The organism is Sphingobacterium olei (assembly GCF_005048855.1).
GTDB classification, from domain to species: domain Bacteria; phylum Bacteroidota; class Bacteroidia; order Sphingobacteriales; family Sphingobacteriaceae; genus Sphingobacterium; species Sphingobacterium olei.
Genome location: NZ_SUME01000012.1, coordinates 1 through 57,671, shown reverse-complemented (window position 1 = coordinate 57,671; position 57,671 = coordinate 1). Strand labels below are relative to the sequence as shown.

48 protein-coding genes and 1 rRNA gene (1 of these 49 running past the window's edge) are annotated in these 57,671 nt (G+C 39.0%); 11 read left to right on the top strand and 38 right to left on the bottom strand.

Going from position 1 to position 57,671, the window contains the following annotated elements:
* From FAZ15_RS20955 to gyrB, 5 genes are all read right to left on the bottom strand, one after another.
* A protein-coding gene (locus FAZ15_RS20955; RefSeq protein ID WP_136903331.1) for a RecQ family ATP-dependent DNA helicase crosses the window boundary here: on the bottom strand, positions 1-817 show its 5' portion. Its footprint begins 1,082 nt before the window's first position; 817 of the gene's 1,899 nt are visible here — the first part of the coding sequence; the start codon lies at positions 815-817; its stop codon lies beyond the left edge, outside the window.
* Between the two features lie 6 nt (positions 818-823).
* A complete protein-coding gene (locus FAZ15_RS20950) occupies positions 824-2,920 on the bottom strand; it encodes a ComEC/Rec2 family competence protein (protein WP_136903330.1) in 2,097 nt (698 codons plus the stop codon).
* Complete coding sequence (locus FAZ15_RS20945) at positions 2,908-4,953, bottom strand: ComEA family DNA-binding protein (RefSeq protein ID WP_136903329.1); 2,046 nt, start codon at positions 4,951-4,953, stop codon at positions 2,908-2,910. The genes FAZ15_RS20950 and FAZ15_RS20945 overlap by 13 nt, the downstream gene beginning before the upstream one ends.
* Positions 4,943-5,743 (bottom strand): PorV/PorQ family protein, encoded by an 801-nt coding sequence (locus FAZ15_RS20940; protein ID WP_136903328.1) that lies wholly within the window; start codon positions 5,741-5,743, stop codon positions 4,943-4,945. Before FAZ15_RS20940 ends, FAZ15_RS20945 begins: the two co-directional genes overlap by 11 nt.
* 158 nt (positions 5,744-5,901) lie before the next feature.
* Entirely contained in the window at positions 5,902-7,860 is a 1,959-nt protein-coding gene (gene gyrB / locus FAZ15_RS20935) for a DNA topoisomerase (ATP-hydrolyzing) subunit B (protein ID WP_136903327.1), read from the bottom strand.
* 184 nt (positions 7,861-8,044) lie between these two features.
* Between gyrB and FAZ15_RS20930 the strand changes: the two genes are divergently transcribed.
* Positions 8,045-8,662, top strand: coding sequence for an OmpH family outer membrane protein (locus tag FAZ15_RS20930; RefSeq protein ID WP_136903326.1), 618 nt, complete (start codon positions 8,045-8,047; stop codon positions 8,660-8,662).
* 113 nt (positions 8,663-8,775) lie between these two features.
* Positions 8,776-9,681: a CorA family divalent cation transporter gene (locus FAZ15_RS20925; protein WP_136903325.1), complete on the top strand. Its 906-nt coding sequence runs from the start codon at positions 8,776-8,778 to the stop codon at positions 9,679-9,681.
* Here FAZ15_RS20925 and tsaB read toward each other — a convergent pair.
* From tsaB to mscL, 5 genes are all read right to left on the bottom strand, one after another.
* The gene (gene tsaB / locus FAZ15_RS20920; RefSeq protein ID WP_136903324.1) at positions 9,678-10,370 is read right to left on the bottom strand and encodes a tRNA (adenosine(37)-N6)-threonylcarbamoyltransferase complex dimerization subunit type 1 TsaB; all 693 of its coding nucleotides are present in this window, start codon (positions 10,368-10,370) and stop codon (positions 9,678-9,680) included. The genes FAZ15_RS20925 and tsaB overlap by 4 nt on opposite strands.
* Positions 10,371-10,377: 7 nt before the next feature.
* Positions 10,378-10,629, bottom strand: coding sequence for a membrane protein insertion efficiency factor YidD (gene yidD, locus FAZ15_RS20915; RefSeq protein ID WP_136903323.1), 252 nt, complete (start codon positions 10,627-10,629; stop codon positions 10,378-10,380).
* Positions 10,595-11,002, bottom strand: coding sequence for a ribonuclease P protein component (locus FAZ15_RS20910; RefSeq protein ID WP_136903322.1), 408 nt, complete (start codon positions 11,000-11,002; stop codon positions 10,595-10,597). Before FAZ15_RS20910 ends, yidD begins: the two co-directional genes overlap by 35 nt.
* Before the next feature lie 65 nt (positions 11,003-11,067).
* Positions 11,068-11,226, bottom strand: a complete 159-nt coding sequence (gene rpmH / locus FAZ15_RS20905) for a 50S ribosomal protein L34 (RefSeq protein WP_136823072.1) — start codon at positions 11,224-11,226, stop codon at positions 11,068-11,070.
* A 147-nt stretch (positions 11,227-11,373) separates the two neighbouring features.
* Positions 11,374-11,781 (bottom strand): large-conductance mechanosensitive channel protein MscL, encoded by a 408-nt coding sequence (gene mscL / locus FAZ15_RS20900; protein ID WP_136903321.1) that lies wholly within the window; start codon positions 11,779-11,781, stop codon positions 11,374-11,376.
* Between the two features lie 131 nt (positions 11,782-11,912).
* On the opposite strand from mscL, the gene FAZ15_RS20895 reads away from it, so the two are divergent.
* Complete coding sequence (locus FAZ15_RS20895; RefSeq protein ID WP_136903320.1) at positions 11,913-12,557, top strand: response regulator transcription factor; 645 nt, start codon at positions 11,913-11,915, stop codon at positions 12,555-12,557.
* A 189-nt stretch (positions 12,558-12,746) separates the two neighbouring features.
* Here FAZ15_RS20895 and ftsZ read toward each other — a convergent pair whose 3' ends face one another.
* The 13 genes from ftsZ to mraZ form a co-directional block, all read right to left on the bottom strand.
* Positions 12,747-14,447 carry a cell division protein FtsZ gene (gene ftsZ, locus FAZ15_RS20890; RefSeq protein WP_136903319.1) on the bottom strand — a complete coding sequence of 567 codons (1,701 nt, stop codon included), beginning with the start codon at positions 14,445-14,447 and terminating at the stop codon, positions 12,747-12,749.
* Positions 14,448-14,583: 136 nt separating this feature from the next.
* The gene (ftsA, locus tag FAZ15_RS20885) at positions 14,584-15,948 is read right to left on the bottom strand and encodes a cell division protein FtsA (RefSeq protein WP_136903318.1); all 1,365 of its coding nucleotides are present in this window, start codon (positions 15,946-15,948) and stop codon (positions 14,584-14,586) included.
* 23 nt (positions 15,949-15,971) lie between these two features.
* Complete coding sequence (locus FAZ15_RS20880; protein ID WP_136903317.1) at positions 15,972-16,799, bottom strand: cell division protein FtsQ/DivIB; 828 nt, start codon at positions 16,797-16,799, stop codon at positions 15,972-15,974.
* Positions 16,792-18,147, bottom strand: a complete 1,356-nt coding sequence (murC, locus tag FAZ15_RS20875) for a UDP-N-acetylmuramate--L-alanine ligase (RefSeq protein WP_136903316.1) — start codon at positions 18,145-18,147, stop codon at positions 16,792-16,794. The genes FAZ15_RS20880 and murC overlap by 8 nt, the downstream gene beginning before the upstream one ends.
* A gap of 3 nt (positions 18,148-18,150) precedes the next feature.
* Entirely contained in the window at positions 18,151-19,248 is a 1,098-nt protein-coding gene (murG, locus tag FAZ15_RS20870) for an undecaprenyldiphospho-muramoylpentapeptide beta-N-acetylglucosaminyltransferase (protein WP_136903315.1), read from the bottom strand.
* Positions 19,249-19,253: 5 nt separating this feature from the next.
* A complete protein-coding gene (locus FAZ15_RS20865) occupies positions 19,254-20,447 on the bottom strand; it encodes an FtsW/RodA/SpoVE family cell cycle protein (RefSeq protein WP_136903314.1) in 1,194 nt (397 codons plus the stop codon).
* Between the two features lie 11 nt (positions 20,448-20,458).
* The gene (gene murD / locus FAZ15_RS20860; protein ID WP_136903313.1) at positions 20,459-21,832 is read right to left on the bottom strand and encodes a UDP-N-acetylmuramoyl-L-alanine--D-glutamate ligase; all 1,374 of its coding nucleotides are present in this window, start codon (positions 21,830-21,832) and stop codon (positions 20,459-20,461) included.
* A 1-nt stretch (position 21,833) separates the two neighbouring features.
* On the bottom strand, positions 21,834-23,078 hold the full coding sequence (gene mraY, locus FAZ15_RS20855) for a phospho-N-acetylmuramoyl-pentapeptide-transferase (protein WP_136903312.1): 1,245 nt from the start codon (positions 23,076-23,078) through the stop codon (positions 21,834-21,836).
* A 7-nt stretch (positions 23,079-23,085) separates the two neighbouring features.
* The gene (locus FAZ15_RS20850) at positions 23,086-24,540 is read right to left on the bottom strand and encodes a UDP-N-acetylmuramoyl-L-alanyl-D-glutamate--2,6-diaminopimelate ligase (protein ID WP_136903311.1); all 1,455 of its coding nucleotides are present in this window, start codon (positions 24,538-24,540) and stop codon (positions 23,086-23,088) included.
* 1 nt (position 24,541) lies between these two features.
* Positions 24,542-26,668 carry a penicillin-binding protein gene (locus tag FAZ15_RS20845; RefSeq protein ID WP_136903310.1) on the bottom strand — a complete coding sequence of 709 codons (2,127 nt, stop codon included), beginning with the start codon at positions 26,666-26,668 and terminating at the stop codon, positions 24,542-24,544.
* 27 nt (positions 26,669-26,695) lie between these two features.
* On the bottom strand, positions 26,696-27,106 hold the full coding sequence (locus FAZ15_RS20840; RefSeq protein WP_136903309.1) for an FtsL-like putative cell division protein: 411 nt from the start codon (positions 27,104-27,106) through the stop codon (positions 26,696-26,698).
* Between the two features lie 5 nt (positions 27,107-27,111).
* A complete protein-coding gene (rsmH, locus tag FAZ15_RS20835; RefSeq protein WP_136903308.1) occupies positions 27,112-28,032 on the bottom strand; it encodes a 16S rRNA (cytosine(1402)-N(4))-methyltransferase RsmH in 921 nt (306 codons plus the stop codon).
* Positions 28,025-28,498, bottom strand: a complete 474-nt coding sequence (gene mraZ / locus FAZ15_RS20830; RefSeq protein ID WP_136903307.1) for a division/cell wall cluster transcriptional repressor MraZ — start codon at positions 28,496-28,498, stop codon at positions 28,025-28,027. Before mraZ ends, rsmH begins: the two co-directional genes overlap by 8 nt.
* Before the next feature lie 443 nt (positions 28,499-28,941).
* On the opposite strand from mraZ, the gene aspS reads away from it, so the two are divergent.
* Positions 28,942-30,696 carry an aspartate--tRNA ligase gene (gene aspS / locus FAZ15_RS20825; protein WP_136903306.1) on the top strand — a complete coding sequence of 585 codons (1,755 nt, stop codon included), beginning with the start codon at positions 28,942-28,944 and terminating at the stop codon, positions 30,694-30,696.
* A 96-nt stretch (positions 30,697-30,792) separates the two neighbouring features.
* Positions 30,793-32,184, top strand: a complete 1,392-nt coding sequence (locus FAZ15_RS20820) for a LutB/LldF family L-lactate oxidation iron-sulfur protein (RefSeq protein WP_136903305.1) — start codon at positions 30,793-30,795, stop codon at positions 32,182-32,184.
* Here FAZ15_RS20820 and FAZ15_RS22590 read toward each other — a convergent pair.
* Together FAZ15_RS22590 and FAZ15_RS20815 are read right to left on the bottom strand one after the other, a co-directional pair.
* Positions 32,173-32,331: a hypothetical protein gene (locus FAZ15_RS22590; protein ID WP_162305021.1), complete on the bottom strand. Its 159-nt coding sequence runs from the start codon at positions 32,329-32,331 to the stop codon at positions 32,173-32,175. The two genes, FAZ15_RS20820 and FAZ15_RS22590, sit on opposite strands and share 12 nt — an antisense overlap.
* 118 nt (positions 32,332-32,449) lie before the next feature.
* Positions 32,450-34,402: a vWA domain-containing protein gene (locus tag FAZ15_RS20815; RefSeq protein WP_136903304.1), complete on the bottom strand. Its 1,953-nt coding sequence runs from the start codon at positions 34,400-34,402 to the stop codon at positions 32,450-32,452.
* A gap of 80 nt (positions 34,403-34,482) precedes the next feature.
* Here FAZ15_RS20815 and FAZ15_RS20810 point away from each other — a divergent pair, with 80 nt between their 5' ends.
* Together FAZ15_RS20810 and FAZ15_RS20805 are read left to right on the top strand one after the other, a co-directional pair.
* Entirely contained in the window at positions 34,483-35,061 is a 579-nt protein-coding gene (locus tag FAZ15_RS20810; RefSeq protein WP_136903303.1) for an RNA polymerase sigma factor, read from the top strand.
* Entirely contained in the window at positions 35,048-36,412 is a 1,365-nt protein-coding gene (locus tag FAZ15_RS20805; protein ID WP_136903302.1) for a carboxypeptidase-like regulatory domain-containing protein, read from the top strand. The genes FAZ15_RS20810 and FAZ15_RS20805 overlap by 14 nt, the downstream gene beginning before the upstream one ends.
* 59 nt (positions 36,413-36,471) lie before the next feature.
* Here the strand turns inward: FAZ15_RS20805 and FAZ15_RS20800 are convergent, their stop codons facing one another.
* Together FAZ15_RS20800 and tsaD are read right to left on the bottom strand one after the other, a co-directional pair.
* The gene (locus FAZ15_RS20800; RefSeq protein WP_136903301.1) at positions 36,472-37,359 is read right to left on the bottom strand and encodes an energy transducer TonB; all 888 of its coding nucleotides are present in this window, start codon (positions 37,357-37,359) and stop codon (positions 36,472-36,474) included.
* A 118-nt stretch (positions 37,360-37,477) separates the two neighbouring features.
* On the bottom strand, positions 37,478-38,479 hold the full coding sequence (tsaD, locus tag FAZ15_RS20795) for a tRNA (adenosine(37)-N6)-threonylcarbamoyltransferase complex transferase subunit TsaD (protein WP_136903300.1): 1,002 nt from the start codon (positions 38,477-38,479) through the stop codon (positions 37,478-37,480).
* 13 nt (positions 38,480-38,492) lie between these two features.
* Here tsaD and FAZ15_RS20790 point away from each other — a divergent pair, with 13 nt between their 5' ends.
* Positions 38,493-42,929, top strand: a complete 4,437-nt coding sequence (locus tag FAZ15_RS20790) for a translocation/assembly module TamB domain-containing protein (RefSeq protein WP_449448573.1) — start codon at positions 38,493-38,495, stop codon at positions 42,927-42,929.
* Positions 42,930-42,963: 34 nt separating this feature from the next.
* Here the strand turns inward: FAZ15_RS20790 and FAZ15_RS20785 are convergent, their stop codons facing one another.
* The 3 genes from FAZ15_RS20785 to FAZ15_RS23060 all read right to left on the bottom strand — a co-directional run bounded on the left by FAZ15_RS20785 (position 42,964) and on the right by FAZ15_RS23060 (position 46,088).
* Positions 42,964-43,251, bottom strand: coding sequence for a hypothetical protein (locus tag FAZ15_RS20785; RefSeq protein ID WP_136903298.1), 288 nt, complete (start codon positions 43,249-43,251; stop codon positions 42,964-42,966).
* 48 nt (positions 43,252-43,299) lie between these two features.
* Positions 43,300-45,531, bottom strand: coding sequence for a Tex family protein (locus FAZ15_RS20780; RefSeq protein WP_136903297.1), 2,232 nt, complete (start codon positions 45,529-45,531; stop codon positions 43,300-43,302).
* An 83-nt stretch (positions 45,532-45,614) separates the two neighbouring features.
* Positions 45,615-46,088 carry a Sec-independent protein translocase subunit TatA/TatB gene (locus tag FAZ15_RS23060; RefSeq protein WP_394343820.1) on the bottom strand — a complete coding sequence of 158 codons (474 nt, stop codon included), beginning with the start codon at positions 46,086-46,088 and terminating at the stop codon, positions 45,615-45,617.
* 188 nt (positions 46,089-46,276) lie between these two features.
* Here FAZ15_RS23060 and FAZ15_RS20770 point away from each other — a divergent pair, with 188 nt between their 5' ends.
* Entirely contained in the window at positions 46,277-47,629 is a 1,353-nt protein-coding gene (locus tag FAZ15_RS20770) for an MATE family efflux transporter (protein ID WP_136903295.1), read from the top strand.
* Here the strand turns inward: FAZ15_RS20770 and FAZ15_RS20765 are convergent, their stop codons facing one another.
* The 6 genes from FAZ15_RS20765 to FAZ15_RS20735 form a co-directional block, all read right to left on the bottom strand.
* Positions 47,630-48,322, bottom strand: a complete 693-nt coding sequence (locus FAZ15_RS20765; RefSeq protein WP_136903294.1) for a sulfite exporter TauE/SafE family protein — start codon at positions 48,320-48,322, stop codon at positions 47,630-47,632. It abuts the gene before it with no gap.
* A gap of 6 nt (positions 48,323-48,328) precedes the next feature.
* Positions 48,329-48,742 (bottom strand): FixH family protein, encoded by a 414-nt coding sequence (locus tag FAZ15_RS20760; protein WP_238387331.1) that lies wholly within the window; start codon positions 48,740-48,742, stop codon positions 48,329-48,331.
* Positions 48,743-48,773: 31 nt separating this feature from the next.
* Positions 48,774-50,162, bottom strand: coding sequence for a cytochrome c oxidase accessory protein CcoG (gene ccoG / locus FAZ15_RS20755; RefSeq protein ID WP_136903292.1), 1,389 nt, complete (start codon positions 50,160-50,162; stop codon positions 48,774-48,776).
* A 26-nt stretch (positions 50,163-50,188) separates the two neighbouring features.
* Positions 50,189-51,073: a cbb3-type cytochrome c oxidase N-terminal domain-containing protein gene (locus FAZ15_RS20750; RefSeq protein ID WP_136903291.1), complete on the bottom strand. Its 885-nt coding sequence runs from the start codon at positions 51,071-51,073 to the stop codon at positions 50,189-50,191.
* 221 nt (positions 51,074-51,294) lie between these two features.
* Positions 51,295-53,436, bottom strand: coding sequence for a cytochrome-c oxidase, cbb3-type subunit I (gene ccoN / locus FAZ15_RS20740; protein WP_136903289.1), 2,142 nt, complete (start codon positions 53,434-53,436; stop codon positions 51,295-51,297).
* Between the two features lie 172 nt (positions 53,437-53,608).
* Positions 53,609-54,385, bottom strand: coding sequence for a lytic transglycosylase domain-containing protein (locus FAZ15_RS20735; protein WP_136903288.1), 777 nt, complete (start codon positions 54,383-54,385; stop codon positions 53,609-53,611).
* Positions 54,386-54,622: 237 nt separating this feature from the next.
* Between FAZ15_RS20735 and FAZ15_RS20730 the strand changes: the two genes are divergently transcribed.
* Together FAZ15_RS20730 and FAZ15_RS20725 are read left to right on the top strand one after the other, a co-directional pair.
* Complete coding sequence (locus FAZ15_RS20730; protein ID WP_136903287.1) at positions 54,623-55,969, top strand: pseudouridine synthase; 1,347 nt, start codon at positions 54,623-54,625, stop codon at positions 55,967-55,969.
* A 74-nt stretch (positions 55,970-56,043) separates the two neighbouring features.
* Complete coding sequence (locus tag FAZ15_RS20725) at positions 56,044-56,511, top strand: pyrophosphohydrolase domain-containing protein (protein WP_136903286.1); 468 nt, start codon at positions 56,044-56,046, stop codon at positions 56,509-56,511.
* 29 nt (positions 56,512-56,540) lie between these two features.
* On the opposite strand, the gene FAZ15_RS20720 is transcribed toward FAZ15_RS20725, so the two are convergent.
* Both FAZ15_RS20720 and rrf read right to left on the bottom strand, forming a co-directional pair.
* The gene (locus FAZ15_RS20720) at positions 56,541-57,515 is read right to left on the bottom strand and encodes a TIGR01212 family radical SAM protein (RefSeq protein WP_136903285.1); all 975 of its coding nucleotides are present in this window, start codon (positions 57,513-57,515) and stop codon (positions 56,541-56,543) included.
* 75 nt (positions 57,516-57,590) lie between these two features.
* Positions 57,591-57,671, bottom strand: a 5S ribosomal RNA gene (gene rrf / locus FAZ15_RS23195); the annotation flags it as partial.

Genomic DNA, 57,671 nt, shown 5'->3' with positions numbered 1-57,671 from the left:
ATGCATTTTGCCTTTGCTCTCTGTCTTTCATAGGTAGGCCTGCATGGTAATAATCTGCCGGCACCCCATGATTGATTAATATGCGTGCTACTTCCTGCGTTTCGCGTCTATTACGCACATAGACGATTCCACTGCCACCCATTTTTTTTATGATCCGCAACATGCGCCCCATTTTATCCTCTTCCTCAAATGCCATGTAGCCGAGATTAGTTCGCGCAAAGCTTTTGCTCAATACATTAGGAAATTTAAAATGAAGCTGCTTTTGTATATCCTCGATTACGCGGGATGTCGCTGTTGCTGTGAGTGCCAAAACAGGGATACCGGGATGTAATTCACGTAGTTGATTTAATTGTAAATAAGAAGGTCTGAAATCATACCCCCATTGCGAAATACAATGGGCTTCATCTATGGCAAACAGATTGACTTTCATATACCTAATTCGTTCCCGTACTAATTCAGAATATAGGCGTTCTGGTGCTAGATAAAGAAACTTTATCTTACCAAAGACACAATTGTCCAATGCAATATCAACCTCACGATAGGACATCCCTGAAAAAATAGCAAGAGCTTCGATTCCCCTTGCACGTAAGTGTTCGACTTGATCTTTCATCAAGGCAATTAAAGGACTGATAACGATACAGATCCCCTCCTTTATCATTGCCGGAACTTGAAAGCAAATAGACTTTCCACCGCCTGTCGGCATTAGAGCTAGTGTATCCCTTCCCTGTAAAACTGAATGGACAATATTTTCCTGTAACGGTCTGAACTCATCAAACCCCCAATATTGTTTTAGTACCGAAAGACTATTATGTTCCATACGTTATTACTCCTCCCAAACATAAGCAAAATTATTTTTTAAGAAATAGTCTGAATTGTTATTTCCGACGAGTTGAGATTTAATTTTAGACAGTGTTCTGTCGGAATTGCTTCCATCAAAAAGAAAAAAAGAAGGCTGTACCCGTGATGCTATTTCCGACACCAAGTTGTCGTTATTTTTACGCCATAATACGGCATCAATATCTTCCAGCTCATTATTGTTTAACTTTTCCTCCAGCACTAAAATTTTTTTATTAGCGATGGATAGTACATAATTATAATGTCGACTAGGAGGAATAGTGTAGAATCGTATATCTTCTTCCCGGCTGTATTGTCGAAGATGGGGCAATACGCTATACTTAAGTGTGGGATGATTGAGGGAGTCCAGACTGGAAAACAAAACAACGGTACCGTTATGTATGGAAGCTACTCCTATAGCAGAACGCAAATTGTAAATTGCAATTCCTTTATAACTCATTTTTTCTATGACCTGAAGAGAAACTAGAATAGACAAAATAAAGAAAGTCACACCAACTCCCTTCAATGCCTGCTTATTTCTATAGTTGAATGCACAGATCAAAAAACTTAGCATTAAGAAAGCAAGTAGAATCTGCAGCACATTCCAACTTATACCTTTTATAACCGCCATAGGCAAGCGATCTAACCACTTTAAGCCCGCTAATGAAAAACTAATAACATAGTCCAAGATCACTCCCAAATAAATGTTTACCAGATCAAAAGGTATTATAGACAAGCCTAGACCCACATACATGATAATTGTACTTGGCAGGGCAATAAAAAGATTGCCAACCAAAAAATACGTAGGGAACTGTCCAAAATAATACAACACAGCAGGAATGGTAAATAATTGAGCAGCAAAGGAAACATAGCTATATTCTACTACCCAATTTAGGTATTTGGAACTAGGCTTATAGAGGCTTTTTAGTATCGGATATAAAATTAAAATGCCCAGCATGGCCAGATAAGAAAGTTGAAACCCGATATCAAATAGGCTCTTAGGCGCAAAGAGCAGAATAAAAAATGCAGAAGCAGCGAGCGTGTTCAATACATTTTGTTTTCGTCCTATCCAGATGGAAAACAGAAAGAACGTAATCATGATCCCTGCCCGCAAAATGGGAGGCGCCATTCCCGTAAGAATCACATAGGCCCATACACATAACAAAATTATACTGCAGCGTATCGCCCGTCCAAAGGGAAATCGGTCAATCCAACCTAAACAAAAAGTCAACAAACCAAACACCAACCCCACATGTAATCCCGAAACACTCAAAACATGAATGGTTCCCGTATTGGTAAATGCCTCCAATGTTGTCGCGTCTAGTTGCGATCGAGATCCAAAAATCAGTGCAATAGCTACATTATAAGCTTCATCATTTTTAATAAATATGCTAAACTTGGAGACTAACTTCTCCCTCAACGCCAGTGCAAATGAAATGATGCTATTTCCGGAGTTCTTACCTAAAATCACATAATCGTCTTTCTGTACTAGTGATTGATGCCAAATATTCCGATTTTGCAGATACGTTTTATAGTCAAACTCTTCCGGATTATATGGTGGAGCAATAGTACTGAGGGCACTTGGAATAACCATATAATCTCCATATTTGAACACCTGATCCTTTGAAGAATCACGCAATACTGTCACCATTATCTTACCTTCAACTTTCAAATGGTTTCCTTTTTCTACCACATTTTTAACGTCTAACGGAAAACGAATCGTTTTCTGTTTTACGACCGGTTCATCCGCAATAATGCCTTCCAGCTGTGAACTTGCATACCAACTGAAGTGCGCCTGTTTCAAATTCGGAAGTTCACTGACGACCTGCCAAATGCCTATCAAAAACGAAAAACAATAGAACATCAAAATATACACACTTCTAAAAACTTTTCGGCGCCGAAAGAAAAAGACAGTAACAAAACAGGCCATGATGAAGATCAAGATTGCACACAAAACAGTATATCGTGCAGCATTCCAAGAAAATATTTGGCTAACAGCAATTCCAATAATGTAAGGTATCAAGATTCTCAAAAAGGGCATCTTCCGGATCGAAAAATCTATAACCTCCCGTTTTACCATTGCCATCTAACTTGAATTTTAAAATCCGATTTTTGATTACCTTCTATCAGATCTAATCCTGAACCTACTGTTTCTTGATCCGTATATTTAGTAACGGCGTACCTACCCCATATATCCAAATCCTTCGTCATCCGCCACCTAAGGTTTAGATACGTACGAATACCTTTACCGTAATACATCGGAAAACTAGAGGCATGTAGAACATCATTTTCATAGGCATAAATTCGGGAATTGTATGACCCTGTGTGGAAATAAGCCAATCTCGTATTGATATTTAACCTATTGTTCCAACCTTTCCAAAATATATCTTGATAGGCTATCCAACCTGCGCTTTTTTCGTCTTTCTCTTTTTCAAATAAGGTTAACTCCCCCCTTGTTCTCACCGTCCATATCTGATTTAGTTTATATTGAAATTCGCTCCGTATTTGATTACGAATTACATCCGCCAGCAGGTTCTCATTGCGGTCAGATAAATTCAAATTTTCTTGTTTAATCCGATGCCTATATCGAAGCAAGACTTTACCTTTTTTATACCAGTTATAAGTTACCTGACTTAAAAAGTCAGTTCCACCACTTGGTCCATCTACACGAAAGCGAAACCAAGGGAATCGAAAAACATCTGCGTAATTTACCCATTCTAATGTACGAGATGGATGATAAATAATTCCTCCGTATAATCCTTTTTCGTTACCCACTTGTGACGCTTCGCTCAAAGATTGCGCGAAGAAATGATGGTAATTACGTTGATAGTTCCTATAATTTACAATCGCCGACACTTTAGGATGAAGACTAGCAATAACCCCATTATTTGCCGCAAATCCACCCCCAGCACTATATGCCGTTTCTCCATACATGTACATATTTCTGTACGTATAATGATAGTGTACACCTATTTGATCTAAGCTTTGTCCTTCAAAATCAAATTGCTCACGCAGATTATTTCCCGCAGTCACTTGACCATTGAATGAGGTATGCATGTAGGTGACTCCCGCTTTAAATCGCTTAAAACGGTAAGTGACATTCATGCCGGAAACAAACTGTTTGATAGCATCTCTATATGCGAGTTCAGTAGGAGTTCGATGCAAACCGCTATAATTTATTGTTGTTATAAATTTGTCCGACCCGTTTTCGATTAAATTACCCGAAAGTGAATTGTAAGAAACAAAAGGTGTTATTTCGAAATCATTCACCACCAACTTAGCTGAAATACCCCGCTGGAAATTATTTTCATTCATTGAAGAATACGGCTTCAGGCCCATACCTTGACGTGCTGCGCTTCCTATCCAAGCACCTTTTCCAAAACTCAGTCCATTCCAGGTAACTAATCCCTGTCCAAACTGTAATCCGTAATCTCCTACGACGACTTGTTTGATATTCCTGCTAATATCATTCACAACAATATGCCCTGAATAGAAGTCGAATCCATACTTCTGCTTTTCGTTGAAAAACGGCTCTCCGGCATCTTTTTCCATATTCAATGCTACCCGTATTTTGTTTTCGAAATTCATTCTATATCGAACTGCGTAGCGATCTGGGTTTCCGAAATAACGAGAACGCGAAGAATCTTGAATCAAATACCCTGCTTGACTTTCAATAACCCGTCCATAGCGCATCATTAGCATATGTTCACTGGCATCTACTAACCTATGAAATGAAAAGTCATTCAATGAAGTCACTTCTCTAATAGTGACAAACTGCTGTATGCGTTGGATAGTCTGCAAATCGAAACCAGAGATTCCCTGTAGTTCTCGGATAGAAATAAAATTTCCAGATATGTTACGGTGTTCTATTAGATTTTCTATTTGTTGAGGAGATAAGAAAACTAAGTCATTCAAATCAGCTCGATCTGCTTTATTAAGATCTAAAGGATGACGCATATAATAATTCAGCTTTTCTGTAAATTCACTCAAATCATCATTTTCACCCAATTCCTCATTTAACTGTTCTATCAGCAACTCCTCTACCTCCTCTTGCTGTGCTAAGCAGCGCAACGAGACACTTAATAGTACGAAACAATACACAAGCTTTCTAAAAATCATAAGCCATTGAGATTTGAGGAGATGTACCTATTTTCGGATGAAAAGAAGAAGCAATGTCTATTTGAATTTTGTTCATAATCAATCCAAGGCCGGCAAAATAATGCAGCGGATTCGAAGCCGCTCCTCCTCTTATTTTAAATCTACGATCGAAAGCATATTCAAGCCCCCCCCTATAATTCATTTTATTTCGAAAATCATAGTATATATCTGAGGCCAAGCTTAAGTGATCAGATACTTCATAATGCAACCCTAAACCAATCTCACGGGCTATCTGTTGGTCTATATCTTCCTGATATTTGGAAGAAGATATATTTCGAATTAAGGCACCGATTAATAAATGTGGCAATACTTTCAATTGAAATCCCAAATCGACAGAAAACGTTTGATCACTTCCATAGTTTTTAACGTAAAACTGATGATAATTCACTCCTACCGCAGAAAAAATTTGTCTTCCAAATTGCCGTGCATAAATGCCCCGAATGGTCGACAAAGTTGAAACACCTGCTATTCCATAATTGTTAACTCCTAGTCCTATTCCGCCCAAAGATTTAACGGGGATATTAAGATATGCTGCCTGAGATTGGATTTCAGAAGAAAGAAAATGTTGTTGATAAGCGAGGGCTACATTCGTGTTTGTCAAGCCCGCAATACCGGCGGGATTAAGACCTATACTGTATACAGATTGTCGTGCCAATCCGGTATTTCCCATACCTAAATAAGGGGCTGCATTAAATGGCTGTGCTTTTAGTTCGATGGATATTAGTAATAGTAAAATTACCCTTATAAACATAATTTAAGTTATTGATCAAACTTAAATTTACTAAAATAATTTTAATATTTCAAAGATAATTGAAAAAAGAAGAGTTTTTATAGCTAAAGGACTGAATAATAAACACATAAAAAAAGGCCGAATTTTTATCCGGCCTTTATATTATTGGTAGTCAATACTTAAATATCGATTTTGGCATAACGTGCATTTTTCTCGATAAATTCGCGTCGAGGTGCTACTTCGTCCCCCATCAACATAGAGAATACACGATCACATTCTGCAGCATTATCAATAGTAACCTGACGAAGTGTTCTATATTCTGGATTCATGGTAGTATCCCATAATTGCTCTGCATTCATCTCCCCAAGACCCTTGTAACGTTGCACGTGCACACTATCTTCTTTACCGTTACCTTTGATACGCTGTATAGCTGCCAAACGTTGATCTTCAGTCCAAGCATACTCTGAGTCCTTTCCTTTCTTAACCAAATAAAGAGGAGGAGTCGCAATATATACATATCCGCGTTCAATAAGTTCGCGCATATATCTGAAATAAAACGTCAAAATTAAGGTAGCAATGTGACTACCATCAACATCGGCATCGGTCATGATAATAATTCTGTGATAACGAAGCTTTGCTATATTTAGTGCTTTAGGATCTTCCTCTGTACCAACAGATACACCTAATGCAGTAAACATATTTTTGATCTCTTCGTTCTCATAGATCTTATGTTCCATTGCTTTTTCCACATTTAGAATCTTACCTCTAAGTGGCATAATAGCTTGGTAATGACGATCACGGCCTTGTTTTGCAGTCCCTCCTGCCGAGTCACCCTCGACAAAGAAAATTTCGCATTTTGCTGGATCATTGCTCGAACAGTCGGCTAGTTTACCCGGTAAACCCGAACCACCCATTACTGTCTTCCGCTGAACCATTTCACGTGCCTTACGTGCGGCAGCCCGAGCTTGAGCAGCTACAATTACCTTTTGAACAATAATCTTAGCCTCACGCGGATTTTCTTCTAAATAAGCGCTTAAAATCTCACCCACAGCTACATCCACCGCACCCATTACTTCAGAGTTACCCAACTTGGTTTTCGTTTGTCCTTCAAATTGAGGTTCTGCTACTTTCACAGAGATAACGGCAGTAAGCCCTTCTCTAAAGTCATCTCCTGTTATTTCAATTTTGAGATTTTTTAAAAGTCCTGAATCATCTGCATACTTTTTCAACGTACGTGTCAATCCACGACGAAACCCTGCTACGTGCGAACCTCCTTCAATGGTGTTAATATTATTTACATACGAATGGACATTCTCTGTATAGGTATCATTATATTGAAGAGACAACTCAACAGGAATGCCTTGTTTTATTCCTTCTACGTAAATCGGTGTAGGGATCAGAGAGGTACGGTTACCATCTAAAAACTTAACAAATTCCTGTAGACCACCTTCTGAATAAAAAACATCTTTTTTCTCGGTACCATCCTCATCCAACTCTCGCTCATCTACAATTGTTAGTTTTATCCCCTTATTTAAGAACGATAACTCCCGTAAACGATTAGCAAGTGTATCGTAATTATATACCGTTGTTTGGGTAAATATTTCCGCATCAGGTTTAAAAGTTACAATAGTTCCTCTTTCTTCAGAGGCCCCGACTTCCTTAACATCGTACATGGGCTTGCCACGCTCGTATTCCTGATGATATACCTTACCGTCCCGATGTACTTCAGCTTTCAAATGAATAGACAACGCATTCACACAAGAGACACCTACACCGTGCAGACCGCCGGATACTTTGTAAGTATCCTTATCAAACTTACCACCTGCGTGCAATATCGTCATCACCAATTCCAGTGCAGACTTATTTTCCTTTTTATTTATTCCAGTAGGAATACCCCGCCCATTATCTTTTACAGAAATGGAGTTGTCCTTATGGATGGTAACAAAGATATCATCACAATAACCTGCAACAGCCTCATCTATAGAATTATCAACCACTTCATAAACTAAGTGGTGCAAACCTTTTACGCCAGTATCACCAATATACATGGAGGGGCGTTTACGTACTGCCTCTAAACCTTCTAATACCTGGATATTATCGGCGGAATACGTAGATGCATTCTTCTTTTCTTCGCTCATGGAATAAATTTAAAATCAGAATTTTTTAACTCCCAAAAATACAAAAAATAAGGGACTTCATCAAGTTTTCGAAGTCTTAAAATACGTTAATAAAACTATATTTTTTTGACTTTTAGGTATTGAAAAATGATTTTTTAATTTTTTTATGTTAGGTTTGCTATTTAAACTGAAAATCAACATTAGAATGAATAAATTACGATCAAATTTCGCAAAAGTAACATTAGGATTAATCATTGTGGCTTCCGCTGCATCTTGTAATCAAGAAACAAAACCGACCTCAACAAAAACAAACGATTCAACTGCAGTTGCGACTCAACAAACTGATGAGAAAATCGTATATATCAATTCGGATTCGCTTTCAGAAAAATATGAATATTTTAAAGACATTCGTACAAAACTGGAATCTAAAGTAAAGAAGGCTCAAACAGATCTACAGTCCAAGGGACAGGCTTTCCAAAGAGAAGTCGCAGAATATCAGCAGAAAGCGAATACTATGAGCGCCTCAGAACGTCAGGCTACGGAAGAAAAATTAGCGCGTAAACAAGACGAACTAGGCCGGCTAGACCAAAACGCATCCAGTGCTATCGCACAGGATGAAGCAACAGAATTCAACAATGTATACAATTCGATTACGGAATATTTGAAAAAACATGCAGAAGAAAAGGGCTACACCTTGGTTCTAACGTACTCGAAATCAAACCCTACAGTACTTTTTGCCGATTCAAAATTGGAAATAACAAATGAGGTTATTGAAGCGTTGAACAAGGAATACAAAACAAAAAAACCTACAGAGAAAAAATAAAAAGACAATAAAATAAAAAAAGGCGATTCTCTTTGATGAAGGATCGCCTTTTTTTTGCACCTATTTGTTAATATGAAGCTTTGTGCCTAAATTGAGTAACAAATGAACTGCATATGGTTGCAATAATATTATCAGTACCTGAGCATCAATTCGAATGGATAGACATTACCAATCCGAAACAGGAAGATTTTACGGAATTAAAAGAAAAATATGGTCTGAAAGATGTTTCGATAAAAGACTGTCTTGAAGTGGGTCACCTTCCAAAGATAGAAGAATTCGACAACTATCATTTTTTGATTCTCCGTTCCATTCCATTTGTTTTCAAAGAAGATTCAGATAAACTTACCGAAATCACCGAACGGGTCTCTATCTTTTATAGCGAAAATTTCATAGTGACGGTACACCGAAATGAAATTGCGTTTTTAGAGAAAATCAAATCAAAAGACAAAAAGGACAAAAAATTGGCGTCAAGTAAGAGCTTAGTAAATTCCTTGGTATCAGAGGCACTGATGACTTTCGAAAAGCTTGTCCTAGATCAATTGGCCGCAAACTTAGACTACTACGAAGAGATTGTATTTCTACACCGACGCCGTAAATTATTTCTAAAGAAACTCTATTACATTAAGCGACAAATAGATGTGATTCGAATCGTATTAACATTATATAAAGATATTGTAGATTACTTTCACATGCCACAATACCAAAACATCTATACACAAGATTTAAGAGATTTATTTACGCGTACGAATACACTCTATCGAAATACCGGAGAAAACATTGCGCAGTTATTATCAGTTTACTTTAATATAGAATCTAATCATACCAACGAAATCATGCGTACACTGACCATCATTTCGGTATTCTTTATGCCCCTCACATTTATAGTCGGTGTGTATGGGATGAACTTTAGAAATATGCCCGAGTTGGAATGGTATTACGGTTATCCTGCAGTACTACTTGCCATGGTCGGACTCTCTGCCCTAATATATTTTTGGTTTAAAAGAAAGGATTGGCTTTAACGCTTGGGTGTTGACGCAACAAATTCCTTTAAATAATAGGGTTCAAAATAAATCAAGTTCTCAACATCATGCGCTTGGAATCGCTGCCAGGCCATCTCACTCATATAAACCGAAGAATGCTGAAATGCTGAAATAATATTTATCTGTGGATTGCTATTGAATAAATTCTGGAATTTAATAGCTCCTGAGCCAAACAAGTAAACTTCTTTTGCCTGAAATTCAGTAAAAGATAATTCATCTATTATCTTAGCCTGCGTAGGAATAACCTGCTTGCCGTGTGCATTAAATGCCATAGTATAGACTTCCATACGCCTTGCATCTATCATTGGAAAATACAACGAATCCGAGTTTACGTTAAAATCCCTAACAAATCCTTGATACATGCTCTCTAATGTATTGATCCCGATCAAAGGAATATCCAGCGCATAACACAACCCTTTTGCTGTAGATACACCTATACGTAACCCCGTATATGATCCTGGCCCCATACTCACTGCGACAGCGGAAACATCAGAAAATCGCAAGTTATTACGAGACAATATTTGTTCTACGTAGCTCGTTAGCAGAGATGCATGCATATTAGGTTCACTACTTTGAATTTGATCCAAGGTTACACCTTCTATACTAATTGAAACCGAACAAACCTCGGTTGCTGTATCTATTTGAATAATGTAGTGTTTCAATTTCATAAAATTTTTAAGGAATCGGATCATGTCCGTGCCCCCCCCAAGGGTTACAACGCGCAATACGTTTGATGGTAAGCCATCCTCCCTTAAAAGGGCCGTATTTCAAAATCGCATCTTTTCCGTATTGCGAACATGTGGGCGTATACCGACAGCTTGCCCCCAAAAAAGGAGAAATAAACAGTTGATAAAACCGAATTATCAACAGAAAAAACCATTGTATAGCCTTACTAACGAGCTTCAGAGTATCCTTGAGAAATTTCATCTACTATTTTGGCTAAAGCAATCTGCATTTTTGAAAACATGATCTGAGATGACAACTCTTCATTTGCGACATATTGTATTGCCAATAATAAATTTAAAGAATTCTCGGCTATTATAGGAAGTAAAGTAGTATTTTTTTGCAAACGATAACATTCACGCATTTTTCGCTTTATTCTATTTCGCGAAACCGCATGCTTAAATCGACGTTTTGGCACCGACAATATAATTTGTACAAGGGAAGCCAGGGGCAGTTCACTTTTTAGAAAAACAACTCGAAAAGGATACACAACAAAAGAAGAACCACTATGAAAAAGACTATCAATGAGCCTTTTACTACATAATCGTTCTTCTTTTTTAAAAGATTTTTTTATCATTTCGATGACTATTATTGGCCGATAGGCACGGTTAAAGTCACCGGCACGTTGATAAAGAATGCCTATTATCTTTTGTGACGAGATTCGTCAGAAACACTAAGACGTTTTCTGCCTTTAGCTCTTCGAGAAGCTAATACTCTTCTTCCGTTAGCTGAGCTCATACGCTCTCTAAATCCGTGTTTATTTCTTCTTTTTCTTTGCGAAGGCTGAAATGTTCTTTTCATGACGCTTAATATGCTTTTTTAATAATTATTACCAATATTACCCCCTAACAGGAATGCAAAAGTAGTGTTTATTTTAGAAACTAACAAATAATAAAAACAAAAAGCGAACAATAAATTACCTATGCTTTCCAGATATTATTTAGGATTCTATTTACTCTTTAGTAAATCCCTTATCTCAGCTAGCAACACCTCTTCATTAGACGGGGCTGGAGCAACCTCTGGAGCAGCAACTTCCTTCCGTTTTAAAGAATTTAACCCCTTTATGGTTAAAAATATACAGAAAGCGATAATTAAGAATTGTATAATAACATTAATAAAATTGCCATAACTAATGGCTACTTCTGCGGTACCTGCGGCTTCATTAGCCTCTTTCATTACGTATTTCAAACTACTAAAATCCGCACCTCCGGTTAAATAGCCGATAGGAGGCATAATGATATCATCTACCAAGGAAGTGACAATCTTACCGAATGCACCACCAATGACTACACCGACAGCCAAATCAATGACGCTGCCACGCATAGCAAACTCTTTAAATTCTTTTAAGAAGCTCATAATAAATTAACATTAAATTTTTACATTTACAAAAATAGTCATTAATATTACATTATATAAGTTAATTGTATTTTTGATACGCGATTGTAGTTATAGCTCGCTTGATAAATATTTAAAATTATATCTTTTGCATGAAAAAAATACTCATTGCTGATGACCACAGTATTGTCAGATTAGGCGCTTCTATTATTATTAGCGAAGCACTTAAAGATGTATCTATTACGCAGGCAAAAACTTATCCCGAAGTGTATGAACAATTACGACTTCAGCCTTTTGATTTAATACTTTTAGACATTAACATGCCTGGTGGCAATAATATTAAAGTAATTAAAGAAATCTTAGAAATTCAAAGCGACCTTAAGATTTTGGTATTTTCTTCTTATGATGAAAACCTATACGCATTAAGATATATCGAGGCAGGTGCCGCAGGATATCTAAATAAGGCCACTGCTATGAGCGAATTAAACCATGCGATACAACACATCAAAGAGCGCGGAAAATACATGTCAGAAGCTGTGAAGGATCTATACGTAAAGAAACTTACATCACGTAAATCAAGTATAGATGCTGACAATCCGTTGAACAAACTATCGAACCGTGAAATGGACGTCGCAAAGCATTTAATCGACGGGCACGGAATTTTAGAGGTCTCCAATGTATTGAATCTGAGCTCCTCGACAGTAAGCACCTATAAAAGTAGGATTTTTGAAAAACTAACAGTAAACAATATCCCAGAACTTATAGAATTATTTAAATTACATTCGGAAGAAAAATAGCTTTTCCCTCTAACAAAATTCTTCATAGCCAGCGCATTGCATTACAAATCCTAGTGACTACCATCACTCCGTAAGCAAGCCGCATTGCGATTGGCAAGCACCCTCTTAGTAATATATTATATATAGCGAAAACTAAGCAAAAAAAAAACGGCTAACTGGTTAGCCGTATCTTATATTTAATAGGATATCTTAATCCACATTGTCATGTAAAAAAGAATTATTAGATCTAATTTCTGTTTCTCCCTCTTCAAAAGACAATGTAAAACGTGAAACCTGAGATTCGGACGAATGCGGTAAATTATCTAAAGGTTTCTGTTTTCTTTTGTACGCAGGTTCATTTTCTAATTCTTGAAGACCATTTGATGATTTGAGCTTCATGCTCAACTCTTTAAGACGCAATATACGTTCTTTAGTTTTCATCAGTTGATCTTCGAAATTTGACTCCTCTTTTTCCTCAATCTCCACAAATTGATTTCGAACCGGAGATTCTACAATATGCTGCACATCTTCCGCCACCTCTTCATTGATGTTTTCATACGTATCAAATACCGTAGGCAATTTGAATTCAAACATCGAAGCAGAAGTTTTTAATTCATAACCGCCCAGATCCTGTTCCCTTTCTTCTTCTTCTGCAGCATTCTGTGTCTCCAGCGTATGACGGATTACCTGCGCTTCTGATTGGATGACAGAATTCCCTAGTGTATTTACCGGTTTAACGGGAGACGAGAACAAATCCCCTTGAGGAACCACTTTCGGCTCGTTAGTAAGCGTCTGGTTTTGAACCGGCTTTACTAAGTGTTCTAAAGGAGCATCTGCTTCTCTAGCAGCGAATTGATTTTGTACAACAGGCTTTACAAATGAAGTAGATGTCTCAGGCGTCAAAGGAAGAGCAATTTTCTCCTTTTCTTTCTCCTTAATACGCTCTTCAGCGGTTTGGAACCCGGTAGCTATAATAGTGACAGACAACTCGTCTTCATAAGACTCGTCAATACAGTTACCCCATATTAAATCTGCTGTCAATCCGGCCTTTTCTTGGATATAATCTGTAATGATAGCCACCTCGTCCATTGTTACTTCTTTATTACCTGAAGTGATATTCAACAAAATATAGCGAGCTCCTTCTATTTCATTATCTTTCAACAAAGGAGAGGCTAAAGCACCTGTAACAGCTTCGATGGCTCTATTGTCTCCTTTTGAAATATGATTACCCATGATAGCGACACCACTGTCATTCATAACCGTACGAACATCCTTAAAATCGACATTTACGTAACCAGGAATAGTTATGATTTCTGCGATCCCTTTAGCTGCCGTAGTCAATATATCATCCGCTTTCGCAAATGCCGCAGTCATTGTTAAATTACCAAATATCTCGCGAAGACGGTCGTTCGAAATCACAAGGTAAGAATCTACATATTTACGCAATTCATTTAATCCTTCCTCTGCCTGAGAACGACGTTTTTTCCCTTCAAAAGTAAACGGAGTAGTAATGATAGCCACAGTCAGAATTCCCATTTCTTTAGCTGCTTTAGCTAGAACGGGACTTGCTCCTGTACCTGTACCACCTCCCATACCCGCTGTAATAAATAGCATTTTGGTATTCGTACCAAGCATTCTTTTGATATCCTCTATACTTTCGATAGCAGAATTTTCGCCTACATCCGGATCAGCGCCTGCACCCATACCTTCTGTTAGACTAGTTCCCAATTGTACTTTGTTAGGAATTGGGCTTAATTCTAATGCTTGCGCATCCGTATTACACACAATAAAGTCCACTCCACTAATTCCTTGCTTGTACATGTGATTAACGGCATTCCCTCCGCCACCACCTACGCCTATAACTTTAATTATAGACGACTGCTCCTTTAACATTTCAAATTGTATCGACATAAAATATCCTATTTTTATGAATTGCTAAGTCCACAGTTACCCTAGAACTCATCAATTCGAATGTAATAATACCAAAATATCAACAACAGTTTTCCACAATTGTTAAAATGTGGAAAAATCTATTTGATGTTGAAAATTATTTTTTTCCAATAAACGAATCATCATCAATTCCAGAATCATCTTTGATGAAGTCAGAGATGATTTTAGTAAACCAACTTTCCTTTTTATTGGTCGTTTGTGTAATCTCTTTCACCTTTAATTTATCGGGATTTTTATATACTACTTCTTGTTGCGTCGCCTCATCTTCCTCTACCGTCTGAATACCTTTAATCAACAAACCGATACTTGTTGCATACATCGGACTTTTCATCTCATCAAAAGATTGCTTGTTCAGCATATCCGTTTTAGCTAAGTATTCGTTTGGATATCCGATGCGGCAATCGATTCCCGTAATATACTCTACCAATTGAACCAGATGTTTCAACTGTGCCCCCCCCCCTGTAATAACAATACCAGCAATTAATTTATCTTCATAACCTGAAGACTTAATTTCATAATAAACATGTTCTATGATTTCTTCCATTCTCGCTTGAATGATGAATGCAAGATTTTTAACGGAGATCTCTTTAGAATCGCGCCCACGGATACCAGGCACACAGATTACCTCGTTATCTTTGTTTTCATCAGCCAAGGCTGAGCCGTACCGCACCTTTAATTGTTCCGCTTGATTGCGTAAGACAGCACATCCTTGACGTATATCTTCGGTAACAATATTTCCTCCCAATGGAATAACAGCAGTATGACGAATAATTCCTTCATGGAAAATAGCCACATCCGTAGTGCCTCCACCAATATCAACAAGAACTACGCCAGCCATTTTTTCTTCTTCATCCAATACAGCTTCAGATGATGCGAGAGGTTCTAATACCAAAGAAGAAACTTCTAGATCAGAATTATCCACACACTTTTTAATGTTTTTGATATCCGTAACTCGACCTGAAATGATATGAAAATTAGCTTCCATACGACGCCCGGCCATGCCTATTGGCTCCTTAATCCCCGGCTCGTTATCAATTGTAAACTCTTGTGGAAGAACATGAATAATCTCTTCTCCCGGAGGAAGTACTAGCTTGTACATATCCGAAATCAGACGTTCTACATCTACGCGACCGATTTCATCATCATCACTTTTTGTCAAAATCCCACGATGTTGAATACTTTTGATATGCTGACCGGCAATACCGACATTGACCACTTTAATATCCACATTAGATTGCCCCTCAGCAGTCGCTACGGCCTCACGGATGCTTCCAACGGTTTTTTGAATATTAGCTACTACTCCACGGTTCACACCCGCAGACTCGGCTTTACCTACGCCCAAAAGTTCAATTTTGTTTGTTCCACTACGACGACCCACCGTCACGCAGATTTTCGTAGTACCGATATCCAATCCAACAATAATCGGATTTTCTTTTTCATTTGCTGTAATTCTTGGTTTCATATGCTGTATATTATGCTGTATTGTTAATTTTTCATATTTATTTTCATCTGTAAACTGTCCATAAACCAGTTTCCCTTACGTTCACAAATTATTTGATCTCCATATTTCACATTCACCCGTGCATAGGCATTATTTCCCACTTTTGGCATAATATCACGGTAGTAGATCTTCAACCGTTCCAATTTATAATCCAGCGAATCTGCTGTTCCGATTATTAACTCCTCATTACCCACCCGTGGCACTATCTCAATATCATTTTCAGCGTTTACGTATAATTGAACAATCTGATTCTCCCAAAGTTCGTCTCCTCTGATATGATCCACGATTTTCACGAGATCTTTCACAAGCTTACTCTGCACATCATCCAACGGTTTGCCATAGCTTTCCGATATATTTCCATTTGCGACCAACACACGAGGCACATACTTTAACGTAACCGGAATTTTCTTCCCCTCTCTATCGATATAAAATTCACGACCATTCTTATTTATAATGCGTAATATAACTTCTCTCTGCTGTACGGCAACTTGCATAACACCATCCATATCTGCATGAATTTCTACATTAGACACATACGGAAGATCTTTTAATGATTCTTCGATCTGATTGACCGGAATATCCTTGACAGCCTTTCCCACTACGCGACCATATTTCTCGTTGATCAACTTTGAAATATCATGCTGATCTATAAAAGTCTCTTTGCCTTCAATCATTACACGTAGCGCTATGCACACCTGATCGCTGCTCTTCCGCGCGATCAAACTCATAAGCAAGGTCAAGCCAACCAGAGCAGCAACTCCGAGAATCCCATAGCCTATAAAGCTCCAACGTATATTTTTTGATCTATTCATGCTCTAAAATAGCCTTCAATGGTTTTACCAAACGATCAATATCTCCTGCTCCAACTGTAACAATTAATTCTGGTTTTTCGGCCATTACCTTATCCAAGACCTGTTGAGACGTCACCAAGCTTTTATTCTCTATTCCGATTTTATTCAATAGCCAAGATGAATCTACTCCTTCAATCGGCAACTCTCTTGCCGGATAGATTTCCATCAACAGAAGCTCATCTGCCAAGCCCAGCACTTCTGCAAAACCGTCTACAAAATCACGTGTACGTGTAAAAAGGTGAGGTTGAAACACAACGGTCAACTTTTTAGTAGGATATAATTTACGCATGGAATTTAGAAAAGCGCGTAATTCCTCCGGATGATGGGCATAGTCGTCAATATATACATGTTCGGGTGTACGAACGATGTATTCAAAACGGCGCTTTGCTCCTTTAAAATTGGCTAATGCTTTTACTATTTTCTCCATATCAATATCCAATAATATTGCTACGGTAATAGCTGCGACAGCATTCTCTACATTATGAAGTCCAGGTATTCCAAGACGGATATTTTCAACCCGCATATCCCCATAGCTATAATCAAAATGAAATTCTCCATCATTTACATGAATATTCCTCGCGTAAGCATCGGCACTCGTTTCACGTGAATAGCTGACATCTCCCTCAAAAGGTAAGCCTACTTTTACTATACTTTTACCACCTTCCACTACCCTATCTAGAAATAATTTGAAGGAATCAATCAAATGCGATTCGTCACCGTAAATATCCAAATGATCTGGATCAGCGGAAGTTACTACAGCGATATTAGGGTGTAATGTTAAAAAAGAACGATCGTATTCGTCGGCTTCTACCACCACGACGTTATTATCTCCAAATAAAGCATTGGTATCGTAATTTGTACTGATTCCGCCTAAAAATGCAGAACAATCGTAACCTGAATCTTTTAGTATATGAGCGATCATGGTAGACGTCGTGGTCTTACCATGCGTACCCGCTACACCAATTGTAAAACGACTAGCACTGATAAATCCTAAAACCTGTGACCGTTTGTATAGTTCAAATCCCTTATCGACAAAATAATTCTTAATTTTCAAATCCTTAGGAACCGCTGGTGTAAAAACAATCAATGCATCTAGAGATGGGTTTTGAAAGCTTTCCGGGATCAACTCAATATCATCTTGGTAAAACACGATAATTCCCTCATTAACCAAAGCCAAGGTCAAGTCAGTTTCCGTTTTATCGTATCCTACAACGGTACAGCCCAATTGATAAAAGTAACGTGCTAAACCGCTCATTCCGATTCCACCAATTCCGATTAAAAAAACCTGTTTAACCTGATCAATATTCATCTCCTAGTTTATTAATTTTAAAATTTCGTTCGCTATCAACTCATCTGCATTGAGCAACGCCAGTTTTTTAATATTTTCACCGAGTTCTACACATATCGCTTCATCGCGTACCAACTTAAGAGCTTCATCTATCAGATGAATGCGTGCACTCATATCGGTTACCATTAAAGCCGCTTTCTTGTCTACCAACGAAACCGCATTTTTTGTTTGATGGTCTTCCGCGACATTTGGCGAAGGAACCAGTATAACAGGTTTACCAATTACACACAATTCCGAAATGGTCCCTGCGCCCGCTCTTGCTATAATCACATCTGCTGCTGCATACGCATAATCCATGCGCTGCAAAAACGGCACTAACTTAATATTGACAGGCAGCTTATCGTTTAGTTCCCTTTCCAGTTTTCCAAAATAATAACTGCCGCATTGCCAGATCACTTGTATATCTGCCTGGAGCAATTTATCTAATGCTCCTTTCATACATTCGTTCAACGTATTGGCGCCCAAACTCCCGCCCGTAACCAGTATGGTTTTCTTGCCTTCCTCCAGTCCAAAGGAGGCAATCGCTTCGTGGTACTTACCAGAAATACTCACCGAACTTCTTCGAATCGGATTCCCTGTCAACATCACCCGGGCTGCGGGGAAAAATTTTTCCATCCCATCGTAAGCAACACATATCTTCTTTGCCTTCTTACCCAAACTTTTATTGGTCTTACCGGCAAACGAATTCTGTTCTTGAATGAGCGTCGGGATCCCAATATAATTTGCCATTATTAGCAAAGGACCAGAAGCATACCCACCAACTCCGACGGCTACTTCCGCACCAAACTCTTTAATGATCTGTCGGGATTTCCATAAGCTTTTTACCATTTTAAATGGTAAAGCTAAGTTCTTCAATAACGACTGTCTGTTAATCCCCTGAATGTCTAATCCTATTATCCTATATCCCGCAGCAGGAACCTTTTCCATTTCCATTTTACCAGCGGCACCAACAAATAGAATTTCAATCTCAGGCTGTGCACGGCGCAATGCATTCGCAATCGCAATTGCCGGGAAGATATGTCCTCCTGTACCGCCACCACTTATGATTACTTTATGCGCCATATTAATTATACTGTACCTACGATTACTTTCTTTTGTTTTGGAGTTTCATCCAACTCTTGCTTATACTTTAACTCTTCTATATTTCTACTTACAGAAAGAATAATCCCTAATGCTACACTCGTAAAAAGGATTGACGTACCTCCCATGCTAACCAACGGCAAAGGAACGCCTGTAACAGGCCCCAATCCTACAGCTACCGCCATATTTGCCAAGGCTTGTATTGTTAGGCTAAATCCTAATCCCGCAGCCAAAAAAGCCCCGAAGGCTCGTGGACTGAGTGTCACGATACGTATGCAGCGATACATCAAAGCAAGATATAAAAACAATAATATTACACCGCCAATAGTTCCGTACTCTTCGATGATGATAGCGAAAATAAAATCTGAATAGGGGTGTGGAAGCACATTTCGCTGTACACTATTGCCGGGCCCTTTTCCAAATAATCCACCCGTAGCAATAGCAATTTTTGCATTATTTGCCTGATAATTTTTATCCTCCTGAAAAGGAACATTGGAGGTCGTCACTTCTTCCGTCGCAAAAAAACCTTTTATACGGCTAAAATAGGTGGCCCGACGTGGACCCACTGAAATCACTATTATGCCTAACAAACCTACACCTAAGGATACTAAAGCAATCTGTTTGAAACTGATTCGACCTATCAAAAGCAACAGCACACTAACTCCAAACAACATAACTGCCGTAGATAAGTTAGCCCAAGCAATCAGCACAAAGACCAAACAAACCGCTCCCATTATTGGAAGAAAAGACTTTTTAACATCTTTAATCTCCTCTTGCTTACGTGAAAGCATTCGAGCTAAAAAGGTAATCAAGGCCAGTTTTGCTAAATCGGACGTTTGAAAAGTCTGATTGATGACCGGAATCGTAACCCAGCGAGACGCATCATTCACTTTGTTTCCAAATACCAATGTATAAAGTAACAACGGAATAGTGATTGCCATTAAAAGTTTTGAAATACCAGCATAGTACCTATAATCCAATTTATGGGACAAGAACATCAATATTAACCCCACAGCAATAATAGAGAAGTGCTTAAACAAATATAATTCAGTTCCCTTACCTTCTTTATAGGCAAGCGTGCCTACCGAACTATAAACGGCAAGCAAAGACCATCCTGATAGAATAATCACGATGATCCAAATCCATTTATCCCCCTTTAATTTTGATAGTACCTGTTCCATGACAATCTATTCTACAGGGTCATTACCGCTTCTTTAAACTTATCGCCCCTTTCTTCATAATTTTTAAACCAATCAAAACTTGCACAAGCCGGTGAGAGCAATACAGTATCACCTTTTTTCGCGAGATGCGAAGCAATCTCAACCGCATCTTCCATCGATGCGCTATTTACAATCACGTCAGCTTCCTCTTCAAAAGCGTCGTGAATACGCGAAGTATCTTTTCCTATGCAGATAATAGCCTTTACTTTCTGCTTTACGAGTTCGCGGAGCATATCGTAATCGTTCCCTTTATCCACCCCACCTAAAATCAATACGATATCTGTAGAAAAACTCTCCAACGCGTACCATACCGAGTTTACATTTGTTGCCTTCGAATCATTAATGTAATTCACGCCACCGATATATGCAACATGTTCTAATCGATGTGGAATATTGACATACGAGCCCATACTCTCCTTCATCGTCTGATTACGAAGCTCCTGCACTTTTGCAATCAATCCAGACGCCATATTATTGTAGACGTTGTGCTTTCCTTGTAATGATAACTCTTCAATATTCATCGTAAATATTTCCCTATTAGGTATGTAAATTTTTATAGTATTGTCCTTATCTAGATACGCTCCTTGGACGATCTCTCTTTCTTGCGTTAGTGGTAATAGCATAGCTTTACTTTCAAAACGGGGCAAAGCATTCATTGTTTCCTGATCATCAGCACAATAGATAAAATAATCTTGCTCTGTCTGATTTCGAATTATACGAAATTTAGAATTTATATAATTTTCCAACTTATAGTCGTAGCGATCCAGATGATCAGGCGTGATATTCAAAATTACAGCAACGTCTGCCCGGAAGTGATACATATCGTCCAGCATGAAACTGGAAATTTCCAACACATAAACATCAAAGCTTTCTCGCGCTACCTGAAACGCAAAGCTCTTCCCAATATTCCCCGCTAAACCTACATTTATTCCACCTTTTTGCAACATATAGTATGTCAACATTGTGGTGGTAGATTTACCGTTGGATCCTGTGATGCAGATCAACTTGGCATTGGTATACTGAGCAGCAAATTCAATTTCCGAAATTACTGGAGTTCCCTGCGCTCTCAATTGTTGGATAAGCGGTGCTTTTTCTGGAATACCCGGACTTTTGACTACGAGATCCGCATTTAATATTTGCTGATCAGTATGTTGACCACTTTCAAATGCAATAGTCTCTTTTTGTAAAATTTCTTTGTACCCATTGCTGATATCCCCCATATCAGAAACAAATACATCAAAGCCCCTATCCTTCCCTAGTATAGCTGCACCTACACCACTCTCACCTGCGCCGAGAATCACTAAGCGACCAGTTTGTGGGTAATATGTATGTGCGATATTTGCCATCCTATCTTACTTTCAATGTTACTATTGTTATAATCGCTAAAAACACACTCACGATAACGAATCGTGTCACGATCTTAGCTTCATGGTATCCCTTCTTCTGGTAATGATGGTGCAAAGGTGACATCAAAAAGATTCTCCGTCCTTCCCCAAACTTCCTTTTGGTATATTTAAAATATGATACCTGTAAAATAACAGACACCAACTCGATTAAGAAAATACCACACAAAACCGGTATCAATAATTCCTTACGAATGAGAATCGCAAATGCAGCAATAATACCACCGATCGTCAGTGAACCAGTATCTCCCATAAACACCTGTGCAGGATATGCATTGTACCATAGGAAGCCCGTACAGGCACCTATAAAAGCTCCTGCAAAAATTACAAGTTCTCCAGAATTAGGTATATACATGATATTGAGGTATTCGGAAAAGATGATATTACCGGATACATAGGCCAAGACCGCCAATGTAATACCTACAATAGCCGAAGTACCCGTGGCCAGCCCATCTATTCCATCCGTAATATTAGCTCCATTGGATACAGCAGTCACGATGAAGACCACAAAAACCAAAAATACAAGAAATGTTGTCAGGCTACTATTCAATCCAAAACTATCTAAGACTTTAGCATAATCAAACTCGTTATTCTTATAAAAAGGAATGTTCGTCTTCGTGGACTTCACATTTTCTGCGTACGTGCTTTCACCTGTCTGCGGATTAATGACCACTTCAACTGGCTTGGAAGATGTTGGGTTTGTCACCTGTTCACGAACGACAATATCTGGATGGAAATACATGGTGATAGCAATGATCGTACCCAAGCCAACTTGTCCGATTACTTTAAATCGACCAGCTAAACCTTCTTTATTCTTACGAAACACTTTTATATAGTCATCCAAGAAACCTATTGTCCCCATCCAGATTGTCGTCACAATCATTATGATGATGTAAATATTGTCTAGTTTCGCGAACAACAACGTAGGTATAAGGATACCAGCTATAATGATTAAACCTCCCATGGTCGGGGTTCCTTGCTTTTGTTTCTCCCCTTCTAATCCGAGGTCGCGAATCGTTTCACCTACTTGTTTTAGTTGCAGCAGACGAATTAATCGACTACCAAAAACTGTCGTGATAATCAACGAAACAATAACCGCCATTGCTGTGCGGAACGAGATGTATTGAAACAATCCCGAGCCCGGAATATGTAAGTGATCTTGCAACCAAGTAAATAAGTAATATAACATCGATTTATTATTGTTCGTTAAATGTTTTCTCTAATTCTTCTTTGTCATCAAAATGATGCCTTACACCATTAACTTCTTGATACTTTTCATGTCCTTTTCCTGCTATCAAGACGATATCTCCGGCAGCAGCTATGTGACAAGCAGCACGAATAGCTTCTCTTCTATCAGAAATGGTAAACACATTCTTTTTCTTATCAATAGGAATCCCTGCTTCCATATCTTTGATAATAGCCAATGGATCTTCGGTACGCGGATTATCTGAAGTGATAATGACTTTATCGCTATATTTTAGCGCAACCTTTGCCATTTCCGGACGTTTGGTCTTATCACGATCTCCTCCACATCCGAGCACGGTTATAATTTGCTGCCCAACTACTTTCAAATCCTTTATTGTCTCCAATACATTTTCGACCGCATCCGGCGTGTGCGCATAATCTACTATTCCGAAAATTCCATTTTTAGAACGAACAGTTTCGAATCTACCCTGAGCTCCCGTAATCTCACTAATAGCCGTCAAGATTTTCAACGTTTCTTGTTCCAATAAAATAGCGGCACCATATACTGCCAAAAGATTATACGCGTTAAAACCGCCTACCAACTTTACCCATACCTCATGCGAATCGATCTGCAACAGCATGCCATCAAAATGACTTTCTATTACCTTTGCTTTAAAATCCGCAACATGATGCAAACCATATGTTTTTTTATGTGCAAAAGTGTTCTGAAGCATCACTTGTCCATTTTTATCATCCGTATTAGTAAGCGTAAAGGCATAACGATCTAAATCATCAAAAAACTTCTTTTTTGCTTTAATATAATTATCAAAACTGCCATGGAAATCAAGATGATCATGCGTAATATTCGTAAAAACCCCACCTGCGAATCGCAGTCCAGCAATACGTTGCTGCACAACAGCGTGTGAGCTCACTTCCATAAAGCAATAATCACAACCCTCATCCACCATATCAGATAACAATTTATTCAAAGCCACAGGATCTGGTGTCGTATGCGTTGCAGGAATAATCCGATCCCCTATTTTATTCTCTACCGTAGACAAAAGACCAACCTGATACCCCAGATATCGGAAAAGATTAAAGAGCAACGTGGCTACTGTCGTTTTACCATTTGTGCCTGTAATTCCCACGAGCTTTAACTCTTTTGACGGACTACCGTAAAAATTCGAGGCTGCGATGCCTAACGCATAAGATGTATCATACACAACCACATACGTAATGTTATCGTCCAGTTGCTCCGGAAGTTGTTCCACTAATACAGCTGAAGCGCTCATCGAAATCGCTTTGTCAACATAGAGATGTCCGTCCGTATGAACGCCCTTTATCGCAACGAATAATGTATTTTTTTCGACCTTACGCGAATCAAAACACACCGATGCCACTTCCACGTCTAGTGAACCGACAACCTGAACCACAGGAATAGCATGCAATAATTCTTTCAGTATCATATCAATGCAATTGAATTGCCACGTTTGTACCCAATTTTAATTTCTCTCCCGGTATTAACGATTGGTTTGCTACCTTTCCTTTACCATATATTTGCGCTTTAAAGCCCGCGTTTTCCATGGTATACAAGGCGTCGGCTAAACCCATTCCTACTACGTCTGGTACCACTCCCTCCTGAACGGACACCTCCGAAAATGGAATGCCTCTTGACGATGTGTCTGCTGTATTTTGTGAAATTGTACTCCAGTTAATTGATTTTATACCCAAAGCCTCGTATACCTTTACTGAAGCCTCTTTTGACCCCTTCAGCGTTAAAGGTATTTTTGAACCAGCTACATTTACTTTACGAGTAGCAAACGTACCATGAAGCGATAAATCATTAGCAAAAACCATATCTGCTAGCTCTTTGAATACAGGCCCCGCTATTGCCCCTCCATAATATCCATTACGAGGATTACGGATCACTACGATCATGGAATATTTAGGTTTATCCGCTGGAAAATACCCCGCAAATGAAGATTGATACCGCCGAGCTCCATACCCCTTGGCTCCATCTGCCATCTGAGCCGTGCCTGTCTTCCCCGCCGAGGTATACAAAGGGCTAGCCAATTTCTTGCCTGTACCTTTTATCATCACCCCTTCTAACATTTCCTGTATTTTTTGAATCGCTTCGTTGGAAGCAATCTGTTTATTGATAACACGGGCATTAAATTTTTGCACGGTATTTCCTAAATGACGAATTTCTTTCACAAATAACGGCGCAACCATTTTCCCATCATTGGCTACTGCATTATATAACACTAAAGTTTGCAAAGGTGTTAACTTCAGCTCGTAGCCATATGCCATCTGTATTAAGGACAGCTTACTCCAGCTTCTATTTTCGGGAGTCTTTACAATAGGAATCCCCTCGCCAGGAATTTGCAATCCCAAAGGTTGATGCAAACCCCACTTATGCAATTTGGCCGTAAATTTTGCCGGATTACTTCCATAGTGTGTATTTATCAATTTTGTAATACCGACATTCGAAGATTCCTCAAAGGCCTCTTTCGCGGTCATCTTAGATTTTTTAGGAGCATGTGAGTCTCGGATAGTATGAGAAGGCACCTTATACGTTCCATTCCCAACATCCACGATTGTATTGGTATCTATCAACCCATCATCCAACGCAGCCAGATAGGAGGCTAGTTTAAATGTGGAGCCTGGGTCTGCTCCGTGCGCTATTGCGTAGTTGAATTTCTCGCGGTATTCCCCATCGGTGTCTTTTGTGAAATTTGCTATAGCACGTACTTCTCCCGTTGCAACTTCCATCAGTACGACACAGCCATTATCGGCATTACTAATTTTTAATTGCTTCTCTAGCGCACGTTGCGCCATATCCTGCATATTGACATCAATAGTCGCAATGATATCCGAACCGTCAACTGGAGCCACCTCAATTTCACGATTCAAAGGAACCCACACTCCGCCAGCAATACGCTGCATCATTTGAGCACCACTTTTCCCGTCTATATAATTACCATACGCTCCTTCCAGACCTACAAGAACAGTATCTATTCCTTTAGCATTTTTATATCCGATCGTTCGAGCAGCTAAATTAGTAAATGGAAGAATCCGTTTATTTTGACGGACAGCAACCAGACCACCGGAGAAACGAGATTTCCCTTCCTTAAAGGTTTTCAACAATGGAAATTGTTTCAATTCCTTAAGATCCTGATGCGAAACATTTCGTTTTATCAACACATACCGCTGTTTTTTCGCACGAGCGTCCTTTAATGTCACCAAATATTGTCGTGCTGATTTATCTTTAAAAAATCCAGCAAGGCTGTTTGCTAAAGAATCTACTTTAGAATTAAAAACATCGTTACGTTCAACTGGAATGGCCATTGCATCAAAACGTATTTCATATTCAGGAACAGAAGTCGCCAATAAGCTACCATCATTAGAATAAATATTTCCCCGGGCTGCCTCCACAATACGTTCCTGTATCGTCAGGCTATCTGCTATCGCACGCCATTCACCACCGTCGATATACTGTAAATGAACAAGTTTAGCAAAAACTGCCAAGGCACCAAAGACCATCAGCCCGAACGCCAGGTATACCCTTACCAATATGGATTTCCTTATATTCATTTATTCGCTTTTAATCTTTTAATACTATTACTTTTTGTCTTTTACTACTTCCAGTTTAATGGGCGGCTGTGTTCTCTCCTTTAATCCCAACGTATCCGCTCTTTTGGCTATTTCCGATTGCGTCGTTAATTTCATCAACTCAGCAGACAACGACTTATAGTCCCAACTCAGCTCCTTTACTTCTCTACCCAATCGATCGATTTGTCGCACTGTTCGCTCCGCCAAATGCCGATTAGAAATATACAGCAATCCTAAAAAAGCTAAGAATGCAATAAAAGGAAGATTCTTTGTCACCAAATACATCGAAAGCTGTTTTGGCGCAAAAATAGAACGAAGAAAATTCCGAGTTTCCTCTACCTTTTCTTCGACCGCATCGGACAACTCCTCTTGGATATCCTCACTTAACTCCTTATTTTTTATTGTGTTCTTTCTAGACATACGATCTAGGATTGCTCTATTTTTTCCGCTATTCTCAATTTTGCACTACGTGAGCGATTATTCGATTCCAATTCCTTAACTCCCGCCGTTACCGCTTTCCGACCAACAACCTGAAAAGGCTTTATCTCGTTCCCAAAGAAATCCTTTTCCACTTCTCCTCTAAACTTACCTTTGATCATGAAATTTTTCACCAACCTATCTTCTAACGAATGATACGACATGACCACCAATCGCCCCCCGGGTTTAAGTAGAGACACTGTTTGCATTAAAAATTCCTGCAAAGCCTCCAACTCCCTGTTCACTTCTATACGCAAAGCCTGAAAAACCTGCGCATGATATTTATGTTCCTTTCCTTTCGGCACCAATCTTTTAATAACCTCTTTCAAACCCGCCACCGTCTCAATTTTTTTCGTGAGACGGGCGGTAACTATTGTTTTAGCCAAGGACCGTGCATTCTGAACCTCACCATACATGCCAAAAATCCGATGTAAATCCTCTTCTGTATACGTATTCAGCACCTTTTTTGCATCCAAATCCGACACCTGATCCATACGCATATCCAGGTCTGCTTCAAACCGAATGGAAAAACCGCGTTCCGCATCATCAAACTGATGAGAGGAGACACCCAGGTCGGCCAATATGCCATCCACTTGTCTTACTCCCTGAAGACGCAGGTTATTTTTCATGAATTTGAAATTCTGATGAATCAGCAAAAAACGATCGTCTTCAATAATATTATTCAACGCGTCAGGATCCTGATCAAAAGCAATTAGTCTACCATGTTCGCCTAAGTGTTTCATAATTTCACGGGAGTGACCACCGCCACCAAATGTGACATCTACGTACACGCCATCCGGCTTGATCTCCAATGCTTCAATACACTCTTGAAGCATGACAGGTATATGATATACTTCTTCTCTAGCCATCTATTGATCCTCCAAAATCAAAACCACCCATCACTTCCTCAGCCAAGGATGCGAAATCGTCATCCACTCCACCATTCATCATTTCATCATAAACTCCCTTCGGCCACACTTCTATTTTATCAAACTGACACGCCAGCACGACATCTCCCTCTATTTTCGCGTAGTCAAGCAGCACCTTTGGCAATAGCACCCTTCCAGCTGAGTCTAGATTAAGAATAGTAGCTCCACGCATAAACTGACGCACAAACTCCCTATTCTTTGCATTAAATGTATTCAACTTCGAAATTTTAGCTGCCTGCTTATCCCATTCTTCACGCGTATAAATCACCAAATTTTTCTCGAACCCTCTATTCACAATAAGCCCTTCACGCTCAACATCAGGCAATTGCCTTTTGAGCGCGGCTGGGACTACCAACCTTCCTTTGGCGTCCAACTTACATTCGAATTCTCCGATAAGTTGAATCATGGGCTATCTGTCGTAATTAAATTCTAATGTAAAAGTATACACTTTCCCCCACTTTCCCCCACAATCTCCCACAAAAAAGTTTTCCACATAAAGAAGATACTATATTTCGTTTCCAAAAACACCCTTTAATTACATGATAAATAACTTTATTATTGATAGGCAACAAAATTGTTTTCATGACAAAAAAAGGTTTTCCGTGACATTTAAATACAAATGCAGTGTAAAAAGAGCACAAATTTTAAAATATTTAAGCAAAAATGGCACATGAGTGGGCGAGAGTGGAGGATCATAAATTCTTTCAGATATTCCCCTATATCATTCGTTATTCTCCTCAAAATCCGATAATTTTGCGTGAAATCTTAATTTAATTTTTTCCAGTAGTTTAAGCGGACAGAGCAGCAAATTAATTTTTTCATTTTTTACTTTTTAATTTTTATTTGGTAATGCACAGAACACATACTTGTGGCGAATTAAGAATTGCCGATTTGGGAAATACGGTAACACTAAGTGGCTGGGTTCAAAAATCGCGTGATTTGGGAGGAATGACTTTTATTGATGTCCGTGACCGATACGGGATCACTCAATTGACTTTCAATAGTGACGATGACGACAGCTTGCGGGCGAAAGCAAGAGAATTAGGTCGCGAGTTTGTTATAAAAGTAACAGGAACTGTAATCGAACGTTCGAATAAAAATTCAAAAATCCCTACCGGAGAAATCGAAATAAAGGTTTCTTCTTTAGACATATTAAATGAAGCCAAATTACCTCCCTTTACCATAGAAGATGAAACGGATGGTGGCGATGATATACGGATGAAATTCCGCTATTTAGATTTGAGACGTAATCCCGTTCGTGAAAATTTAATTTTACGCCACAAAATGGCGCAGGAAATCCGACGTTATCTAGACGAACAAAATTTTCTCGAAGTAGAAACTCCTGTCCTAATTAAATCTACACCCGAAGGTGCTCGCGATTTCGTCGTGCCTTCCCGTATGAATCCGGGCGAATTTTATGCACTACCTCAGTCACCTCAGACATTCAAGCAATTATTAATGGTATCAGGATTTGACCGCTATTTTCAAATTGTAAAATGTTTCCGGGATGAGGATTTACGTGCCGATCGTCAACCAGAATTCACACAGATTGACTGCGAAATGTCTTTTGTGGAGCAAGAAGACATCTTAAACATGTTTGAAGGCTTGACAAAGCATTTATTTAGTAAGGTAAAAAACATCGATTTAGGTCAAGTGCCACGCATGACTTATGCGGATGCTATGCGATTATATGGGTCAGATAAACCGGACACACGATTTGGTATGCAATTCGTAGAACTTAATGACATCGTAAAAGATAAAGGTTTTCCAGTTTTTGACCAAGCTGAATTAGTAGTGGGAATTAAGGCGCCCGGAGCTGCACCCTACACACGAAAACAACTAGACGCATTGACGGATTTTGTAAAACGTCCACAAATAGGCGCCGCAGGTTTGGTATATGCACGCCATAATGAAGATGGCTCCATAAAATCTTCAGTAGACAAATTTTATAATCCGGGAGAATTGGAAAAATGGAACCATGCTTTTGAAGGAAAACCAGGGGATTTATTCTTAATCATGGCTGGACCGACCGATAAAGTGCGGAAACAATTAAACGAGTTGCGTCTTGAAATAGGCAATCAACTGGGGCTACGTGATAAAAACAAATTCTCTCCTTTATGGGTAATGGATTTTCCATTATTGGAATGGGATGAAGATACAGCACGTTATCACGCAATGCATCATCCTTTTACCTCTCCAAAGCCAGAGGACATTACGCTATTAGACACTAATCCTGGAGAAGTAAGAGCTAATGCATATGATTTGGTCATCAATGGTGTAGAGATAGGTGGTGGTTCTATCCGTATCCACGACAAGGAATTGCAATCGTTAATGTTCAAACATCTAGGGTTCACTCCGGAAGAAGCACAGAAGCAGTTTGGGTTTTTAATGGAAGCCTTCACGTACGGAGCTCCTCCACATGGCGGTTTGGCGTTCGGTTTCGACCGTTTAGTTTCCATTTTTGCGGGACACGATACCATTCGAGATGTCATTGCTTTTCCGAAAAACAATTCTGGACGTGATGTCATGATTGATGCTCCTTCTACTGTCGCGCCAGAACAATTGAACGAATTAAGCCTAGCACTTGCTATCAAAACCAAATAAGTATATACAAGAGATTTAAATATTTTACGTTATATTTAAAAGTTGGTTATCCTGTAACCAACTTTTATTTTTGAATCAGATTAGTAAAGGAGCTTCATGCCGCAAACTATTGCAGATAAATTTTTAACGGATAGCGCGATCAAATCTTTTGACCAACGCCATCGCGATATTATTACGACAAATATTGACAAGTACAATATGGCTTTCGACAGAGGAAAGGGCAAATTTCACGATTTAGCAAATTCGAAGAAGAAAGCCAATCTCGTAAAGTGGAAAGTGATGGAAAACCTTGACCGCTATTTGGTAGAATTTGAAACTAATTTCACCAAACGAGGTGGTAAAGTAATCTGGGCAAATAATGCTGAAGAGGCACGTCAAGAAATATGGAAAATCATGGAGATGCATAATGCGAACTCGGTGATAAAATCCAAATCTATGGCAACCGAAGAAATTGAGTTGAATCATTTCTTTGCAGAAAAAGGAGTAGAAACAATTGAAAGTGACCTAGGTGAATATATTATTCAACTTTTAGATCACAAGCCCTATCATTTTGTCACACCAGCCATGCACCTAAGCCTGGAAGACATCGCTAAATTATTTCATGAGAAGTTCGGAACTCCTCTCGATGCCACTGCAGAACAGCTTACTTTAAAAGCACGCGAATTACTTCGTCAAAAATATACTTCTGCAGACATTGGTATTTCAGGAGCCAACTTTCTGGTCGCAGATACAGGCAGTATTGCAATTACGGAAAATGAGGGAAATGCCCGTTTGACGACCACCTTTCCCGATGTGCATATAGCTATAGTAGGCATTGAGAAAATGATCCCGAGCATGATGGATCTTGATCTGTTCTGGCCCCTATTGGCATCACATGGAACGGGCCAAAATTTAACCGTATACAACACGATTTTAAATGGGCCTAGGCAGGAAACAGATACAGATGGTCCTCGCGAGATGTATGTTATACTACTTGATAATGGCCGGACAAATCTTCTGGAACAAAAGGAGCAACGCCAAGGACTATATTGTATACGCTGTGGCTCTTGCCTGAACGTATGTCCTATTTACCAAAATATTGGTGGCCATACATACGACACCACTTATCAAGGACCAATTGGTTCTCTAATCTCACCACATCTTAGTGGGATGAAAGAATTCAAACATTTATCCTACGCATCGAGTCTCTGTGGCAAATGTACGGAAGTGTGCCCTGTAGGCATCGATATTCAAAAAATGTTATTGCTAAACAGACGAGATGCTGTCCAGGAAAACCTAGCGACACCAATGGAAAAAAGGATGTGGAAAGGGTTTACCTATGCCATTCAAAGACGGAAACTAATTGATTTATTTGGAGGAAAATTTAAAAACTTTTTTGTCCGCAACTTTTTCAAAAAATCATGGGGAAAGAATAGAGAACTACCAAAATTTCCAAACAAATCATTTTCGAAACAATGGAAAGAGCAACAAAAAGAACTATACAAATAAAATGGATAAGCAATCGCAGTTGGCATTAAGCAGTGCCGTATTTTTCTTTATTATTGCAGCACCATTATTATTCGGTTTATCGCGGCTAGTGAATGATCCACTTAGCATTACCTCTTCGGCTATTAGCGCATCCGTCGGTGCTCTCATTTACTTTTTTATGGTAAAAAGAAAACTAAAAAAAAAGGAAGAACGATAATAGCGAATTTATTAACCTGGTTACAGAAGTAATCAAGGAGCCGATAAAAATTATCAACTCCTTAATCGTTTAATTATTAACCAATGCAGTGGATTTTGTCAAAGCTTTGGCATCTTCCGCCATACGGATGAATTCCGCTCTATATCCTTCATCATCTTTTCCTTTGGCCAATTTAGCCCGCTTAATCAAGCCATCAAAATTAGCATTTTGTTTATAATCCGAATTTCGTAAGAGCATACCCAGCTCAGCAACCGAAGTCGCAAATTGGAAATCTTCGCTCATCGCGGATATGTTTCCTGCATTTGCAAGTACAATTTGCTGCTTCAGCTTACTTCTCTCTCCATAGGGTTCTTTATAACGGAATTTTACGGTAGCCAATTCGGAAGAATTATTTGCAGTGGTTTTCCTCTCCGTTTTCTGATATTTCAAATCATCGACAGATCCAATGATTTCGCTATTCACACCTGCAGGTACAACTTCGTAAATAGCCGTCACCGCATGTCCGACGCCCATATCTCCACCTAATTTATTGTCATTGTTAAAATCTTCAGCGGCCATTAAACGGTTTTCGTATCCGACCAAACGATATGCTTTTACCATGTTCGGATTGAACTCTACTTGAATCTTGACATCCTTCGCTACGGTGAATAATGTTCCACCAAATTCTGTAATAATCGCTTTTCGTGCTTCCGTAATATTATCGATGTACGCATAATTTCCGTGACCTTTGTTTGCCAACAGCTCTAATTTACTATCTTTATAGTTGCCCATTCCATAACCCAAAATTGAAATATGCACACCACTCTCGCGCTCTCTACTTATTAGCTTTTCCATATCATCGTCAGAAGAAGCGCCCACATTGAAATCACCATCTGTAGCCATCACTATTCTATTATTTCCATTTTTTATGAAATTTTGACGCGCCATTTTATACGCCATTTTTAGACCATCTCCCCCGGCAGTGCTTCCCCCTGCCTGAAGACCTTCAATAACATCCTTTATCTTCATTTTTTGACTCCCAGAAATACTTTCTAATGCGACATTAGCGTTACCAGCGTAAGTCACAATTGCCACTTTATCAACCTCCCGTAACTGGTCAACCAATAACTTAAGGGAAGATTTCACCAAAGGCAATTTGTTTGCATTCATCATGGATCCCGAAATATCTACTAGAAAAACAAAATTTGAAGCGGGCAACTTTCCAGTAGGCACATTTTTCGCTTTCAGCGAGATACGCAACAATTGATGCTTGGCGTTCCAAGGAGCCTGAGCTAGCTCTGTTTTTATATTAACAGGATCTCCATTTTCCGGTGCGTCTAAACTATATTGAAAGTAATTGATCATCTCTTCTATGCGGACTGCATCCACCGGAGGCAACTGTCCCGATTTGATAAACCGACGTACATTGCCATAAGAAGCGGCATCCACATCGGCAGCAAAGGTTGAAAGCGGTTGATTCAAAGGATTAATAAATTTATTTTCCTCTATTCCCCTATAACTTTCACTTTGCTGTGTCTCTCTTATTGGTGACACACCGCGGATAAGGATATTCTGCTGTCCCGATCGATTAGCGGAAACATTTACCCCAGCCACTTTACCCTGTAATAAATTATTGTAATTAGTTACCGGAATATCTTTTGCATCCTGCCCACGAATAATAACTGCAGATCCCGTCAGTGCTTCCCTTTTCGCAGCTCCATATCCGACAACAACAACTTCATCTAGCTGATTTACCTGAGCTAACAGGGTAACATTAATTGTGTTAGACTTTCCTACTTTGATAGATTGGGAAACATAACCAACACAATTAAATGTCAATTCGTCACCCTCCCCCGCTTTAATGTTATAAATACCACTTTGATCCGATAGGGTATTTATCTTTTTAGTCGTATTACGCACTTCCACTCCGGCAATTGGCACATTAGCGTCATCAACAATTTTACCTGTTATAGTTCTTGCGTGAACATGATTTCCGGCCACTATGGTAAAAATCAAAAGAATAGATGATATTATAGCTTTCATGATTTATAAATTTTGACAAGGGATGCAGCGAAACATAAATTTCCATAAATGAGAAAAAAAAATTATTTTGAGCCCTGATTATGAAGTTGTTCAATTCATCACAAATCTCAACTACAGACGACAGTTCTCTTTTAGAGAATTATCGCACCACCGGTGACTTAAAATTTTTGGGAGAATTATACCAACAACATACCGAGATGGTATATTATGTATGCCTGCGCTATTTTAAAGACAGCGAACAAAGTAAAGATGCTGTAATGCAGATTTTTGAAGAACTTATAACCAAAGTAAACAAACAGGAAATCAAAGAATTTGCCAAATGGCTATACGTTGTTAGCAAAAATCATTGTTTGATGACATTGCGAAGCACAAAAAATAATTATGAAATTCCAGTAAATAATTTTGTGGAATTTGCTGCTTTTCTGCATCAGGAAGAAAATTATACGGAGAAGGAAGAACGATTGTCTCAATTAGAGCGTTGTATAGATAAGTTACCAGAGAAACAACGGATTAGTGTAGATCTATTTTTCATCAACGAAAAATCTTATAGGGAAGTGGTAGATATAACAGGCTATAGCATGAATGACGTAAAAAGTTATATCCAAAATGGTAAGCGGAATTTAAAAAATTGCATGGAAAGGAATCATGAGCAAGATTAATCCAGATATCAATTACATAAGAAAATATGTAAATGGCGAGCTCAGCCCGCGAGAGATGTTTGAGCTTGAACGTGCCGTCCAAGAGGATGAGATGCTAATGGATATACTGTTGGGAATGGAACAGGAACAACTCCATAATTACTCCTCAGATTTAAACGATTTAAGACAACACATTCTTGCACGGAGCCATTTATCAAATAACAAACGTCTATTCCCTTGGAAATCCCTATCTCTTGCAGCTTCATTGTTATTAGTTTTGGGCCTTGGAGGATATTTGATCTGGAATAATGGTTTCTCAACAAAAGAAACACGAATAGCACAGTCGCCTGAAGAGCTAAATGTGCCGACTCCATTGATGAATAAATCTGCAGATACTGCTGCTGCTGAAAAAACAGAACAACAACAGGTTCTCAACCAAAATGCTATCGCGCATTCACCGGACTCAAAAAATACAAATTTAGATTATACGGAAAAACAACCGAATAAAGTCGCCTCAAGAGTTTATACACCGACTAAAAAAGAAGGCATTCCCCATGTTCCTTTTCCACGTCAAACAGCCCTTCAAGATAGTCCTGTTTATAGCGTCGCATCGTTAAAATCTTCAAAATCAGGTAATCTTATCGTGATACAAGACAGTCCTGATAAAGAAGAAATCATAATTGGCGAGGGCTTATTGGATAGTAACATAGAACACGTCATCGCTGCAAATATTCCCCAGCCAATACAGGGGCGCGCCGATGGGATACGTGTAGCGGATGTTGGAAAGAACTCTTCGAGTAATAGAGCGGCACTATCGAGGCTGAATTTGGACGCACAGTCCAACTATATTTTAGGACAGGTACTTGACAAGCAATCGGGAAACCCAATTGAAAATGTTCAAATAAAAGACATAGAGAATAACAACATTATCAGCACAGATTCCGCCGGCAATTTCGTGTATCTGGCGAGTAGAAAAAACGCGCCCTTAGAAATTAATGCTATTGGATACGAAAAAGAAAAAGTACTTACAGATAATTCTTCTCAAACTATTTTTTTGAATCGTGAAGACTCCACGTTAGAAGAAGTAGTTATAACTTCAGCACGAAAAACTCCCCTGAAAAGTGAACCGGCATCGGGTTGGAAAGAATTTAAAACTTATATAAGTACGGAAACTAAAAAAGTCAATTTAGGAAAAGGTATTGTTGCCTTGACGTTTTCCATTGGTGCTGATGGAAGACCGAAGAATATACTTATTAGCAAGTCAGCCAATTTAGATTTGGATAGAAAAGCAATCGAGATTGTCAAACAAGGACCTAGTTGGATAGTAGGAACCAATGGCAAACCTGTGTATTTAACGGTGGAGTTTAAATAGAATAAGTCCTCAAAATTGAATTTTGAGGACCTAGTTATAAATTCACTCGCAATAATCGGCTAGTTATCGATTGTGCTGAGACGTATAGGCAACGTGTAAGCTACACGCACGGGTAGACCATTCTGAACGCCGGGACTCCATTTTTTAGCTTTTTTCAACAATCTTACGGCTGCATCCCCTGTACCGAATCCCATATCCCTTTTCACTTCAAACGAAGATAAGCTCCCGTCTTTTTCCACCACGAACGACACCTGAATAACTCCCTTTGCCCCGTTGTCTACCGCAGATTGTGGGAAATCATAATTTTGAGCAACCCAATTTATAAATGCCTTCATCCCACCGGGAGGCTCGGGCATCACCTCCACTGAAACAAAAGGTTTACCTTCTCCGTCATCGCTGCCAGTTAGACTACCCACGGCTCTACCCCTTTCTGCGCCATCACGTTTTGTACTACCAAATGTTCCCCGCGGCACCAGCTCCCCTCCTTTTACACCATCCATTGTAATATTAGCAGGTAATTTTTTCCTGTCCATGACATCTTCAGTGCTCGTCATATCTTCCGTTACCCGAGAAGCATCCGTGGCATTGATCTCTGTGAATTTGATTAGATCCTGAGACGACACATCCTGAGCAACCTGCTTTGGAGCATCCTGCTCTATGAGATCTGGCACCACAGGCGGTTCCATTTCTATCGGCAATTCTGTATTATCAATTGTCACAGTTACCATATCCTCTTGGGGCAGGTTATTGGGTATTTTACTATTGTTGGAAAACGAATAAGCGATACCACTTAATCCAACGACAACTAAAACAACAACTCCGAGAGCCCAATTCGTTGCTTTAGGAGCTAAAACACGAAGCTCATACGCTCCATATTCTTTATTACGTCCTGCAAAGATGACATCCATCCACTCTTTTGCATAAATATCTGATTTGGAAAATAACATAAAGGAAAGTTTTAAAGGTTATTACTCTATTTTCTATTATGATGAAATAGAGTATAACTTTCCACAAAAATTTTATCGAAACTTAGATAAGTTTGCCTTTATCTACGAAGTGAATGATCTATACATGCATACGAGCAAGAGGCGTAATATCCTGTCCCACGAAATCCTGTTTAAGGTATTTCTGATAACCGGCAATAGCAATCATCGCAGCATTATCCGTACAATATTCAAACTTCGGAATAAAGACACGCCATTTATACTGTTCGCCCATTTCAATCAGTGCACTTCGCAATCCTGAATTGGCAGATACACCACCGGCAATAGCAATGTCTTTTACACATGTTTGTTTCGCTGCCTTCTTCAATTTATTCAAAAGAACAGAAACAATACGACTTTGCACCGAAGCACATACATCATTTAGATGTTGCGTTAAAAATTGGGGATTCTCTTTCATTTTAGCTTGGACCAGATATAATATCGCTGTTTTTAGCCCTGAAAAGCTAAAATTCAGACCAGAAATTTGAGGTTCTGGCAAAGAAAAGGCGTTAGGATCTCCCAATTGAGCGTACTTATCAATCAATGGTCCTCCAGGGTACGGCAATGTCAAGATCTTAGCTGTTTTATCAAAAGCTTCTCCAGCGGCGTCATCCAAGGTCTGTCCTAATAATTCCATATCAAAATAATCTTTGATCAACACGATCTGTGTATGCCCACCGGAAACAGTGAGGCATAAAAAAGGAAAATTTGGTTTCGGATCGTCAATAAAATGTGCTAAAATATGGGCCTGCATGTGATTGACTTCAATCAAGGGAATCTGACGGGCTAACGCAAATGATTTCGCAAAAGAAGTACCAACTAAAAGCGAGCCCAACAAACCCGGACCTCGGGTAAATGCTACCGCATCTACATCTTTTTTTGTAATTTTGGCCTGCTGAATGGCTTGGTCGACCGTGGGAATAATATTTTGTTGATGTGCGCGAGAAGCCAACTCAGGCACGACGCCACCATATTTTGAGTGAATTGCTTGACCAGCAATAATATTTGACTTAATTTCACCGTCTATACATATAGAAGCTGAAGTTTCGTCACATGAAGATTCTATTCCGAGGATGATAGCCATTTGAGGACAAAAGATTTTAGATTACAAAAATATCAAAAAAATACTTAAAATAACGCTGATTACACTTACTAGTATATTTCTACTGGTAATTTTGGCGTTATTTTCACTTCAGTTTTCTGCTGTACAAACCTACGTTTCTAAAAAAGTAGCGGCTTATTTGTCGGAGCAGCTGGATAGCAAAATTCGTTTACAACGTGTTTATTTCAAACCTTTCAGCGCGATACAATTACAGGAATTCGAGTTACTAGACAATAAAGGCAATCAAATTATTTATGTCGAAAGCTTAGATGCGTACTTGGTTCTTCGCGAATTCTTTAACAAGAAGATCAGAATTGAAGAGATAAAGCTAAAAAATGCCTACGTCGATTTTCAAATTTATGAAGACAGTACCAACTTCAGTAAAGTCATCACCTATTTTTCTCCAAAAGATAAACAATTAAAAACTTCTTCAAAAAAGAAACTCGCATTGTCTCTAGACAAAGTCGTACTCGAAAATAATCATATCAGATTGGTTAATCATCGTTTTAAGCACCACAATCGAGGTGTAGATTTTTCAGATTTGGATATTACGCACCTTTCAGGCGTATTCGATAATATCAAATTCGACTCTTTACGTATAGCTTCCACTATTTCCAATCTAACGTTTAAAGAAAAATCTGGATTACACCTCCAAGAGCTAAGCACTGATGCCAGTTATTCGGACAAAAAAATGGAATTTAAGGAATTTCATCTGGTAACCAACAATTCTGAACTACGGGACTATTTACTTTTTGAATACGAAAGCATAAACGATTTTCAAGATTTCATCAATAAAGTTCATGTGACTAGCCGATTAACGAACTCCAATGTAGATTCTCGCGATATCGAATTTTTTGCGCCGTCCATGAAGAATGTAATCTTTCAAACGGATATCACAAAGGCTACCCTATCGGGAACCGTCGCACATATTCGAGCAGAAGAAGTACAATTAAAGACATCGAAAAACACAGAGCTGATTGGTAACTTTACGATCAACGGGCTGCCCTATATCGAGCATACACTATTTGATTTTGATTTAGATAAATTACATACACATCCCAACGATATTGAGTATTTGGTTCCTCTTCTAGCAAACAGCAAGACATTCAAACTGCCCGAACAAGTACACCGTTTTAATACGGTAGTTTTTCAAGGCAAATTTCATGGACGTTATAATGATTTTTTGGTTAATGGAATGTTCCAAACTGCTTTAGGAGAACTGAAGACCACGAGTAAGATCAGCATAAAAAATAGACTCAGTTATAGCGGCCATATCCAATCCAAAAACTTTCAAATAGGAAAATTGATTAATACAGAGATCATCGAGAACACCGGACTAGATCTCAGTTACGAGGGATCAGGATTACTACTAAATGATTTGGTATTAGCGATTGACGGAAATATCCAGAACACCACTATTAAAAACTACAATTATGATTTAATAGTCCTCCGCGGTAATATCAAGGATAAAATTTTGCAAGTAGAAGGGAATATAGAAGATGAAAACCTACAGTTAGTTTATGCAAGTGATATTGACCTAAATTCCCAAAATCCTACTTACCAGTTAGATGGAAAAATTAATTTCGCTGCATTAAACAAATTAAATTGGGTCACTAAAGATAGCATCATTATACATCATGCTAATCTGAAAACAAATTTATCAGGAAATGCGTTAAATAATCTTATTGGTGGTCTAAATGCGGATAGTATTCAAATGACGACGACCCGAGGATATTTCAACATCAATGAATTACATTTCAGTGCAGAAGGCGATCAACAGGATCGGTTGCTGACCTTAAATTCGGACGTCGTAGACGCTAAAATGCAAGGCAACATTGATCTCAATACAATTGGAGCCTATTTCAGATCATTAGCCATGCGATATGCTCCAGCTATAGGTATCGAAGTTAAACCCTTCAATCCACAAAATTTCGATTTAGACTTGAATATTAAATCTTTTGAACCCGTGGCCGCTTTATTAGACCCTTCACTTTCATTAGACGATGGAGCCCATTTGAACGCATCATTCTCTACGACCAATTACACGGCTAAGTTCACCGGATTTAGTCCTTCCTTGACCTATAAGGGAATAAAAGTAACGAATTTAGCGATTGCCGAAAAAGCGGATGAAAATGCTTTTTCATTAAATGTGACCGCCGACAAATTGAATTTCTCAGATAGTGCCTACATCAATCACATTACTATCAAAAATGTATTAGCCAATGACAGCTTACATTTTAATATTGAGATGTCGGAAAAACAGGCGACCAACTACCTCAACCTTAATGGCAATATACATTTCGCGTACAACAAGCCAGCTTATATTCAATTTAGCCCGTCCACTATTCTGATTAATCGAGAAAATTGGTTTTTAAATAATGATGCACAACTTCGCGTTTCAAAAGGAAAAATCTACATTAAAAATTTATTATTAAGCCAAGCAAGACAACAGGTACAACTAGATGGCATTCTCTCCAATGAAAATGACAAGCTGAACATCCTTTTCGACAATTTCAGTTTAACATCTTTAAATGGCTTAACCAATCCCATAGGGATACAATTACGGGGTTTTATGAATGGAAAAATGGAAATAAATTCTATTTTCAAACAACCTTTTGTAGCAGCAAATATACAGACAACGCCTATTATCTATAATGACATTCCAATTGGACAACTGAATTTGATCGCTGACTTTGACCCAGAAAGTGGTTTAGCAAACGTCGATCTGAAATTAGTAGATACACAAAATCGGGGCATAAGTGTACAAGGAAATTACAATCTATCGAATGATGACGAGCCATTAAATCTTAAAGGAAATCTGAATGAAACAGATTTGATTATTTTCCAGCCTTTTTTAAAGAATCTTGTATCAGATCTAAAAGGTAAAGCAAACGCCAATGTAAGCATCATAGGCACCTTCCGAAATCCTAAAATAAGCGGTATTGGACGTTTTAGCAATGCAGAATTTACTGTAAACTATTTAAAGACACATTATCGGGTGGAAAATCAACCCGCAATGGTTCAAAATAATGCAGTCATGCTTCAAAATTTAAAACTCTTTGATGCCAAAGGAAATACCGCAACGGCCAACGGAATTATCGACTTGGCAAAACTGATCAATCCTTATATTGATGTGGATGTGGCGGGAGATAATTTTATGATCCTAAATACCAATTACAAGGACAACAACTTGTATTATGGTACAGCATTCGCCACGGGAAAATTTAAATTTAAAGGCTTTACTTCGGCAATCGATATCGATATCGACGCCAAATCTGAAGCAAATACGGTACTTACTATTCCTTTTAATAGCGCTATGACTATCGCAGAAAGTGATTTTATCTATTTCATAGGTCCCGACACCACTGAAAATAATAAGAAAGGAACCAAAAACTTATTTACGGGTCTGACGATGAATATGGATTTAGAACTTACCCCCGAAGCAGAACTTAACCTGCAAACAGACCTAGGGTCACTGAAGGGAAGGGGCACGGGCGAAGTTACTTTACGGATTTCCAGCTTAGGAGATTTTGAAATGTTTGGTGACTACGTAGTCAGTTCGGGAAAATTTCATTTTACAGCGCAAGATTTCATCAATAAATACTTTGATATTAAAGAAGGTGGAACTGTTCGCTGGACAGGGAATCCTAGGGAGGCCGTCATCAACCTGAATGCTATATATCAACAGCGAACCACTGTCGTCCCATTGTACAACGCCGCAGGGCGTTCTGGGGAAGATGAACGCGTGCTTGCACAAGCCGACATGATTATCAAAGGGACATTACAGCAACCTGATATTACTTTTGATTTGAATTTTCCGCAAAACCCTTACATTAAAGATCAATTGCAGAGTTATTTAAGCGATGTAAATAATATCAACCAGCAGGCTCTGAGCTTAATCGTACGTCGAAGTTTCACACCGAGTTCGACCAATGACGTTGGACGAGAAGTAAATAACACGCTATTATCAGCGGGGACTGAAATCGCATTTAATCAACTCAATAACATCATTTCCCAATCATTAAACGTCAATTTTTTCGATCTTAATATCCGTTCGTTAAATGACGCCTCCGCATCAGTTCGTTTATTAAATGACCGGCTTGTTTTGACTGGGGGGATTACCGACCGCCGTAATTACCAAGCCACAGACCTTACATTTTTTAGCGAGGGGGTCACTACCGATGCCGAGCTCACATACCGACTACGTAAAGACGGAAATCTTTTGCTTAGAGCATACAACCGTCCGTATACCCGCAATTTCTTAATCCGTGCCAATGATGCTGAATACATCAGCGCATTGGGTCTGGTGTATAGGCAGGAATTTAATTCCATTCAGGAATTTTGGCGTAAACTTTGGTATTGGGGCGACAAAAAAGAAGATAAGCCAAAAGAAAGTGTTCCCCCTTACATCGAAAAGAAAGACAATCCGTAAGCTCTTACTTTCTGTCAGATTGTGCTGTGACGGTCTACTTGATTAAAAGATAAAACAAGTGTTCCCACTCCTCTACAAGTGTCCCTTTGAATTCGGATTGACTAGCTCTTTTATACCAATAGCTTGCATTCCACAGGTCTCCTTCTACACGGTGTAAATAAGCGTGCACATGTGCTGAAGTTGGGTCCTTTAAATGGTCGATTAGATCATGGGCCAACCTCCAGTCTCCTTTGGCATCATACCAAAGCGCTTTAATATGTACGGAAGTATTTTCAGGTGGTAATGAACGTATAAGTGTTTCCTTGAATTCTTCTAAAGTCATAAAATAAAGATAGCAAAAAAGATCGATTTTTTGAATCGACCTTTTTTGCTATTTAAACTTACTAGCAAGTGCTGCTAGCTTTGCTCCCATATCTATCTCTTGGGTTTTACCTGAATTTCCACGAGGATTTTCATTCTTTTTTCGAGGCAAAACCTTTTCGGTTGTTTTCATGGAAAGACCTATGCGATTACGTTTCGCATCCACCTCGGTCACGGTGACCATAACATGTTGCTGCACCTTGACGATTTCATGCGGATTGGAGACGAAGCGATTGGACAATTGACTTAAATGCACCAAACCATCCTGATGCACACCGATATCGACAAAAGCACCAAAATTAGTAATATTCGTAACGATACCAGGCAACTTCATACCTGTACGTAAGTCGGCAATACTGTTCACACCCTCTGTAAAAGAAAATGCTTCAAATTGCTCTCTCGGATCTAATCCAGGCTTCGCCAATTCCATTAATATATCATTTAACGTGGGCAGTCCTACTTCATCTGTTATGTATGCTTTCAGATTAATCTGCTTTCTCACCTTCTCATCCTTAATCAAATCGCTTACTTCAACACCCAGGTCTTTCGCCATCTGCTCTACCAGCCCATATCGTTCTGGATGAACCGCAGATGCATCGAGCGGATGACTGGCATTCCGTATCCGTAAAAAGCCAGCAGCCTGTTCGAAAGCTTTATCACCCAATCGAGGAACCTTCTTCAGTTCCCTTCGGGAGCTAAATGGACCATTTTCCTTACGGTAGTTAACAATTTGTTGAGCCAAAGCAGGTCCTAAGCCAGAAATATAAGACAATATTTGCTTTGAAGCAGTATTTAATTCCACGCCCACAGCATTCACACAAGACATGACCGTATCATCCAAGGCCGTTTGTAGTTTATTCTGATCGACGTCATGCTGATACTGTCCTACTCCTATAGATTTGGGGTCAATTTTCACCAATTCGGCCAATGGGTCCATCAATCTGCGACCAATAGAAACCGCACCACGTACTGTAATGTCATAATCGGGAAACTCTTCACGCGCAGTCTCCGAGGCAGAATAGATTGAGGCTCCCGATTCATTGACCATTACAAGCGTTACATTTTGCAAGTCCAGTTTGCGAACAAAATCTTCCGTTTCACGCCCCGCCGTTCCATTACCGATAGCTATAGCTTCAATATCATACTTCGAGACCAGATGTTTAACCGTCTTCTCCGCCTCCACTGCTCCCCCAGCACCGGTATGCGGAAAGATAGCCGTATTTTCCAACAGATTACCTTGTGCATCCAGCACAACAGTTTTACAGCCCGTGCGAAATCCAGGATCGATAGCCAGTAACCTTCTTTGTCCAAGTGGAGCTGCCAATAGCAGTTGTCTTACATTATCCGCAAAAACTTTTATCGCTTCCTCATCGGCCTTTTGACGTGTCAGCACACGAATTTCAGTTTCCATCGAGGGTTTTAACAGACGCTTGTACCCGTCTATTATCGCCAACCGTACCTGCTTCGCAGCTTCATTAGTCCCATGTATATATATGGAATCGATTAATGGCAGTATCGATTCTTCCGACACCTCTATATCTAAGTATAAAAACTCTTCTTTCTCTCCGCGACGCATGGCCAATACACGATGTGAGGGAGCATCTTTGAGCGACTCCGACCACTCATAATAATCTTTATATTTCAAAGCAGATTCTTCTTTCCCCGGTACTACACGCGAAACAAAAGTACCTTTTTCTAAAAATACCCTACGCGTGCGCGCACGTACCTCTGCATCTTCAGCTATGGTTTCGGCGATAATATCCCTTGACCCTGCCAATGCATCTTCGACTGAAGAAACGCCTTTCTCTACATCGATAAAGTTTTTAGCCTGATCGTTAATTTCCATTAAATTTTGTGCTAGAAGAAAATCCGCTAGAGGTTGTAACCCTTTTTCACGTGCTGCGGATGCCCGAGTTTTGCGTTTGGGTTTATACGGAAGATAAATATCTTCTAATGCAGACATCGTTTCCGCAGATTTAACCTGTGCCTCTAATTCAGACGTAAGTTTTCCCTGATCTGCTATAGATTTCAAAACTGCGTCTTTACGCTTATCCAAATCGCGTAATTGCTGCATGCGATCACGGATAGACGTGATCTGAACCTCATCTAAACTCCCTGTAAGTTCTTTACGATACCGAGAAATAAATGGTATTGTAGCTCCTTCATCCAATAATCCAATTGTAGTACTTACCTGTTTGGAAGTAAGTGCCAATTCTTTCGAAATAATAATTTCGTGTAACATAAAAATTTAGTAGGTTCCTATTGAAAAATAAAGCCGTTGACGGTTATACATCAACAGCTTTAACATATATTTTAATTCGTTTTTTAAGCGTTTTTTATCGAGTCATCTTTTGATTCCTCATGATCTACAGCATTTGTTGTATCTTCATTATCTTCCGCTGTATTTTGATTGGCAAAATTATCGTTATAACCGTATTTATAATATTCCGATTCGTCTACCGGATGAGCTCCAGGATCGTGTTGATAGGTATTTTCTGGCGTAGTGAATTCTGGAAATTTCTTTTCAGCAACAGCCGATTCCTGTTCGTCTATTAAGTCCGAATTTTCATTTTCTTCAGCAGAAGTTTCAGTGTCTTCCGTTTTTTGTGGAGTAACCTTTTTATCCTCTACCGTCACATCTAAATCCTTTTCAAAGTTATTAATCTGATCTGAAATCTCTCTTTTAATCCCCTCAGAAGCATCTTTAAATTCGCGGATTCCTTTTCCTAGTCCACGCGCCAATTCCGGTAATTTCTTTCCTCCAAATAATAGTAAAATAACAATTACTATTAACATCATCTCCTGGGTCCCAATATTTAAAAATGCTAACGTCGTCATACTTTAATTACAATTTAATAAGGCTAAGGTAAGCGTATTATTTATTTTACCCAATACTTTACTGTAAATATTTAGACACAAAAACTTATTAATGGCTGTCCTAATTTGTAAGTATATCTTTTGTAGCTTTGCAGGCTAATTTACGAACGATGTTATCAAGTTTTAAGGCAAATAAAAATTATTATCTAAGTACTATCGCTTTGGCGGGGCCCGTAGTGATATCACAATTGGGGCATACATTGGTGCAAACTGCAGATACCATGATCGTAGGACACTTTGCCGGATGTATTCCTTTAGCAGCTGTTTCTCTATCTCATTCCTTTTTTATGGTCGTACTCGTGATAGGGATAGGCATTGCTTATGGCCTCACCCCTCTAATCGCACAAGAAAATGGCAAAACAAACAAAGAAGAATGTGCTAAACTACTTTCCAACAGCTTTTGGATAAACTTTTTCACCGGTATAATTTTATTCTGTTTCGTATACTTTGGCTCTATGGTCGCTATGGATTATGCCGATCAAGATCCGCAGGTCGTAAGAGAGGCCAAGCCCTATTTATTTTTATTAAGTTTATCCATTTGGCCACTAATGGTATTCAATACCTTCAAACAATTTGCGGAGGGACTAGGGTTTACGAAACAAGCGATGAATATCACCATTTGGGGAAATGTGTTAAATGTAGTAATTGCTATTGTATTGGTAAAAGGGATGTTTGGTTTTGAACCGATGGGAATTCGGGGCGTAGGATTGGCCACATTAATTGACCGGGTACTGATGATGATAGTCATGATGACGTATGTGTTGCGTGCCAAACCTTTTAAATCATATCTGATAAAATTTAACCTGTTCTTTGTACAATGGCAAAGAATAAAAAACATATTGCGTATCGGAGCCCCCGTAGCTATGCAATATGTATTCGAAATTGGTGCCTTTGCAGGAGCATCGGTAATTGCAGGCCAGATTGGCGCATTAGAACAAGCATCCCATCAGGTAGCAATCACGTTAGCAGCAATGACTTATATGATGGCCAGTGGCATCGCTGCCGCCGCTACAATCAAAACGGGCAACAGTTTCGGGAACAACAAGTATTATAGGTTACAGAAATTCGCAAGTGTATCGTATCATCTGGTTTTGATCTTTATGGTTTTTACGGCCGTATTATTCGCTGTGTTCAACCAATACTTACCACATCTCATCACTACGGATACGGCCGTGATTCAGCTTTCAGCTCAATTATTAATTATTGCAGGACTATTTCAGTTATTTGACGGAACGCAGGTGGTGGGTTTAGGAATCCTACGCGGTATGGGAGATGTAAATATACCAACGCTGTTTACGTTTATCGCCTATTGGATTATCGGATTACCGACCGGCTATTTTATGGGCATTAACCTGGGCTGGGGAGTCCAAGGAGTATGGTACGGGTTGACACTCGGGCTATTGACTTCATCTTTGCTATTATACCTCAGATACAGGCATATCATCCAACGAAAACTGGTCTAGCTACATACAATTAAGAGCGCCCTCGATGTGAATTAGTGGACTGAGATAAGGAATATCGAGGTTAGCCCCACGCAACAGAAACCACATACCCATCAATAAATAGAGAAACGGAATAATTCTGACGAATTTCATCTTAAAAATACTTTTGGGTAAAGAGGTTGCAAAAGAAAATGTAAACATCAGCGGTAATGTTCCTAGCCCGAACAAGACCATGAACCAAAAGCTATTCATTACTTGATCGGCATTCATTGCCGAAGCCAGTGCCATATATACCATACCACAGGGCAAAATACCATTGAGTATGCCCGCTATAAAAGCTCCTCCTGGCTTATATAGCCATTTGCCCATTACACGAGCAAGAGGCTGTATTGCTCTGGTTTGTAACCGAGCCAACTTTATAGACTTTTTGCCTACGAAATAAAATAATCCAATTACAATTAGGATAGCTCCTGTAATAACAGAAAATCCCTCTTGCCATCCCTGTAAAGCCGCAAGACTACCAAATAGCCCCACTAGTAATCCAATGCAGCCGTAAGTTAAAATCCGCCCTGTTTGATGCAACAGTTTATTGAACGTTTGTCTCCATGAGATGCGCTGGTTGCCTTGTATAGCAACAAGAAGTGGCCCGCACATCACCACGCAGTGTATGCTACCAAATAGGCCCATAAAAAAAGCAAGGTAGTGATACGTCATTATGCGTTACTGAATATTAAGCGACTGATCGGCGATATATCCCTTTCCATTCGCATCCCAAGAAATCTCCAGGTTCCAATTTCCTTTTTCAAAAGAAGCAGTGGGTAACTTAAAAATATTATTCGTGGTATAAAACGGGATCTTTTTATCCAAAGAGCCATCTGAATTTCTTTGAAAACGCAGGGTCCCCCTATTACTATCCTGCGTGAATATAATAACCAGTGTATCACTATTCAGTTGAATAGTAGGTGCTGCCCTATCGTCTAATAAATTTTGTTTACGATCGTAAACCTGATCGTAGTTTAGACTTTTTTCATAGTAATCTTCCTCTACCAAGGTATCTGTATCCTGGCTTACCATATAGACCCCAGCCGCGATTATAAATAACATAAATGTCGCTAAGCCCAAAACAATTTTCATTCCCCAATTCATATGTATTATATATTATAATCTAAGTTCCGGGAGGTGCTATAAAAGTTGTTTTCATCTTCTCAACTACCTTCCCTTCGGAAATTACATTTACGTTAACATTCGTTTTATATTTTGAGATATGCTCTCTTCTGCCAATCAAAAAGAAACTCATCTTAGCCATTCCATCCTTTTGCAATCTTTCTATTTTATTAACCAATTGCAGCTGCAATTCCGGATTTTCGGGCACCAGCTCGAAGGTGATCTCCTTACCACTTTTATTCATGAGTTCCAACGTATACAAGTTGCTGATAGTACCATCCGGACGCGTTTGGTAGGTGCTGCCTGTCGCACGAAGCAGGGAGGTGCCAATAATAGCACGGCTAAATATCATATATCCGAATATCCCCATAAGTAAGGCTAAAATAACGGTATAAAATAGAGAGCGGGTGTTGTTTTTTTTAAAATTAGCCTTGTCCTCTACCTCTGCCATCGAATAGAAACCGATAAGCCGTTTCGGTTTATTTATTTTTTCCATGACCGTATCGCATGCATCAATACAAGCTGTACAATTCACACACTCCAATTGTATACCGTTCCGTATATCAATCCCTGTCGGACAAACATGAACGCATAATTTACAATCTATACAGTCGCCTTTCTGTTCGTCTAAGTCTTCTTCCGTGCGTAATCTTCCTCTAGGCTCACCACGTTTTTCGTCGTAAGCAACAGTAAGGCTCCTATCGTCTAATAATACCCCCTGTAATCTTCCGTAAGGACAGATTGTTGTACATACTATTTCCCGGACGTAAGCGAATACAACATAAAATAAGAGCGTAAAGATAATAATCGACACAAAACCGCCTACATGTTGATCCACTGGGTCGTTCATTATTTGAAATAGGGCATCCGTACCGATGATATAGGCCAAGAAAATATTGGAAATGAAAAAAGATATCGCCAAAAATATGGTTTGCTTCAGCATTTTTTTCCAAGCACGTAAATCCGTACTGGCACCTTCATTTACTTTTTTTTGTCGTTGCCAATCTCCTTCAATCCAATATTCAATCCTGCGGAATACAAGCTCCATGAAAATTGTTTGTGGACAAACCCACCCGCACCACACCCTGCCGTACACCACTGTAAAAAGAACAATAGAGACGAGAATAATCAAACTGCCAAAAACGAATATATGTAAATCCTGAGGATAGAAAATATTTCCAAAAATAGAAAACTTTCGCTCAATGATATTGAACATTAAAAAGGGGTTTCCGTCAACTCTTACAAAAGGAGCCACAAAAAGGAACAGCAGCAAACTATATCCTACGCCTTGTCTATAGTTGTAAAGCTTCCCAGAAAGCTTTTTTACATATATCCATTGTCGCTTTGATTTAGATTGCTGAGCTTGTAATTCCTTTGCTGCTGTTCCCATTGTCACCTCACTTCGGCTATTATTATTTATTTAACTACTGTAGAATCCGGAATGCTCTCCACTCCCGCTAGTTCGTAAATAACTTCAATTCCCTCCGGTGCTTTTGGATTGGCAGGCTTTGTATCTCTAAGCGTTAAGATGTAATTACTAACTTCAGCAATTTGTCCCGATGTCAGCGTTTGTTCCCAAGGAACCATGCCTTTTTCGGGTACACCATATTTAACCGTTTTGAAAATATCTTTTATTTCTCCGCCATGAAGCCAGTTTCTATCTGTCAAATTTGGCCCAATCGTACCTTCACCGTTATTTCCGTGACATGCCGCACAGTTGGCCATGAAAATGGATTTTCCAGCTGTTGCTAGAGCAGGATCCGCCAACACGTTACTTTCGTCTACCAAATTAGCAGCCTGTGCTAAGTACTCCTGCTTTTGCTTTTCAGCCACAGCGACTTCGTGATTGTATTCTTGGTCTTGCAACATCCCCCAACCAAATACATGATAAATCAATAAATATACAACACCGAAACAAACAGTAGAATAAAACAGCGCGTTAAACCAAATTGGGATTGGATTATCCAGCTCTTTGATACCATCATATTCATGGTCTATCTCGATATCCTTTTCTTCTTCAAGAGGTCTTAGCCCCAATATGTTGTTCCATCTCGCTATTCTGTTTTGTTTAGATTTTAGTCTAGTGCTTTTTTTAACTTCTTCTTCCTGTTTGATCAATTCCGGCATCGTCACCTTTAAAATAGAACGCATTGCCTTTTGTACTACTATCGCAGATACCAATAGTACAATCATTACTATAATCAATGCTACTATTAGAATGTCATTATACATATTCCCAGATCCAAATGTCCATTCCGAGACATGGGCTGTCGTATCCGCTGCTATTAAAAATAAATTCATAATCTTAGTTTCTATTTTGCTGAACGGTCAATTTCTTTTTCAGATTCATCAAATGGAATTTGTTTCATATACTTTATATGATCTTTACCCATAAAGAATAACATAAGCCCAACCAGGACAAAAAAGACGATGAAGATCCAAAGTGATGTGATCAAATACATTTCATCACCATTTAAATTTGTTATCTGTTTAAACATTTTCCTTTAAATTATAGTTAAGTCTTATTCTTGTCCCACATTTGTAGGTTCGTCTTTTTTTGGCTCAGCTTTAATATCCGTCCCCAACCGTTGTAAGTAAGCAATCAGCGCAATAATCTCCCGGTCAGATTTTACGCTTACCTGATTAGTCGCTAAATCTTTTACAATACGCTCGGCCTGCTGTTCTGCAGCGATCACGGCTTTATCCACCTCCTCATTCGAATAAGGAACACCAAGGATACGCATAGCATTCATTTTAGCTTTTAAGGTACTGTTATCCGATTTTTGTTCGATGAGCCAAGGATATGAAGGCATAATACTTCCCGGAGAAGTGATCGTCGGATCCAGCATATGGTCAAAATGCCATTTGTTTGGATATTTACCTCCTATGCGATGTAAATCTGGCCCCGTCCGTTTCGATCCCCACAAAAAAGGCATATCGTAAACAAACTCACCCGCTTTACTATATTCCCCATATCGTGCCGTTTCCGAACGGAAAGGCCTTATAGTCTGTGTATGACAATTCACACAGCCTTCGCGTATATACAAATCCCTCCCTTGTAATTCAAGTGCCGTGTAGGGTTTGACACTACTGATCGTCGGAATATTACTTTGTATCGTAAATGTTGGTATCATCTCTACAATACCACCTATGAGTATAGCGATTAATGCTAATACCATAAATAATACAGGCTTACGTTCTAATCTACGGTGCTGCGAACGTTCATTAACCACTAAAGGTGCTAAAGAGGGTGCTTCTGCCGCTTCATTCGCGACCAATTTACCCGACTTTATCGTTTTCACTAAATTGTACGTCATGATGATCACACCGGTTAAGTACAATGCTCCACCTAATGCACGCATCATATGCATTGGAAGAATTTCCAAAGTCGTCGCCAAAAAGTTCGGATATTTTAAGACACCTTCAGGCGTAAATTCTTTCCACATCAGACCTTGTACTACCGCTGCCCAATACATTGGGATGGCGTAGAATAAAATACCCAATGTACCTATCCAAAAGTGGACATTAGCAAGCTTTTTAGAATACAGTTGTGTTTTATAAATACGGGGGAGCAACCAATACAGAATAGCAAATGTCATAAAACCATTCCATCCTAATGCGCCAATATGAACATGGGCTACGATCCAATCGGTAAAGTGCGCAATCGCGTTAACTTGCTTTAACGACAACATTGGCCCTTCGAATGTAGCCATACCATAACTGGTCAGCGCCACCACCATAAATTTTAAAGTAGGTTCCGTACGCACTTTATCCCACGCACCACGTAATGTCAAAAGCCCATTGATCATTCCGCCCCAAGATGGTGCGATAAGCATGATTGAAAATACAACGCCCAAAGATTGTACCCACCCGGGCAATGACGTGTATAATAAATGGTGGGGACCAGCCCAGATATAAATAAAAATTAAAGACCAGAAGTGAAGAATACTCAGCTTGTAGGAGTAAACCGGTCTATTTGCCATTTTAGGAAGGAAATAATACATCATTCCCAAAAATGGAGTTGTTAAGAAAAAAGCAACGGCGTTGTGACCGTACCACCATTGCACCAAAGCATCCTGAACACCAGCATATACATAAAAACTCTTCCACATTCCTACAGGTAATTGTATGGAGTTTACGATATGCAATACCGCTACAGTAACGAAGGTCGCAATGTAAAACCACACCGCTACATACATATGTCGCTCCCTACGCTTGATAATCGTACCGAACATATTGATCCCAAACACTACCCACACAACGGTAATGGCTAAATCAATAGGCCATTCCATCTCAGCGTATTCATGCGATGTAGTCAAGCCAAGCGGTAATGTAATAGCCGATGCTACAATTACCAACTGCCATCCCCAAAAATGTATTTTCCCCAATACATCACTAAACATTCTTGCTTTCAATACACGTTGCATGGAGTAATATACTCCCATAAAAATAGCGTTACCCACGAAAGCAAAAATCACCGCATTCGTATGAACCGGGCGAACTCTACCAAAAGTCGTATATTGATTAAGGAAGTTCAATTCCGGCCATATCAATTGGCATGCGATCAGTAAACCAACTGACATACCTATAATACCCCAGATAATTGTTGCGATTCCAAAGTCGCGGACAATTTTGTTGTCATAATTAAATTGCTCTAACTGCATTACTCGTCATTTTTATTTCGAGAGTAAAAGTAGAGACAATTACATGACATTCTAATGACGTACAGCCTTTAAAAATATGACCATCATCACAGTTTCGAAAAATCTAGATCGGCAATAAAAAAAGGCTTAGAATATGCTTCCAAGCCTTTTTGGGATTCAATTATTTTTAAATTTATCCTTTCGAAATATGAAGATTTTCATCGTAACCATACTTCTCCGGATTTTCGATAACTTCTTTAACGGAAATTAATTTATATACATATGCTGCTGTTTCCGAGTTAAGACGTAATGCGTAGTAGTTATCAACTCCCTGACGACGCAACGAAGATTTTAAGCTTCCTCCGCCGACATTGTAAGCGGCTGCCACCAATGTCCAATCACCAAATTCACTGTACAGGTACTGTAGATAACGTGCTGCAGCGTGGGTAGATTTAACCAGATCTAATCGTTCATCGACTTTCGAATTCACTTTCAATCCAAACAGTCTCGCTGTCTGAGGCATAAATTGCCAATAGCCACCTGCGCCTTTATGCGATCTGACACCTGCGTCCATACCACTCTCTACCAAGGGGATGTATTTAAAATCCTCTGGAATACCATATGACATTAAAATCGTTGAGACGCTTGGTAAGTGTTGAGCTGCTTTTTCGTGCAAATAATGAGATTGCTGCTTTTTGAAGGAGAAGTTTGAAAGGTACTTACCAAGTTTGCGTTTAACAAAGCTGTCTTCCATTGGGGGACATTCATCTGCGAATGTTATGGTTTTATAGTAAGCCTCTAACTGTTTTTCCGGTGAGCTTTCCTTTTCTTTGACTTTGCTCACCGCATAAGCAATTAATTTTTGCTTGTATGGATCTTCTATAGATTCCGTCTGTGGGTTTGAGTATAATTTCGACAACAACATTGCCGACAAAATCACACTACTACATAATACTTTCTTTCTGATCATTCACTCCCTTACTGCTACTCTATCCACGATAAATCGATCAAGAAATAGCTTGGTCCAAATTTGAATTGCCAAAGATATGTACTATTTAGTTAAAAAACAAATACTTACAACTTTACCTGTTTTTACCACGTCTTAAAATCCCCTTAACGGTATTATCGAAGCTAAAATCCAAACAAAAAAAAATTAAAAAATTTATCAATAATTTGAGTAACTTTGTAGTTCAATTTTAATAAAAATATGCCTTTCAAAAATCAAAGGAACAGTCGCGATGACAACTCCAAAAAACAACGAAACAACTCAGAAAGTTTCAAATCAAAGGGTAGTCAAGGCAAAAGAAGTACCAACACCAAAGGTGATTCGTACAGTAAATTTTCTTCTGGAAGCGATGATAAAAGCGCTTTCTCCCATGCTAAAAGATCTGGAAAACCATTCACAAAGAAATTTGATGATAAAGGAGAGAAAGGTTTTGAGCACAGTGAAGATAAACCACGTAATTTCAAATCGTTTTCAAAGACAGATGACAAAGGATTCGCTCCTAGAAAAGGGACTGGAAGACCTTTTGAAAAGAAATTTGACGACAGAGAAAATAAACCGAAGGGTTTTAAAGCATCGGGAAAACCTTTCGAAAAGAAATTCGATGATAAAGGCGGAAAACCGAGAAGCTTTGGACCTTCTTCAAGAAGTGAGGGAAGAACATCTCCTTCAGGCAGAAAATTTTCTGAACGTCCTTATGAGAAGAGAGTCGACGCTAAAGGTGAATCAAAGGATTTCGATAATTCAGAAGAAAAAGAGAACAGGTATAAAATTCCGGGAAAACGAAAATTTTCTCCTGCTCAAAGACCCGCATCACGCACAAATGAAGACGACGGTACGATCCGTCTAAATAGATATATCTCAAATTCGGGAATTTGTTCACGACGCAAAGCCGATGAACTAATTGAGGCGGGGGTCATCTCCGTAAACGGCGAAGTTGTCACAGAATTAGGCACTAAAGTAGATCCGGCAAAAGACGAAATACGTTACAATAACGAACGTCTTAAGCGTGAAAAAATGGTCTATGTATTACTTAATAAACCAAAAGATTATATCACGACCACAGATGATCCGCAGGAACGTAAAACGGTCATGCAGTTAGTTTCTAAAGCAACTAAGGAGCGCATCTATCCTGTCGGTCGTCTGGACCGAAATACCACTGGCCTATTACTTTTAACAAATGATGGTAGCCTAGCGGAAAAACTTTCGCACCCACGCAATAATGTCAGTAAGATATACAACATTGAGTTAGACAAAAACCTAACCCAAGGAGATTTCAATAAAATTGAATTTGGTATAGAATTGGAAGATGGTATTATCAAGCCTGATGATATCAGCTATGTACAAGGTGCCAGCAAACGCGAAGTCGGCATCCAAATTCACTCCGGGAAAAACCGTATCGTAAGGCGTATTTTTGAATCATTGGGCTATGAAGTTATAAAACTCGATCGAGTAGTTTACGCGAACTTGACGAAGAAAGATCTTCCTCGTGGACGATGGAGATATTTAGAAGAAAGAGAGTTAATTCAATTAAAACATTTGATAAAATAATCAAACGGGGTGCATTTGAAAATGCACCTTTTTTGTTGTAATGACTTTTCGTATTTTAGCAAAAATTAAACAGTATGACAGATCCAAAAACACTTACCTCCGTAGCCGAGTTTCATAAGACATTTCATCATCCCATATTAGATACACCGACAATACCTTCAGAAGCACGCTGTAATCTACGTGTAGCCTTAATTGCAGAAGAACTTAAAGAACTAGAAGAAGCAATCAAAGCTAAAGACATTGTAGAAATCGCAGATGCCTTATGTGATATTCAATACGTATTATCTGGGGCAGTGTTGGAATTTGGTCTTAAAGATAAATTCAATGCATTATTTGAAGAAGTTCAGCGATCCAATATGAGTAAGGCCTGTAAAGACGAGCATGAAGCCAAAGCCACACAAGCGCATTATAAAACGAAAGGTGTAGACAGCTACTATAAAGAAGTAGACGGACTATATTTAGTTTTCAGAGAAGGAGATAATAAAACCTTAAAATCTATCAACTATTCTCCAGCTGATTTAGCGACGATTGTAAAAAAATAAGGAAGGCGACAATAGTCGCCTTTTTGCTGCTAAAGATTGTCGTTTGCTGCAATCGGTCTAGGAGTAAACAAACTTCCTTGAACAACACCTCTTGCCTCCATTCCTTTGTCAATATAAGTTTGAATTCCGGATTTTGGAAGTCCCCAATTAGGTGCGATGAGTAATTCTTTATCGGCAATCCCAAAAATACGTTGAACAACTATATCCGGTCTTAGCAAGGGGATAAACTTAGATAAGAACGACGTATATTCCTCTATAGAAAATAGTTTAAAAGGTTCTTTTTTATATTTTGCTCCCATAATTGAGCCCTCTACAATATGTAAATGATGTAGCTTAACAAATTTAATTTGTGTATTCTTATTAATTTCATCCGCATATCTTAGCATCATCTCTTCTGTTTCCCAAGGGAAACCAAAAATCGTATGTACACAAATTTCCAGTGGTGAATTTTCGAGCAAGCCCATAATGTTTGTAAACTCGTCATGGGAACAGCCTCTATTAATTCTTTCTAACGTATCGTTATAAATAGATTCCATTCCCATCTCCAAATCTACATCGTATCGATCACAATAACTCTCCAAAAGTGCGATCTTTTCAAGATCGAGGCAATCTGGACGTGTTCCCACAGAAAGTCCTAGTGTATTTTCCGGATCTATACTCAATGCTTCATCATACAGCATTTTGAGCATATGTGCAGGTGCGTAGGTATTTGTATTAGGCTGAAAGTAAATAATAAACTTTTCCGCACCATAACTATTCCTAGCACGTGCTATACCATTTTCGACCTGTTCTCTTATGGAGGGAATTTTACGCGCTGTATCAGGCGTAAACGAGTCTACATTACAATACGTGCATCCTCCGTATCCTTTGCTACCATCACGATTAGGACAGGTAAAATTACCATCTACGATAACCTTAAAAACCCTTCGTCCGTTATATTTCTCTCTCAAGTATGCACCGTAATGATTATACGGTTTAATACCATTGTCTAATTGTGTAGCCATTGCAGATACAAAGGTAAATAAATATTTATCACAAAAAAAGAGCCCTTACTGTTTCCAGCAAGGGCTCTGTATAAAAAAAGGCACCGACCTACTCTCCCACCTGTTACGGCAATACCATCGGCTCTGGCGGGCTTGACTTCTCTGTTCGGAATGGGA

Coding starts and splice junctions, on each gene's coding strand:
- FAZ15_RS20895 (WP_136903320.1), top strand. CDS start 11,913: ATGAAAAAAATACTCATTGCTGATGACCACAGTATTGTCAGATTAGGC.
- FAZ15_RS20805 (WP_136903302.1), top strand. CDS start 35,048: ATGAGCAAGATTAATCCAGATATCAATTACATAAGAAAATATGTAAAT.
- FAZ15_RS20930 (WP_136903326.1), top strand. CDS start 8,045: ATGAATAAATTACGATCAAATTTCGCAAAAGTAACATTAGGATTAATC.
- FAZ15_RS20760 (WP_238387331.1), bottom strand. CDS start 48,742: ATGAAAATTGTTTTGGGCTTAGCGACATTTATGTTATTTATAATCGCG.
- gyrB (WP_136903327.1), bottom strand. CDS start 7,860: ATGAGCGAAGAAAAGAAGAATGCATCTACGTATTCCGCCGATAATATC.
- aspS (WP_136903306.1), top strand. CDS start 28,942: ATGCACAGAACACATACTTGTGGCGAATTAAGAATTGCCGATTTGGGA.
- FAZ15_RS20925 (WP_136903325.1), top strand. CDS start 8,776: ATGGTTGCAATAATATTATCAGTACCTGAGCATCAATTCGAATGGATA.
- FAZ15_RS20750 (WP_136903291.1), bottom strand. CDS start 51,073: ATGAATTTATTTTTAATAGCAGCGGATACGACAGCCCATGTCTCGGAA.
- rsmH (WP_136903308.1), bottom strand. CDS start 28,032: ATGGCTAGAGAAGAAGTATATCATATACCTGTCATGCTTCAAGAGTGT.
- FAZ15_RS20950 (WP_136903330.1), bottom strand. CDS start 2,920: ATGGCAATGGTAAAACGGGAGGTTATAGATTTTTCGATCCGGAAGATG.
- FAZ15_RS20945 (WP_136903329.1), bottom strand. CDS start 4,953: ATGATTTTTAGAAAGCTTGTGTATTGTTTCGTACTATTAAGTGTCTCG.
- yidD (WP_136903323.1), bottom strand. CDS start 10,629: ATGAAATTTCTCAAGGATACTCTGAAGCTCGTTAGTAAGGCTATACAA.
- murC (WP_136903316.1), bottom strand. CDS start 18,147: ATGAATATTGATCAGGTTAAACAGGTTTTTTTAATCGGAATTGGTGGA.
- murD (WP_136903313.1), bottom strand. CDS start 21,832: ATGGCAAATATCGCACATACATATTACCCACAAACTGGTCGCTTAGTG.
- ccoG (WP_136903292.1), bottom strand. CDS start 50,162: ATGGGAACAGCAGCAAAGGAATTACAAGCTCAGCAATCTAAATCAAAG.
- FAZ15_RS20820 (WP_136903305.1), top strand. CDS start 30,793: ATGCCGCAAACTATTGCAGATAAATTTTTAACGGATAGCGCGATCAAA.
- FAZ15_RS20850 (WP_136903311.1), bottom strand. CDS start 24,540: ATGATACTGAAAGAATTATTGCATGCTATTCCTGTGGTTCAGGTTGTC.
- FAZ15_RS20880 (WP_136903317.1), bottom strand. CDS start 16,799: ATGAATAGATCAAAAAATATACGTTGGAGCTTTATAGGCTATGGGATT.
- FAZ15_RS20765 (WP_136903294.1), bottom strand. CDS start 48,322: ATGACGTATCACTACCTTGCTTTTTTTATGGGCCTATTTGGTAGCATA.
- FAZ15_RS20785 (WP_136903298.1), bottom strand. CDS start 43,251: ATGACTTTAGAAGAATTCAAGGAAACACTTATACGTTCATTACCACCT.
- FAZ15_RS20780 (WP_136903297.1), bottom strand. CDS start 45,531: ATGTTACACGAAATTATTATTTCGAAAGAATTGGCACTTACTTCCAAA.
- mraY (WP_136903312.1), bottom strand. CDS start 23,078: ATGTTATATTACTTATTTACTTGGTTGCAAGATCACTTACATATTCCG.
- tsaB (WP_136903324.1), bottom strand. CDS start 10,370: ATGAAATTGAAACACTACATTATTCAAATAGATACAGCAACCGAGGTT.
- tsaD (WP_136903300.1), bottom strand. CDS start 38,479: ATGGCTATCATCCTCGGAATAGAATCTTCATGTGACGAAACTTCAGCT.
- FAZ15_RS20730 (WP_136903287.1), top strand. CDS start 54,623: ATGCCTTTCAAAAATCAAAGGAACAGTCGCGATGACAACTCCAAAAAA.
- FAZ15_RS20910 (WP_136903322.1), bottom strand. CDS start 11,002: ATGATAAAAAAATCTTTTAAAAAAGAAGAACGATTATGTAGTAAAAGG.
- FAZ15_RS20845 (WP_136903310.1), bottom strand. CDS start 26,668: ATGAATATAAGGAAATCCATATTGGTAAGGGTATACCTGGCGTTCGGG.
- FAZ15_RS20725 (WP_136903286.1), top strand. CDS start 56,044: ATGACAGATCCAAAAACACTTACCTCCGTAGCCGAGTTTCATAAGACA.
- mraZ (WP_136903307.1), bottom strand. CDS start 28,498: ATGATTCAACTTATCGGAGAATTCGAATGTAAGTTGGACGCCAAAGGA.
- FAZ15_RS20940 (WP_136903328.1), bottom strand. CDS start 5,743: ATGTTTATAAGGGTAATTTTACTATTACTAATATCCATCGAACTAAAA.
- FAZ15_RS20800 (WP_136903301.1), bottom strand. CDS start 37,359: ATGTTATTTTCCAAATCAGATATTTATGCAAAAGAGTGGATGGATGTC.
- FAZ15_RS20815 (WP_136903304.1), bottom strand. CDS start 34,402: ATGAAAGCTATAATATCATCTATTCTTTTGATTTTTACCATAGTGGCC.
- ftsA (WP_136903318.1), bottom strand. CDS start 15,948: ATGAAACCAAGAATTACAGCAAATGAAAAAGAAAATCCGATTATTGTT.
- ftsZ (WP_136903319.1), bottom strand. CDS start 14,447: ATGTCGATACAATTTGAAATGTTAAAGGAGCAGTCGTCTATAATTAAA.
- FAZ15_RS20720 (WP_136903285.1), bottom strand. CDS start 57,515: ATGGCTACACAATTAGACAATGGTATTAAACCGTATAATCATTACGGT.
- mscL (WP_136903321.1), bottom strand. CDS start 11,781: ATGAGCTTCTTAAAAGAATTTAAAGAGTTTGCTATGCGTGGCAGCGTC.
- FAZ15_RS20735 (WP_136903288.1), bottom strand. CDS start 54,385: ATGATCAGAAAGAAAGTATTATGTAGTAGTGTGATTTTGTCGGCAATG.
- FAZ15_RS20840 (WP_136903309.1), bottom strand. CDS start 27,106: ATGTCTAGAAAGAACACAATAAAAAATAAGGAGTTAAGTGAGGATATC.
- FAZ15_RS20865 (WP_136903314.1), bottom strand. CDS start 20,447: ATGGAACAGGTACTATCAAAATTAAAGGGGGATAAATGGATTTGGATC.
- FAZ15_RS20810 (WP_136903303.1), top strand. CDS start 34,483: ATGAAGTTGTTCAATTCATCACAAATCTCAACTACAGACGACAGTTCT.
- FAZ15_RS20770 (WP_136903295.1), top strand. CDS start 46,277: ATGTTATCAAGTTTTAAGGCAAATAAAAATTATTATCTAAGTACTATC.
- murG (WP_136903315.1), bottom strand. CDS start 19,248: ATGGCGCATAAAGTAATCATAAGTGGTGGCGGTACAGGAGGACATATC.
- ccoN (WP_136903289.1), bottom strand. CDS start 53,436: ATGCAGTTAGAGCAATTTAATTATGACAACAAAATTGTCCGCGACTTT.
- FAZ15_RS23060 (WP_394343820.1), bottom strand. CDS start 46,088: ATGATGTTAATAGTAATTGTTATTTTACTATTATTTGGAGGAAAGAAA.
- rpmH (WP_136823072.1), bottom strand. CDS start 11,226: ATGAAAAGAACATTTCAGCCTTCGCAAAGAAAAAGAAGAAATAAACAC.
- FAZ15_RS22590 (WP_162305021.1), bottom strand. CDS start 32,331: ATGAGAGCACCGACGGATGCGCTAATAGCCGAAGAGGTAATGCTAAGT.